Raw genomic sequence first — 56,866 nt, forward strand, 5'->3', positions numbered from 1 at the left:
AGCCCGTGTTGGCCGTGACCGTGCAGGTGGCATTGCCGCCATTGGGCACGGGGTTGGGCGTGCAGCTCACCGTGCCACCAGCGGCCGGGTTGGCTGTGGCGGTGATGGCGTGGGTCGTGGCCTTGGCGATGAATTTGGCCGTCACGCTCTTGGCGCTGGTCACGTTCGTCAGCGTGCAGGTCGTCCCCGTGCAATCGCCGCTGAAGCTGGTGAAGGTGTAGCCCGTGTTGGCCGTGACCGTGCAGGTGGCATTGCCGCCATTGGGCACGGGGTTGGGCGCGCAGCTCACCGTGCCACCAGCGGCCGGATTGGCCGTGGCGGTGATGGCGTGGGTGCTGGGCGTGGCGATGAATTTGGCCGTCACGCTCTTGGCGCTGGTCACGTTCGTCAGCGTGCAGGTCGTCCCCGTGCAATCGCCGCTGAAGCTGGTGAAGGTGTAGCCCGTGTTGGCCGTGACCGTGCAGGTGGCATTGCCGCCATTGGGCACGGGGTTGGGCGCGCAGCTCACCGTGCCACCAGCGGCCGGATTGGCTGTGGCGGTGATGGCGTGGGTCGTGGCCTTGGCGGTGAATTTGGCCGTCACGTGCTGGGAGCTGGTCACGTTCGTCAGCGTGCAGGTCGTGCCGGTGCAATCGCCGCTGAAGCTGGTGAAGGTGTAGCCCGTGTTGGCCGTGACCGTGCAGGTGGCATTGCTGCCATTAGGCACGGGGTTGGGCGTGCAGCTCACCGTGCCACCAGCGGCCGGATTGGCTGTGGCGGTGATGGCGTGGGTCGTGGCCTTGGCGGTGAATTTGGCCGTCACGTGCTGGGCGCTGGTCACGTTCGTCAGCGCGCAGGTCGAGCTCGTGCCCGTGCAATCGCCGCTGAAGCTGTCAAACACAAAGCCCTTTTTGGCCGTGGCCTTGCAGATGGCGATGCCGCCGTTGGGCACGGGGTTGGGCGAGCAGCCCACCGTGCCGCTGCCTTTGGGGCTGATGGCGGTGGTGATGGCGTGGGTCGTGGTGAAGTTGGCCGTCACGCTCTTGGGGCTGGTCACGTTCGTCAGCGTGCAGGTCGTCCCCGTGCAGTCGCCGCTGAAGGCGCTGAAGGTGTAACCCGCGTTGGCCGTGGCTGTGCAGGTGACATTGCCGCCCTCGAACACCGGACTGGGCGAGCAGGTCACCGTGCCGCTGCCTGCGGGGCTGATGGCGGTGGTGATGGCGTGGGTAGCAGGCGGAATCAGCCGCACCACATCGGAGCGCATCACCGTGCCATCTCGCATGCTGAACCAACCGCCCACCAGCAGCTTGCCACTGTCTTGCAGCAAAAAGGAGGAGATGCCACGGCTATAGGTGATGACTCCGTCCACGGCGGGTGCGTTGAACTGGTTGTCCAGCGTGCCGTCGGCGTTCAGCAGGGCCAGGTGTTCGCGGGCCTGGCCGTGCACCTGGGTGAAGTTCCCCCCGATCAGGATTTGCCCGTTGGGCAGCTCTTGTACGGCCTGCACCTGTTCACTACCACCCTGGATGCGGGGGTTGGCAAAGCTGGTGTCCAGCGTGCCATCGGCATTCAGACGCAGCAGCTTTTCGTAGGGCTTGTGCTCTACGTAAGTGAAGCCGCCCCCCACCAGAATCTTGCCGCTGGCCAGGCGGTGCAGCATCGTCACACCTGACGCAACATAGGCCAGCCCATCGTTGGCCAGGCTGCCATCGGGGTTGAGCCGGTACAGCTGCCCGTTGTTCGCCCCCGCCAGAATTTGGCCGTTGGGCAAAAGCAGCAGGCCCCCCGCCAAAAAGTGGTCGGGCAGGGTGTTTTGAAAGCTGGCATCGCGACTGCCGTCAGCGTTCAGTCGGGCCAGGCCGTGCGCGGGCGCCCCGTCCACCTGGCCGAAATTGCCAGCGATCAGAATTTTTCCATCGGCCTGCACGGCCAGATGCTTCACCAGTCGGTTATGCGGCAGCAGTGCGCTGATGGTCGGGGAGGTGAAGCTGGTGTCGCGCGTGCCATCCGGGTTCAGGCGCACGACCCGCGATGCGGGCTCGCCAACGGGAAATTCGGTGAATCCGCCGGCCGCCAGCAGCTTGCCATCGGCCTGCAAGGCCAGGGCGAAAACCGGGCCGCCCTTGCCATCTAGCCGCTGTTCATCGGTGCCGCTGTTCACATTCAGGCGGACGAGCTCGGTGAGGAAGGTCGCCCACAGCTTGCCGTCGTGCTGCACCATGGCATGGGTGGAGCCTTGATCGGCCTTGAACGAAGCATCCAACTTCCAGTGCTGGGCCTGGGCGGTGGCGGCTGCGCCCAAGGCCAGCGCGGCGCCGGCGGCCCAGCGGGCCAAGCGCTTCAGGCGCTCAAACTTTCGGGGGGGAGGGGGGAAAAGCTGCGGCAAGGGCCGCGCCGCCTGGCTGGGGTGCATGTGCAAAACCTCCTATGAAAAAAATGACCGGCGGGAAAAAACCTGCCCAAGAGACAGGTTTTTGCAAATCATGTAACGAGCTGAACCCATTGTAGGGCGCAGCCATGCGCTTGCCAACGGCTAACGTTGCTGGCGTTGCTGGCGTTGCTGGGCCGGTAGCCGGCGTTGCGCCTTTGCCCAGCCGCAGGCTGGGCTGCCCTGCAAGGGGCTGCAATACGGCTTTGGTGGCAAGCCTTGGGCAGGGGGGCGCGATGGCTTGGTTTTCAGCGCCGCGCCTTTGCTGCACGGCATGCCGCATGCCTACTGGCGCCCGTGCACGGGGGGCGCAAAGTGCATAGCACGCTTTAGGGGCTGTTCAAGCGCTTGACGCGATTGGGCAGCAGCGGCTTGGAATGGAACGGAGCAGGATGGGATGCAAGGCCGCAGACGGCCCAACCGCCCCAATCCGCCTGAGCGCCCGCCGCGCAGGCCAGGGGTTTTGAGCCGCGCCCTCAGGCCTTGCCGGTATCGCTGCCGCAGCTGCCGGGGGCCTTGCCGCAATGGCAGGTGTGATCCAGCCCCACGCTGTTGGCCAGGCCGCCGCAGGAGCCGGCAATGGGCTTGCGCCCGGCCATGACGCCAATGGCCATGCCGGCCACAACCAGCAGCATGAGGATGAGGGTGACGAGCCAGATCATGGTTGTGCTCCAGAAACGGATGAAGGGAAAGCGACATCAAAGGCCGCCGTGCTGCGGGTGGCGAAGCCGCCATTTTCGCTTTCGTTTTTGCTTTCGCCCGTGCGGGTGATGAACAAGGCGGCCAGGCCGTGTGCGCTGGCGTAGTCGTAGCCCGCTTCTGGCCCCAACGCCATCAGCAGGGTGGACAGGCCATCGGCCTGCAAAGCCGAGGCATGGGCCACGGTGACGGAGGCCAGCGCGTGGCGCACGGGGCGCAGGCTGCGCGCATCCAGCGTGTGCGAATAGCGCTGCCCGCCCGCCTCGCGCCAGTTGCGATAGTCGCCCGAGGTGGACAAGGTCATGTCTTGCAGCGCGAGGATTTTCTGCGCCTGGCGCGCGTTTTCCAGCGGCGCTTCGATGGCGATGCGCCAGGGTGCGCCGCCGGGCTTGCTGCCTGCGGCGCGCATCTCGCCGGTAATCTCCACCAAATAATTGCGCACGCCTTGACCCTCCAACCACTGCGCCACGCGGTCCACGGCATAGCCAGCGGCGGTGCTGTTGAACTCAAGCCGGATGGGCGCGCTCTTGCACAGCCGCGCGCCCTCGACGCGCAGGTGCTGCATACCCACGCGCTGGCGCAGGGCTTGCAGTTCGGCCTCGGTAGGTGCTGTGGGAGATGTGGCTGCGGCGGCTACGCCGGCCGAGATGTTGGTCGTCACCGGGGCGCTGGGCCGGTGGCGAAAGCCCCAGGCTTCCAGCGCGGGCAGCAGGCTCACGTCAAACGCGCCGCCGCTGGCCGCGTGCAGGGCCTGGGCGTGCTCGGCCAGGGCGATGGCGGCGGCGGGCATGTCCATGCAGCTGCCTGCGGGCGCGGCGTTGAAGCGGGCCAGGGCCGAGTCAGCGCGGTAGGTGGAGACGGCGGCATCGATCTCGCCCAGGATGGCCTGCACCCCCGCCTGCGCCGCCGCCAAGCCGGGCGCGCCGGATTCAGCTACGTAGCTGATCTGGTAGCTGCTGCCCATGGTGGGGCCGGTGAATTTCACGACTTGCTGAGCCTGCCCGGCGGGCTGGCAGGCCGCCAGCGCCCCAGCGGCCAGCAAGCAAGCCAGCAGTGGGCACCCCGAAGGGCGCGGGCGATGACGGTGGTGATGCTGCAATCCGCGCTGTGCGGTTCTGGCCGCTGCGGCAGCCACCCGCTCAGCCACCAAAATCATCCAAAAAGATGCTGTCGCGCTCCACGCCCAGGTCCAGCAGCATTTGGATGACGGCGGCGTTCATCATTGGAGGGCCGCACATGTAGAACTCGCAGTCCTCGGGGGCGGGGTGGTCCTTGAGGTAGTTCTCGTACAGCACGTTGTGGATGAAGCCGGTGTAGCCCGTCCAGTTGTCTTCGGGCAGCGGGTCGGAGAGGGCCAGGTGCCAGGTGAAGTTGGGGTTTTCGGCGGCGAGCTGGTCGTATTCCTCGGTGTAGAAGGCTTCGCGCAGCGAGCGCGCGCCGTACCAGAAGCTGATCTTGCGCTTGCTGTTCAGGCGCTTGAGCTGGTCGAAGATGTGCGAGCGCATGGGCGCCATGCCTGCGCCGCCGCCGATGAAGACCATTTCGGCGTCGGTGTCCTTGGCGAAGAATTCGCCAAACGGGCCGTACACGGTGACCTTGTCGCCGGGCTTGAGGTTGAACACCCAGGAGGACATTTGCCCCGGCGGCACGTCGTCGCGCCCTGGCGGCGGGGTGGCCACGCGGATGTTGAACTTGACGATGCCTTTTTCCTCGGGGTAGTTGGCCATGGAGTAGGCGCGGATGACCGGCGCATCGACCTTGGAGACGTAGCGCCAGAGGTTGAACTTGTCCCAGTCGGCGCGGTATTCCTCGGCGATGTCGAAATCCTTGTAGGCCACGGTGTGCGGCGGGCATTCGAGCTGCACGTAGCCGCCAGCGCGGAAGTCCACGTTCTCGCCCTCGGGCAGGCGCAGGGTCAGCTCCTTGATGAAGGTGGCGACGTTGGGGTTGCTCTCCACCGTGCATTCCCACTTCTTCACGCCGAAGACTTCCTCGGGCACTTCGATCTTCATGTCCTGCTTGACCGGGGTCTGGCAGGACAGGCGCCAGCCTTCGCGCGCCTGGCGGCGGGTGAAGTGCGATTCCTCGGTGGGCAGCATTTCGCCGCCGCCCGATTCGACGATGCACTTGCACTGCGCGCAGGTGCCGCCGCCGCCGCAGGCCGAGGAGAGGAAGATGTTTTGCGATGCCAGGGTTTGCAGCAGCTTGCCGCCGGCGGGCACGGTGATGCTGCGCTCGCCGTTGATTTCAATGGTCACGTCGCCGCTGGCGACCAGTTTGGAGCGGGCGAACAGGATGATGAGCACCAGCGCCAGCACGATGGCGGTGAACATGCCCACGCCCAGCAGGATTTCCGTGCTCATAGCTGCACCCCCGAGAACGACATGAAGCCCAGGGCCATCAGCCCGATGGTGATGAAGGTGATGCCCAGCCCTTGCAGGCCGGCGGGCACGTCGCTGTACTTGAGCTTTTCGCGGATGCCCGCCAGCGCGGCAATGGCCAGCGCCCACGACAGGCCCGAGCCCACGCCATACACCGCGCTTTCGGCCAGGTTGTAGTCGCGCTCGACCATGAACAAGGTGCCGCCCATGATGGCGCAGTTCACCGTGATGAGCGGCAGGAACACGCCCAGCGCGTTGTAGAGGCTGGGCACGTATTTATCCAGCAGCATTTCCAGAATCTGCACCAGCGCGGCAATCACGCCGATGTAGGACAGCAGGCCCAGAAAGCTCAAATCCACCTCGGGCAGGCCGGCCCAGGCCAGCGCGCCGTCTTTGAGCAAGTAGGTGTAAATCAGGTTATTGGCCGGCACGGTGATGGCCTGCACCACCACCACGGCAATCCCTAAGCCAATGGCCGTTTCCACCTTCTTGGAGATGGCGATGAAGGTGCACATGCCCAAGAAGAAGGCCAGCGCCATGTTCTCGACGAACACGGAGCGGAAAAACAGGCTGAGGTAGTGTTCCATCTCAGATGCCCTCCTTGCCGCTCACGTGCGGCGCCATGCGGAAGGCGGGCGCCTCGTTCTGCTCGGTCTTCCAGCTGCGCAGCGCCCAGATGATGAGGCCGATGAGGAAGAAGGCCGAAGGCGGCAGCAGCAGCAGGCCGTTGGGCACGTACCAGCCGCCGTCATTCACCGTGGGCAGCACGGCGATGCCAAACAGCTTGCCCGCGCCAAACAGCTCGCGGATGAAGCCCAGCGCCAGCAGCATGGCGCTGTAGCCCAAGCCGTTGCCGATGCCGTCAAAGAACGAGAGCATGGGCGGGTTTTGCATGGCAAAAGCCTCGGCGCGGCCCATGACGATGCAGTTGGTGATGATCAGGCCGACGAACACCGATAGCTGCTTGGACAGCGAATAGGCAAAGGCCTTGAGCGCCTGGTCCACCACGATCACCAGCGAGGCGATGATGACCATTTGCACAATCATGCGGATGGAGCCCGGAATCTGCGCCCGGATGCTGGAGATGAACAGATTGGAAAAGCCGGTCACCAGCGTCAGCGCCACCGACATGACCAGCGCCGTCTTCAGGTTGGAGGTAACGGCCAGCGCTGAGCAAATGCCCAGAATTTGCAAGCCGATGGGGTTGTTTTTGAAGACCGGATCGAACAGGACTTGCTTGATCGTGGGTTGTGCCATCTCAGTTGCCTCCTGCGCGCAGGTGTGCCAGGAAAGGCCCAAAGCCCTGCGGGCCGAGCCAGAAGTTCAGCAGGTGATCGACGCCGTTGCTCGTCAGCGTGGCGCCGGCCAGGCCATCGACCTGGTGCACGGCGCGCGGGCTGGCCGGATCGACGCCGCCCTTGACGATGGCGATGGCCGGCTGGCCGCTGGCGTCAAACACCTGCTTGCCCGGCCATAGCGCCTTCCAGCGCGGGTTGTCCACCTCGCCGCCCAGGCCGGGCGTTTCGGCGTGCTGGTAAAAGCCGAAACCGGCCACGGTGTTGTAGTCGTCCTTGAGCGCCAGAAAGCCGTGCAGCGTGGACCACAGGCCGTAGCCGCGCACGGGCAGCACCAAGGTTTCGGTCTTGCCTTGGGCATCTTCGACCAGATAGACCACCGTGAAGCGCTCGCGGCGGCGGATGGAGGCCGCGTCCTGCTCGGGGCGCAGGGCGTCGGAGAGGGCCGGATCCTTGGCGGCCTTGAGCGGATCGAAGCTGGCAGCCTCGTGCGCGTCGCTGAAGCGGCCGGTTTGCAGATCGACCAGGCGCGGCTGGATGCGCTCCTTGAACAGGCGCTGCACCTCGGCGGCGGGCGCATCGGCCGGGGCCAGCCCGGCAATGGCCAGAATGTTGCGCTGCTTGTCCAGCTGCTTGTTGACCTGCTGCGTGGGCTTGAGGCTGACGGCCGCGCCAGCCACGAAGACCGAGCACACCAGGCAGACCAGCAGCGCCACCAGCAGCGTGCGTCCAATGGTTTCTTTTTGATCAGACACGGCGTGCGGCCCTCCGCTTGATGTTGGCCCGGATGACGAAGTGGTCGATCAGCGGGGCGAACAGGTTGCCGAACAAAATGGCCAGCATCATCCCTTCGGGGAAGGCGGGGTTGATGACGCGGATCATCACCACCATCACCCCGATCAGCGCGCCGAAGATCCATTTGCCGGTGTTGGTCATGGAGGCCGACACCGGGTCGGTGGCCATGAACATCATGCCGAAGGCGTAGCCGCCCAGCACCAGATGCCAGTACCAGGGCAGGGCGAACATGGGGTTGCTCTCCGAGCCGATGAGGTTGAGCAGCAGGCTGAAGCCCACCATGCCGATCATCACCCCGGCCACGATGCGCCAGGCGGCAATGCGCATCAGCATCAGCGCGCCGCCGCCAATCAGAATGGCCAGCGTGCTGGTCTCGCCCACCGAGCCGGGCATGAAGCCCAGGAAGGCGTCCCACCAGCTCAGGCCGCCCTGCGCCAGCGCCGCCACGCCGCCGCTGGCGGCCTGGCTGAGCGCCGTGGCGCCTGCGTAGCCATCCACCACGTTCCACACCGCATCGCCCGAGAGCGCGGCGGGGTAGGCGAAGAACAGGAAGGCGCGGCCGGCCAGCGCCGGGTTGATGAAGTTCTTGCCGGTGCCGCCAAACACCTCCTTGCCCAGCACCACGCCAAAGCTGATGCCCAGCGCCACCTGCCACAGCGGGATGGTGGGCGGCAGCGTCAGCGCAAACAGCACCGAGGTGACGAAAAAGCCCTCGTTGACCTCATGGCGGCGGATGGAGGCAAACAGCACCTCCCAAAAGCCCCCCACGGCAAAGGTGACGGCGTAGATGGGCAGAAAGTGCAGCGCGCCCAGCAGCATGTTGTCCCACGCGCTGGCGGGGTTGAAGCCGCCGAGCATGCGCATCAGCGCAAAGCGCCAGCCATCCTGCGCGGCCAGCAGCTCGGGCTGGGCGGCAAACACGGTGTTGGCCTGCCAGCCCACGTTCCACATGCCGAAGAACATGGCCGGGAAGGTGCACAGCCAGACCATGATCATCATGCGCTTGAGGTCAATGCTGTCGCGCACGTGCGCGGTGGAGCGCGTCACGCTGGCCGGGCGGTAGAGGAAGGTGTCCACCGCCTCGTACAAGGCGTACCACTTCTCGTACTTGCCGCCTTGGTGAAAGTGCGGCTCGATACGGTCAAAAAAAGATCGCAGGCCCATGGTGTTCAGCCCTCCTTCTCGATGCGGGTGAGGTTGTCCCGCAAGATCGGGCCATATTCGTACTTGCCCGCGCACACGTAGGTGCACAGCGCCAAATCTTCTTCATCCAATTCCAGGCAGCCGAGCTTTTGCGCCATCTCCGTGTCGCCCACGATCAGCGCGCGCAGCAGCTGCGTGGGCAGGATGTCCAGCGGCATCACCGCCTCGTAATTGCCAATGGGCACCATGGCGCGCGGGCTGCCGTTGGTGGTGGTGCTCATGGGCAGCAGGCGGCGGCCCAGCAGGCTGGAGAGAAAGGCCCCGGTCACCGAATGCTTGCGTGCGCCCGGGCGCAGGTAATGCAGCATCTCGCGCTCCGTGCCTTCGTGCAGGCAGCTCACCTGAACGTGGTAGCGGCCCAGAAAGGCATACGGCCCGCTGGCCGTGCGCCCGCCCAGCACCGAGCCGGATATCACGCGGTTGTCCGCGCCTTCCAGCTCGCCGGCGGTCAGCTCCTCCAGGCTCGCGCCCAGGCGCGTGCGCAGCAGGCGCGGGTTTTTCACCACCGGCCCGCCCAGCGCCACGATGCGCTCGGTCCACAACTGGCCCGTGGTGAACAGCTTGCCGATGGCGATCACGTCCTGATAGCCGATGTGCCACACCGTGCGCGCCGCATCCACAGGCAGCACGAAGTGGATGTGCGTGCCCGGCAGCCCAGCCGGGTGCGGGCCGTCGAACTGCTCCACCTTTACGCCCGGCACGTCCTCGCCCGGCAGCGAGGCATTGGATGATGTATGGGGCGCCTTGCACAGCACCAGCGGCGCCAGGCGCGCCAGCGCGCGCAGGCCGTGGCGGAAGTCGCCAGCGTGCGCATTGATGATGGGGGCCGGGTCGGCCGCCAGCGGGTGCGTGTCCATGGCCGTGACGAAAATCGCCGCGGGCGTGGCGTCAGCCGCCGGAATCTTGCTGAACGGCCGCGTGCGCAGCGCCGCCCACAGGCCGCTGTGCTGCAGGTTCTCGCGCACCTGCGCGTCGCTCAGCGCGTCGAGCTGGGCCTCTTCATAACGGGCGAAGGCCAGCGCCTCTTCCTGGCCCGGCGCGCCCTCAATGTCGATCACCACCGATTGCAGCACCCGCTGCTGCCCGCGGTGAATGGCGCTGACCACGCCCGCCGCCGGCGCGGTGATGTGCACGCCCGGCTGGTTCTTGTCGGAAAACAACGGCTGGCCCGTTTTCACCCGGTCGCCCACCTGCACCGCCATCGTCGGCTTCAGGCCGTGGTAATCGGCCCCGATGACGGCCACGCGGCGCACGGCCGCAGCGTCGCCTATCTGCATCGCAGGCGCGCCAGCAAGGGGCAAGTTCAGGCCTCGCTTGATTTTGTGCATCGACTGGCCTTGTCTCTCTCGTGGAAAAAAGGGCCGATTTTACGTTTGACTGACCCTCTCTCCAGAGATACCTGCGATAAAAGCAGCGATTAGCAGCAATTTCTGGCATCCCGCAACTTTCCCCATCACGTCTTGCATGAATACGCGCTCTCAACAGCGTGCATTACATTTGCCCCTTACCCCCCGATACACGAGTTTGCGACATGACCACCCAGCCCGCCAGCGTGCAATGCGCCTGCTGCAAACGCCCTTTGCCCGCCCCGCAGGCCATTTGCCCGCATTGCGATGCCCAACTCAGCGGTGCGCATACTTTCATGGATGGGCATTACCGTCCCGGCGAAAGCGGCGGCGCTTACCTTTGCCCCTGGTGCGATCAACACTTCGCCACCCCGCTGTACGAGCTGCCACCGCCAGGCGCGCACTGGTGGCAGCCCACAGGGCTATGCCCCCAGTGCCCGCATTGCCACGGTTTTCTGCGCGACACCTGCCCTCGCGTGCGGCTGCGCCCTTCGCGCGTGCTCGCCGCCTGCCTGGCTGTCGCCTGCGCCCATCTGGCAGGCGGGCTGACCGCTTGGTTGACCGTGCCGGTGCTGCTGTTGACACTTGCGGCTTTTCACTGGCCTTGGCAGCGCCAATCCATGCAGCACGAAGCCCAGCACCGCCAGCACCCCCGGCGCTTTGAGCGCCTGCCGCACACCAGCCAAAACAATTCCAAAACATAGAAAAACAATCTTCTTACCCATCAAGCCAAAATAGCAATATTATTTTGCTTAATGAACTGTAAAAAATTCGATTTTGCGAGCCAAGGCCTATTTCTCGCACATTTTTTCTCACCGCACCAAAAATGCCGCTACAATCTCGCCTTTCGCTGCAACGCGAACCGATTGATTCGGGTGGTTAGCTCAGTGGTAGAGCACTGCCTTCACACGGCAGGGGTCACAGGTTCGAACCCTGTATCACCCACCATATCCAAAGCCCTTGGCATAGCGCCAAGGGCTTTTTTTTGCCCCCTCCCCTCATATGTGCCTTGGCCGCTGGGGAGCTCAAGGCTTGTTCTTTGATTGGCGCACGCGCATGCACGGTGCATCCCCAGCCCTTCTCGTATGATCGCGCGCTTGTTGAATTGCCAGCCCCTGCCCTGCTTCATGCCAACCGCTCCCCAGTCCTTGCCTGCCCGCCACGCTTTGGTGCGCGATCTGGCGCTGGCGGGCCTGTCTTTCGCGCTGGATGTGCTGCTGTTTGCGCTGGTGCATCACGTCACGGGGCGGGTGTTTTTCTCCGTCGTCCTCGCGCGGGTGCTTTCGGCGCTGTTCAACTTCGCTGGCAACCGGCTGTTTGTGTTCAAAGGGCGGCAAGCGCAAACCTTGCTGTCGCAACTGCTGGGCTATGCGGCACTGGCGGTAGCCATCATGCTGTGCTCGGCCACGCTGGTGCAGTGGCTGGTGGCGCACTGGCAGCTACCGGCCGTGCCTGCGAAGGTGGCGGTGGATGTGCTGCTGTATCTGGTTTCGTTTTACATCCGGCGCACCTGGCTGTTTCGGCTGCATTGACCGGCAGGGCCGGGGGCGCTGCACTTTTCTTTTTTCACTGTGGCACGCGAGAAATCCCATTACGTTTGCTCGGCTTGCGGGGCGACTTCGCCGCGCTGGCTCGGGCGCTGCCCTGGTTGCGAGGCCTGGAACAGCCTGGTCGAGACGGCCAGCGCGCCGCCTGCGCGCGAGAGCAAAAACCGCCTCTCCCAAAGCAGCGCCAGCCATTACGCGGGCGCGCAAAGCCAGCCCATCACGCCGTTGGCGCAGATTGAGGCCAACGAAATCGCGCGTACCCCCAGCGGCATTGCCGAGCTGGATCGGGTGCTGGGCGGCGGCGTGGTGGAAGGCTCGGTGGTGTTGATGGGCGGCGATCCCGGCATTGGCAAATCCACCCTGCTGCTGCAAGCGCTCGATCGCCTGCAACGCCAGGGCCTGCCCACGCTGTACGTCAGCGGCGAGGAAAGCGGCGCGCAAATCGCGCTGCGCGCGCGGCGGCTGGATTTGCCCGACAGCCAGGTGCCCATCCTGACCGAAATCCAGCTTGAAAAAATCCTCGCCGCCACCGATGCGCACCAACCTGCGGTGGTGGTGATCGATTCGATCCAGACGCTGTACTCCGACCAGCTCAGCTCTGCGCCCGGCTCGGTAGCGCAGGTGCGCGAGTGCGCCGCCCACCTCACGCGTCAGGCCAAAAGCACCGGCATTGCGATGGTGCTGGTAGGCCACGTCACCAAGGAAGGCACCATCGCTGGCCCCCGTGTGCTGGAGCATATGGTCGATACCGTGCTGTATTTCGAGGGCGACACGCACAGCAGCTTCCGGCTGGTGCGCGCCATCAAGAACCGCTTTGGCGCGGTCAACGAGATCGGCGTGTTTGCGATGACCGAAAGCGGCCTCAAGGGCGTCTCCAACCCCAGCGCGATTTTCTTGAGCCAACACAGCGAGGCGGTGGCGGGCAGTTGCGTGCTGGTCACGCTCGAAGGCAGCCGCCCTCTGCTGGTGGAAATCCAGGCTCTGGTGGACACCGGCGGCCCCAGCCCGCGGCGGCTTTCCGTCGGGCTGGAGCGCGACCGCCTGGCCATGCTGCTGGCCGTGCTGCACCGCCACGCGGGGGTGGGCACTTACGACCAGGACGTGTTCATCAACGCCGTAGGCGGCGTGCGCATCAACGAGCCAGCGGCCGATTTGGCGATCTTGCTGGCCATCCAGTCCTCGCTGCGCAACCAGCCCTTGCCCAAGGGTTTTATCGCCTTTGGCGAAGTGGGCCTGGCGGGCGAAGTGCGCCCGGCCACGCGCGGCCAGGAGCGGCTGCGCGAGGCGGCCAAGCTGGGCTTTAGCGTCGCCATCGTGCCCAAGGCCAATGCCCCGAAAAAGCCCATTGCCGGCATCCAGGTCCACGCCGTGGAGCGCATTGAGCAAGCCCTGGAGTGCGTGCGGGCGCTGTAGCCCCACCCACTTCAATTGCAAATCAATGTAAAAAAGAAACTATACCCAAATTGCCGAAACAAGGTAATTTTATTTCTTATTGATCTATAATAGAGCACCGAACAAGCCCCCTCTCACTGCTTGGGCAAACGCCACACCAGCCCCCAGGCCACCAGCGCCGTGAGAACGCCCCAGAACCAGATGCCATGCGTCATGGGCCAGGCGCTGCCCTCCAGCCACACGCCCAGCCACTGCCCCATGCAAAAGGCGCACAGCATCATCAGGCAACCGCTGAGCGCCGAGGCCGCCCCGGCCGCATCGGGAAACGGCCCCACCGCCCCGGCCTGTCCGCACGGCAAATTGATGCCGTGGCCAATCATGTAGAGATAGAAAGGCGGCAGCACCGTCCAGACGCTGCTCACGCCACCCAAGTTGAGCAGCCCCACCAGCGAGCTGCCCGTCAACGCAAACGCGCCGCCAATCAACACCGTCTTTTGCAAATGCAAGCGCACCAGCAGCGCCCTGCAAACATAGGTGCCTAGCAAGTAAGAAAAGGCCATCGAAAACATCAACAGCCCGTAATGCAGGCGCGAAACGCCCAGCAACCCGATGAAAACGAAAGACGAGGCCGCCAAAAACGTGAACAGCCCGCCATAGCTGCCCATGGCCAGCAAGGCATAAGCCCAAAAGCGCCGGTTACTCAACACCCGCCGCCAGGTTGCCAGCAATCGCACGGGCTGCAAGGCTTGCGCATCGGGTTGCGGCAAAGTTTCCCGAAAACCCCACACGATCACCCCCAGCACCACAGCCCCGAACAAGGCCATGCCCAGTAGCGTGGCCCGCCAGCCCAGAAAATGCGCCAACACGCCGCCCAGCGGCAAGCTCAGAGAAGCCAGCATCCCCAAACCCGAGAGACCTCGCGCCAACACCCGCGCGCCAATTTCAGGCGCATACAGATCGCGCACCAGTGCGCGTGCGCACACCACCACCGCCCCCAGTGCAGCGCCTTGCACCATGCGCAAAACCAGCAACACCTCCATCGAAGCCGCCAACGTGCAACCCAACGCCACCGCGACGTACAAGGTCAGGCCGGCCAGCAGCACGGGCTTGCGTCCCCATCGATCGGAAAGGGGGCCAAAAAACAGTTGCGCCAGCCCGAAGGCCAGCAGCAGGCCAGAGAGCGTGAGCTGGGCCTGCTGCACGGAACCGGCTAGCGCCTCAGTCAGCGCGGGCAAGGCCGGCAGATACAAATCGGTGGTAACGGGCTGCAAGCCCAGCAGCAGCGCTAGCACCCATACCACGCGCAGCAGTGGCATGGCTTCAGCGGTCGAGGAGGGTGTAGCGCTCATGGACAACAGCCAGGGCGGAGGTTCAGGGGTCAAGCGGATCAAGCGGCCGCATCGGGCTGCTGCTCAGGCGCAGCGCGGCGGAAGGCCTCCAACTGCTCACAGTGTGCGGCGATGCGCTGCACGGTGGGCATGGCATCCAGGCTGCACCCGAAGCGGCGGGCGTTAAAAACCTGCGGCACCAGGCAGCAATCGGCCAGCGTGGGCTGGTCACCGTGGCAAAACGCCCCAGTGCGCGGGTCGTCGGCCAGCATGCGCTCCATCGCCCCCAGGCCCAATTGCACCCAGTGGTGGTACCACGCGGTGCGCTGGGCCTCATCAACGCCCAAGCTCTGACCCAAATACTGCAAGACGCGCAGATTGTTCAAAGGGTGCGTGTCACAAGCAATGGCTTGCGCCAGCGCCCGCACCCGCGCCCGCCCCAAGGCATCGGCAGGCAACAGCGCCGGGCCGCCTTGGGTTTCCTCCAGATACTCGATGATCGCCAGCGACTGCGTCAGTGCCTGACCATCCACCTCCAGCGTCGGCACCAAACCGGCGGGGTTGAGCTTGCAGTAGTCGCTTTGGCGCTGCTCGCCGCGCACCAAATGCACCGGCACGGCCTCATAAGACAGGCCCTTGAGGTTGAGCGCAATGCGCACGCGGTAAGCCGCCGAACTGCGGAAATAGGTATAGAGCTTCATGGCCTTATCCCCCCAACAAGTGCACCAACCCCAGCGACAGCGTGGGGAACAAAGCCAGCAAGGCAATGCGCAGCAGATCCGAAGCCAGGAAAGGCAGCACGCCGCGGAAAGTGTCTTTCATCGGCACATCCCTGGCCAGGCTGTTGATGACAAAGACGTTCATCCCCACCGGCGGGGTAATCAGGCCGATTTCCACCACCATCAGCGCCAGAATGCCGAACCAAATAGCCTTGTCGGTGGGATTCAGGCCCCAAAAATCCAGCCCCATCACAATGGGCAGAAAGATGGGAATGGTGAGCAAAATCATCGACAGGCTGTCCATGATGCAGCCCAGCACCAAGTACGTCACCAAGATGCCAATGAGCACCAAGGCTGGCGACAAGCCGCTGCCCAGCACCCACTGCGCCAGCGTTTGCGGCATTTGCGAGAGCGCCAAGAAGGCATTGAGGACATCGGCGCCCAGCAAGATCAAAAAGATCATGGCACTGGCTTCGGCCGCGCCAAAGACCGCCGCCATAAACCCCTTCACATCCAGCTCGCGCGACAAAATCGCCAAAACGGTGGTGGCAATAGTGCCCACAGCCGCGGCCTCCGTCGGCGTGAAAATGCCCCCGTAAATACCGCCGATGACCACCACGAACACCGCCACAGTCGGCCAAACCCTGGCCAGGGCTGCCAACCGCTGCCGCCAGGGCATGCGCTCAGACGCAGGCCCCGAGCCTGGCACGATGCGCACAAAAATGGCCACCACCAGCATGTACCCCAGCATGGCAATCAAACCAGGCACCAAAGCCGCCATGAACATGGCCGCCACGTTTTGCTCGGCCAAGATGGCGTAAATCACCAGCACCACCGAGGGCGGAATCAAAATGCCCAGCGTGCCGCCCGCAGCCAGCGCGCCCGTGGCCAACGAGGGGGCGTATTGGTTGCGCCGCAGCTCCGGCAATACCACACGCCCCATCGTGGCCGCCGTTGCCAGGGACGAGCCGCAAATGGCCCCGAACCCCGCGCAAGCGCCAATGGCGCTCATCGCCACACCGCCACGGTAATGCCCCATGAAGGCATTGGTGGCTTCAAACAGCCGCCGCGACAGACCGCCATACGAGGCGATATTGCCCATCAGCAAAAACAGCGGCACCACCGAAAGGTCGTAAATCGAAAAACGACCATAGGCCAGGTGCTTGAAATAGCTCATCAGCGGATCCCAGCCGGAAACGGCAATGTAGCCCACCGAACCGCCCACCAGCATGGCCATGCCGATATGGATGCGCAGCGCCAGCAGCAACAGCGTGAAGCCACCGACCAGAAAACCAATTGTCACGCTGCTCATGCGCGCTCTCCTTCATCGCGGCCGATGCGCCAATAGGTGTAGAGCGCCGTAAGCGACAGCAGCAAAAAGCCCGGCCCAAGCGTCACATACGACCACCAAAGGGGCCAGCCCAAAATCATGGCGCTCTCGCCACTGCGCGCTGCCTCCCAGGCCCCCACGAAGCTGCGCCAGGCGATCACCGCCGAGGCCACTGCCAGCACCAACGCCGCCACCCGATCCAAAACGCGACGCACCCGAGCAGGCGCCGAGTGGGTGAAAAAATCCACAATGACATGCGCATTTTTCATCTGCGCATAAGGCAGGCATGCGGCAATGGCCAAGGCGCAAGCCATTTGCACCATTTCCACATCGCCCAGCACCGGGGCATCAAACAACCAGCGCCCCAGCACGCTATAGACCGACACACAGCACGCGCCAAACAGCAAAACCGCGCCGCCCAGCGCCGAAGCCTGTGACCAGCGCAACAAAAAACGCCCCACAGCATCCCGGGGGACGGGGTCGTTGGGGGCATCCAATTGAGGAATCACCTCTGCCATCACCGTTTCTCCCAAACAGAAAGAAAAAGGCCGAGCCCGAGCGCATGGCGCTCCCAGCAAGCCCGGCCCCCATACTGAGGTTTAGCGGCTGTGCTTCTCGATCAAGCTACGCGCGGCATCGAGCATTTCCTGCCCTGGGTAGCCCTTGCCGGTCACATCCTTGACCCATTCGGTCGCAATGCGATCGCCCACCTTGACCCACTGCGCTGCTTCGCTGGCAGGGACGGTGTAGAACTTGTTGCCACGATCCACCGCTTGTTTGCGTGCAGCAGGCGCGGACTCATCCCAGGCGCGGCCAATGGAGGCGGAAAAATCCACACCCGAGTTGGCATCAATCACCTTTTTCAAATCATCGGGCAGGCTCTCGTAGCGCGCCTTGTTCATCGCGATGGTGAACACCGCCGTGTACAGCGCGGGCTGCGAGGCATCCATCTCCGTGTGGTACTTGGTCATCTCGTGCAGCTTCATGGTCGGCACCACCTCCCAGGGCAGCACGTAGCCATCGACCACGCCTTTGGAGACGGCCTCGGGGGTCTGCGGCATCGGCATCGCCACAGGCGTGGCGCCCAAGTGGGCGATCATCCGATTGGTCAGGCGGGTGGGGGCACGCATTTTCAGACCACGAAAGTCGGCGAGCTTCTTGATCTCGCGCTTGTTGTTGTGGATATGACCTGCATCGTGCACGTGAAAGGCCAGCGGCTTGACCGCCTCGAAGTCCTTTTTGCCGTACTTTTCGTAATACTCCCAGGCGGCGCGGCTGGCGCCTTCTGCGTTACGCGTCAAAAAGGGCAGCTCGAACACTTCCACGGAAGGGAAGCGCCCGGCCGTGTAACCGGGCAAGGTCCACACAATATCGGCCACGCCGTCGGCAGCCTGCTGGATCAACTGCCCGGGCGTGCCGCCCAATTGCATGGCCGGGTAGATTTGGCACTTCATGCGCTGATTCGATTCCGCCTCGATCTTGGCGCACCAAGGCTCCAGCACCTGTTTTTGGCTCAGTGCCGAAGACGGCCAGAAATGCGCCACTTTGAGCACGATTTCTTCCGCCGCCACAGGCGCCGAAAACAGCACTGTCACCGCAGCGGCCACAGTGCCTGCAAGTTGCTTACGGATCTTTTTCATAGGTCTCCTATCGGTCGTGTTGATTTGGTTTGCTTATGGGAGTGGCCCGCTGCGCAGCAATCCTTGACGATCGCCTCGCAGCCAGCCGGTTGGGCGCGTCTGCCCGAAACATGTCCGGCGCCAGACGCGATAGAGCAATCAGCCCGCGATGGCCGTCACTCTGTTTTCAATCGTGCCGAAGATGCTGCGCCCCTGCTCGTCGAACATCTCCACGCGCACCACATCGCCGTCACGCATGAAAGGCGTGGCAGGCTTGCCCTGCTCGATCGTCTCGTAGGTGCGCACTTCGGCCAGGCAGCAATAGCCCACGCCCCCGTGTGCAATGGACGAACCCCACAAATCGCCTTGCTTGTTGGATACCGTGCCAGAGCCGATGATGGAGCCAGCCTCCAGCTCACGGGTCTTGGCCACGTGCGCCACCAGACGGCCGAAGTCGAACGTCATGTCCACCCCGGCATTGGGCTTGCCGAACAGCTCGCCATTGAGATGCACCATCAGCGGCAAGTGCACCTTGGCATCGCGCCAGGCATCGCCCAGCTCATCGGGCGTGACCGCCACGGGGCTGAAGGCAGATGCGGGCTTGCTCTGGAAAAAGCCAAAACCCTTGGCCAGCTCGTTGGGGATCAGGTTGCGCAGGCTCACATCGTTGACCAGCATCACCAGCCGGATGGCCTTGGCCGCCTCAGCAGGCGTGGCCCCCAGCGGAACATCGCCGGTGACCACCGTCACCTCCGCCTCGAAGTCGATGCCCCAGGCTTCAGCGGCCACCACGGCATCGCGCGGGCCGATAAAGCTGTCCGAACCGCCTTGGTACATCAGCGGGTCTTCGTAAAACGAAGGCGGCATTTCGGCATTGCGCGCCTTACGCACCAGCTCCACGTGGTTGATGTAGGCCGAGCCATCGGCCCATTGATAGGCGCGCGGCAGCGGCGAGGCGCAAGCAGCCTCGTCAAACGGCTGGGCATCCAGCGCGCCGCTGTTGAGCGCTTCATACACCTGGCGCAACTGCGGCTCGCAGGCCTCCCAATCGTCCAGCGCAGCTTGCAAAGTGCGGGCAATGGCTGGCACCGGGCGGCAGCGTTGCAAATCACGGCTGACGACCACCAGCGTGCCGTCGCGCCCGCCTTGTTTCAAAGAAGCCAGTTTCATTGGAACATCTCCTTGTAGCTGCCATCGTGCATCCAGGCAGCATGTTTGGGGGCGCGCTTGGTTTGCGCCCACTCTTCCAGCATTTCCCACTTCACCTTGTCCAGCGCCTCCAGCATGCCCTTGGGTGCGGTGTTGGCCGCCAGCTCCAGGCGGTGGCCGTTGGGGTCGAAAAAGTAAATGGATTGGAACAGGGCGTGGTCGGTCGGCCCGATTACCTCGATGCCTTCGGCTTGCAGGCGCTCCTTGGTGGCCAGCAGAGCCTCCATCGACTCCACCTCCAGCGCCAAGTGCTGCGTCCACAACGGGGTGTTTTCATCGCGCCCCATCGGCTTGCGCGTAGGCAGCTCGAAAAACGCCAGCACATTGCCCATGCCCGCGTCCAGAAAGATGTGCATATAGGGGTCGGCCTCGCCTGTGGAGGGCACGGCATCCTCGGCAATCGAGAGCACCAGCTTCATGCCCAGGTGCTTTTCGTACCAGCGCGCCGTCTCCAGCGCGTCCTTGCAGCGATAGGCCACGTGATGGACCTTTTTCACCAGCGTTTCTTGCATGACAGTCTCCTTACATTTATGCGTTGCAAATCGAAGGCGGCTCTTGGTTGCGCAGCGCCTCGGGCTGATTCGGCGGCGATTACAAAATAAAACCCTTTATCATTCAAACAGATTTTTTCAATTCATCTATCAGTATTTCCGATGAATATCACATTGCGGCAGCTGCGCGCTTTTATTGCTGTGACTCAAACCGGCAGCTTCACCCAGGCCGCCCAAAAGCTTTTTGTGACCCAATCGGCCTTAAGCGGCCTGATCAAGGAATTGGAGCTGGCGCTGGGCGTGCGGTTGTTCGATCGCAGCACGCGCCAAATCCAGCTCTCGGAGGTTGGGCGGGGCATTTACCCCATGATCGAGCAGATGCTGCACGATCTCGACGGCGTGCTCAACGAAGTCAGCAACCTCAAGGCCTTGAAAAAAGGCCTGGTGCGCATCGCCGCGCCGCAATTGATGTCCTGCACCCTGCTGCCCGATTTGATTGCCAGCTTTCGCGCCCAGCACCCGGATGTGGAAATCCGCCTGTTCGATTGCGCGGTGGAAAGCGTCACCGCCCGGGTGCTGGCCGGCGAGGTTGACCTGGGCCTGGGGCCTGAGCGCGAACCCCATGCCGATCTGGACGCCACACCGCTGTTTGAGCTGCCCTTTCACGCCGTGCTGCCCGCCGGGCACCCGCTGGCGCAGCGCCCAGTGCTGCGCTGGGACGATTTGAGCGAGCAACCGGTCATCACCTTGCAAGGCCAGTTCACCGAGCGGCTCTCCATCGACTTGCACGCCGCCATCCGCCGCCAGGACATTCATCCCGCCATGACGGTGACCTTCATGTCCACCGCCCTCAGCCTGGTCGCTTGCGGCCTGGGCATCACCTTGTGCATGCCTTATGCGGCCTCGCTGGTCAAGCTCTACAACGCCGAGATGCGGCTGTTGCAAGAGCCGCAAGTGCTGCGGCGCTTTCACGTCTTCAGCCGCGCCGGGCGCTCACTCTCGCCCGCTGCCGAGCAGTTTCGCAGCCATCTGCTGGCCGCCATTGCATTGCGCTACCCACCCCAACCATCCGCCAACGAGGACGGCGCAAACCAACAAGGCGGCTGAGGACGCAAGGCCCAGCAGCCGCCCATCAATTTCAATCAAAAGTAAAAATTACTTTATATCCAACATGCCGAAATAGGCATGATTTTTTTACTATTGATTTGCAAAAACCGCCTCCAACGCCTATTCATGCGCCGGAGGCAGGTCACGCCTTTACTCCACCCCTTCGCGCGCGATACGCATGGCTTCGCGCAGCACGGCGATGTCGCCGATGTGGTTGGCCAGCAGCAAGATCAGCCGGGCGTTGACTTGTTCGCTTTGCTCGTCGCTGAGGTCGCGGTGCATGTCGATCAGCAGCTCGTAAAAATCATCGCCGGGGCTGAAAGCGCGGAAATAGGGTTTGCCCGCTTCGGAAAAGTTCGATTGGGTAATCAAGCTCATATCAACCTCTGCTTTCAAAACTGTCCCAACGCACGCGCCAGGGCGGCGCGCACGCGCTGTGCATCCAGCGTGCGCCAGCGCGCGGCCACGTGCTGATCGGGGCGCAACAAATAGCAACTGCCGCTTTGCAGGTCGTAGCGCTCGCGGATGCGGCCTTTGGCATCGACGAGCGTGCGCAGGCCCGCCAGCGCGGCGCTATTCGCCACGGATGGCTCCACGCCCTGCCCTGTGATGACGATAGGCTCGATCGCCACCGTACCTTCGCGCGGCTCGCCCAAGGCGCGCAAGGCGCCAAGCTGCTGCTGCGTCATATCGGCCACATCGTCCACGTAATACAGCAGGTGAAAGCCTTGCTGCAACGCGCGCAGCAGCCAGCTTGGGCCCGCGCTGGTTTGCACGGGGGCGTCGTCGGCGGGCGCGCCGGGCACCATGACGCCGGCGAAGGCGTCTTCATCGGGCGTGTTCAGGCGCGATTCGGTCAAATAACTGGGCACCGAGAGGCGCCCGGAGTTGACCAGCGCCCGCGCAAAGGGGTAGTGCTGCGCCAGGCCCAGCACGGCGTTGCGCAAGTGGCGGCTGGCGCGGCTTTTGGGGGTGATGAAGTCGGTGGAGCGGGTGGAGTTCATGATGTTCTCGTCCGCTGCAAAGCCGCGCTCCTCGGTGTAGGTATCCAGCAAGGTGGCGGGGGCGTGGCCGTCGATGACCAGCTTGAGCTTCCAGGCCAGGTTGTCCGTATCCTGAATGCCGGAGTTGGCCCCACGCGCGCCAAAGGGCGAGACCTGGTGCGCGGCATCGCCCACAAATAGCACGCGGCCGTGGCGCAAGTCGTTCATGCGGCGGCATTGGAAGGTGTAAACGCTGACCCACTCCAGCTCGAATTCACGCCCTTCGCCCAGCATGGCGCGGATGCGGGGGATGACGTTTTCGGGCTTTTTCTCCTCGACCGGATCGGCATCCCAGCCGAGCTGGAAGTCGATGCGCCAGACGTTGTCGGCCTGGCGGTGCAGCAGCACGGACTGGTTGGGGTGAAACGGCGGATCGAACCAGAACCAGCGCTCGGCGGGGTAGTCGGCCTTCATCACCACATCGGCAATCAGGAAGCGGTCCATGAAGATGCGCCCTTCGATATCCAGCCCGAGCATGGTGCGCACGGGGCTGCGCGCGCCATCGGCCACCACCAGCCAGTCGGTGCTGAGGGTGTAGGCGCCATCGGGCGTTTCCACCCGCAGCGCCACTTGCTGCTCGCCCGGCGTGACGGCGATGACGTTGTTCTTGAAGCGCAGCTCCAGATTGGGCAGTTGGCGCGCGCGGCGCACCAGGTAGTCCTCCAGGTAGTACTGCTGAAGGTTGATCATGCCCGGGCGCTGGTGGTCCGGCTCGGGGCTGAGGTGGAAGTTGAACACTTCTTCCTCGCGGAAAAACGTGCGCCCGACGTTCCACGACACACCTTTGGCGACCATTTCATCGCCGCAGCCCAGGCGATCGAGCACCTCCAGCGTGCGCTTGGCGTAGCACACGCCGCGCGAGCCGATGGAGACGGTGTCGTCGTTGTCGATCAGCAGCACGCGCTGGCCTTGCTGGGCCAAGTCAATGGCCATGCACAAGCCCACCGGGCCTGCGCCCACCACCACCACGGGGTAATGGCCATCGCGCCCCTGCTCCAGCTCGGGCGGGCGCACGTACTCGAATTGGGGGTATTCAAAGGTGCTCAACATGATGCAGCTCCTGTTGTTTATCCCGCACTCAGGCTTGCAGCGCGTGCCACATCTCTTGATCGCGCTCGGCCGTCCAGATGCGCGGATCGCGGATGCCGCTGGCTTCGTCAAAAGCGCGCGTCACATCAAAGGGCAGGCAGTGCTCGTAGATGAAGACGTGGCCGAACTTGGGATCCATGTTCTGGCGCGTATGCGCCATGGCGGCTTTCAAGTCCATGCCTTGCGCCACGGCTTCCTGGGCGCTGCGGTAGAGGGTGGAGACGAAATCGCGCGTGTAGTCGATGCCCGCTTGCACGCGCTCGGGCGTCATCAGCGCCGGGCCGCGACCGGGGATGAGCTTGTCAAAGCGCATGGCCTCCAGGTTGTCCAGCGTTTGCGGCCAGTCGGCCAGATAGGCATCGCCCGTGTAGCAAGCGGCCTCGGCCTCCACCAAATCGCCCGAGAAGCAGATGTTTTGCGACGGCAGGTACACAATAGCATCGCCTTTGGTGTGGCCGCGCCCGATTTGCTTGATCTTGACTTCTAGCTTGCCCAGCCACAACGTCATCTCGCCCTGGAAGGTCATGGTCGGCCAGGTCAGGCCGGGCACGCTTTCGACGGCCTGAAACAGGCGCGGGAAACGGCCAATCTCCGAATCCATGTCCTGCTGGCCGCGCTCGACGATCAAGTCGTAAGTGTCGTGGCTGGCAATGATTTGCTCCAGCCCCTCGCTGCGGTAGCCCGATGCGCCCAGCACGCGCACGGCGTGGTAGTGGGTCAGCACCACGTATTTGATGGGCAAGTCGGTGATCTCGCGCACCTTGGCAATCACCCCTTGCGCAGCCACTGGCGTGGCCGTGGCATCCACAATCATCACGCCATCATCGCCAATGATGACGCCGGTGTTGGGGTCGCCCTCGGCGGTGTAGGCATAGGCGTTGTCCGAGAGTTTTTCCCAGCTAATCTGTTTTTCTTCCAGGTCGGCCTGGGAGGCAAATTTCTTGTCGCTCATCGTTTGGGTCTCCAGTGAGATAAATGGAACATATTGACCGCGGCATTCTAGGTTTCGATTAATCTATCGTCAATCGATTTGTTTATAACGAATTTCCATCGTCCTTTCCACCATGCCCAACAGCCCCTCCCCGCGCGCCAGCGAGCAGCGCGGCATCCAGTCGATTGAAGTGGGCGGCGCTTTGCTGCAAGCGCTGGCCGATCATGGCAGCCCGATGATGCTCAAAGACCTGGCCGCCGCCGCCAACATGCCTGCGGCCAAGGCGCATCCGTATCTGGTGAGCTTCGTCAAACTGGGCCTGGCCGAGCAAGACGCCCGCACCGGCCGCTATCGGCTCGGCCCCTTTGCCCTGCAACTGGGCTTGAGCGCGCTGCGCGGCCTCGATCCCGTGCGCATCGCCACGCATCAGGCCGCCTTGCTGGCCGATGAAAGCCAGCTCAGCATCGCCGTGGCGGTGTGGGGCAACTTCGGGCCGACGGTGATCCACATCGAAGAGGGCCAGCGCCCCATCCACGTCAACATGCGCCCGGGCACGGTGCTGATGCCGCTGCTGCTCTCGGCCACGGGGCGGGTGTTTGCCGCCTTCATGCCCGGCCGCACCATTGAGCCGCTGCTGCGGCGCGAGACGCAACCCGCGCACGGCGATGGCGATGCTTCAGCGCACACCACCGCCAGCGCCCGGCCCACGCTGGCGGCCTTTGCCTACGCCGCTGCTGCGGGGCATACGCCAGACCCTGCTCGCGGCATGCGCACCTGGGCACAGGCGCAGGCTTTGCTGGAGGAGATTCGCACCCAACGGCTGGCGCGCGCGATGGGCAGCCCGATCCCCGGCGTCAATGCCTTCTCCGCCCCGGTGCACGATGCCAGCGGCCAACTGGCCCTGACCATTACCGCCATGGGCGCGGCGGACGATTTCGATGCCGCCTGGGACAGCCCCATCGCCCAGCGCTTGCGCGCCTGCGCCCGCGAGATCGAGTACCGCCTGGGCGCGCCCGATCCAGCGGGGGGCGCTGGGCCAAGCGCCTAGCACGACCCCTTTTGGCATTCGCTCAATTTACAAATCAATGTGAATTGAAAACAAATACCACCATGCCGAAACAGGGTGATTTCATTTCCTTTTGATCGATAAAAAATCAGCCCACCCACATTCATGCAGGCAGGCAGGCCGGTGGCTTGATGAAGAAGGGCTTGGGGACGGGCTTGCCGTCGCTCGCCTGTGGCCCGGCAGCGGCGGCTCAAGCCCCGTGCGTCTCGCCCCTCAACATCACACGTCGATATTGGCCGCGCGCAGGGCGTTGGCTTCGATGAAGTCGCGGCGCGGCTCCACCTCGTCGCCCATGAGCATGGTGAAGATGCGGTCGGCCTCGATGGCGTCCTGGATTTGCACGCGCAGCAGGCGGCGCACGCTGGGGTCCATGGTGGTTTCCCAGAGCTGTTCGGCGTTCATTTCGCCCAGGCCCTTGTAGCGCTGGCGGCTGGTGGTGCGCTCGGCCTCGGCCAGCAGCCATTGCATGGCCTGGTGGAAGCTGGCCACCTCCTGCTCTTTCATGCGCTCGCCCTCGCCGCGCTGCACTTTGGCGCCTTCGCCCAGCATGCCGCTGAGGGCCTGGGCGGCCTGGGCCAGGGTGTGGTAGTCGGCGCTTTTGGCGAAGTCCTGCGGGATGAGGCTGCTTTTGATGTTGCCGTGGTGGCGGCGGCTGATGCGCAGCACGGGTTTTTCGGTGCGCGGGTCGATCAGGGCCTCGACTTGCGCTTGCTCGGTGACGCGGGTGCGGTCGCTCAAATGCTGTTGCAGCGCGGCGGCGGTGTGCTGCATGTCCTCCAGGGTGTCGGCGCGCAGCGGCACGCCGTCGGCCAAGGCCTGCAAGGCCTGGCCGTCCATGTAGGTGGACAGGCGCAGGATGGCGCCCTGGGCCTTCTGGTAGATGGCGGCCAGCTTCTCCAGCGCCTCGCCCTCAATGGGCTGGGCGCCTTCGCGCGGCAGGATGCGCGCGTCGCGCAGCGCGATGCGGGTGAGGAACTGGTCCAGCGCCTGGGCGTCCTTGAGGTACAGCTCCTCCTTGCCGGCCTTGACTTTGTACAGAGGCGGTTGGGCGATGTAGATGTGGCCGCGCTCGACCAGCTCGGGCATCTGGCGGTAGAAGAAGGTCAGCAGCAGGGTGCGGATGTGGGCGCCGTCCACATCGGCATCGGTCATGATGATGATGCGGTGGTAGCGCAGTTTGGCCGCGTCGAAGTCGTCTGCGCCGCCCTTGCCGTCCTCGCCCACGGTGCGGCCAATGCCGGTGCCCAGGGCGGTGATGAGGGTGAGGATTTCGTTGCTGGAGAGCAGCTTTTCGTAGCGCGCTTTCTCGACGTTGAGGATCTTGCCGCGCAGCGGCAGGATGGCCTGGAACTTGCGGTCGCGCCCTTGCTTGGCGCTGCCGCCGGCGCTGTCGCCCTCGACGATGTAGATCTCGCACAGGGCGGGGTCTTTCTCCTGGCAGTCGGCCAGCTTGCCCGGCAGGCCCATGCCGTCGAGCACGCCCTTGCGGCGCGTCATCTCGCGGGCCTTGCGCGCGGCTTCGCGGGCCTTGGCGGCCTCGACGATCTTGCCGCAGATGAGCTTGGCGTCGTTGGGCTTTTCCAGCAGGAAGTCGGTCAGCGCGCGGGCCACGATGTCTTCCACCGGGGCGCGCACTTCGCTGGAGACGAGCTTGTCCTTGGTCTGGCTGCTGAACTTGGGCTCGGGCACCTTGACCGAGAGCACGCAGCACAGGCCTTCGCGCATGTCCTCGCCGCTGACTTCAACCTTGTCCTTCTTGGCCAGGCCGTTTTCCTCGATGTATTTGTTGATGACGCGGGTCATGGCCGCGCGCAGGCCCGTCAGGTGCGTGCCGCCGTCGCGCTGCGGGATGTTGTTGGTGAAGCACAGCACGGTTTCGTTGTAGCTGCTGTTCCACTGCATGGCCACTTCCACGCCGATTTCCGTGCCGGGGATGCCGCCGTAGCTGTCGGCCGGGCGGCTGCCGCTGGCATAGAAAGTGGTGGGGTGCAGCACCTGCTTGCCTTTGCTGATGAACTCCACAAAGCCCTGCACGCCGCCGCTGCCGGCGAAGTCGTCCTCCTGGCCGGTGCGCTCGTCCAGCAGGCGGATGCGCACGCCGTTGTTCAGAAAGCTCAGCTCGCGCAGGCGCTTGGCCAGCACCTCGTACTGGAATTCGTTGTTCTGCTGAAAGATGTCGGTGTCGGGCAGGAAATGCACGCGCGTGCCGCGCTGCTCGGCCGGGCCGATGATGCGCATGGGCGAGACCTGCACGCCATCGACGACTTCGATCTGCCGATCGAGCAGCTTGCCGCGCGAGAAGCTCAGCTCGTGCTGCACGCCCTCGCGCGAGACGGTGACGGTCAGCGAGGAGGAGAGCGCGTTCACGCAGCTCACACCCACGCCGTGCAGGCCGCCGGAGACTTTGTAGCTGTTCTGGTTGAACTTGCCGCCGGCGTGCAGCTCGGTCAGCGCGATCTCGGTGGCAGAGCGCTTGGGCTCGTGCTTGTCGTCCATCTTGATGGCCGTGGGGATGCCGCGGCCGTTGTCCTGCACGCTCAGCGAGCCATCGCCGTGGATGGTGATGAGGATGTCGTCGCAGTGGCCCGCCAGGGCCTCGTCGATGGAGTTGTCCACCACCTCGAACACCAGGTGGTGCAGGCCCGTGCCATCGGAGGTGTCGCCGATGTACATGCCCGGGCGCTTGCGCACGGCCTCCAGCCCTTCGAGGATCTGGATCGCGCCGGCGTCGTAATCGCTGCCGGCCGGCTCGCCCTGGGTGGGCGCGGGGCGCTCCTCGGGCAAGTCAGAAGGTGGTGCATCGGAGCGGTTGGAATCTGTCATGTCGGCTTTCTTTCGTTTTCGGGTGGCGCTGGGCAGTTCAGGCACCACCAAAACGCGGTTTGCAAAACGCGGCTTGCAAAACGCGGGCTGCTCCCGCCAGGGCGCAGCCTTGCTTGTCAACGCCTCAGCCCCCAAAACCCTCCAAGCGCAGGGCGCCTTTTGAGGGTTTTGGGGGCTGAGAGCCTGGGCAAAATCTCTGCAAGGCCATCACGGCTTATTAGAGCCTGTTTAGCGCCTGTCAGCGATAGAGGGCCTACTCAGGCCCCTCAAATCCGCATCGGCATCACCACGTATTTGAAGTTGGCATCGTCGGGCGTGCTCAGCAGCGCCGAACTGCTGCCATCTTCAAAGGTGATGGTGACCATGTCCTGCTGCATGTTGGAGAGCACATCCAGCAGATAGCTGACGTTAAAGCCGGATTCGACCTTCTCGCCGCCGTAATCGATTTCCAGCTCGTCCTGCGCCTCCTCCTGCTCGGCGTTGGCCGAGCTGATGCGCAGCAGGCCCGGCTCGAAATGCAGGCGAACGCCCTTGAATTTGTCGCTGGTCATGATGGTCATGCGCTGCAAGCTCGCTTGCAGGGCCTGGCGGCCCAGCGTCACGCTGTGGCGGTAGCCCACGGGGATGACGCGGTTGTAATCGGGGAACTTGCCCTCCACCAGCTTGGTGACGAACTCCAGCCCGTTGAAACTGAGCTTGGCCTGGTTGTTGGCAAATTGGAATTGGATCATCGCCACGTCATCGCCGCGGTCGTTGCGCGCGTCGCGCAACAGGCGTTGCAGCTCCAGCACCGTCTTGCGCGGCAGGATGACTTCCTGCTTGGGCACATCGGCGTCCAGCGTGGCGCTGGCAAAAGCCAGGCGGTGGCCGTCGGTGGCCACCAGGCTGAGCGTGCGGCCTTCGGCCACGAACAAGATGCCGTTGAGGTAATAGCGGATGTCCTGCACCGCCATGGCGAAAGACACCTGGCCCAGCAAATGCTTGAGCACGGCTTGCGGGATGGAAAACGCCGGGCCGAAGTTGGGCGACTCCTGCACCAGCGGGAAATCGCTGGCGGGCAGCGATTGCAGAGTGAAGCGGCTTTTGCCGCCTTTGAGGATGAAGCGCTCCTGTGCGGCCTCCAGCGTCACGACCTGATCGGGCTGGAAGGTTCGCAAAATCTCGATCAGCTTGCGCGCGCCGATGGTGGTGGCAAAGTCTTCGGCAGCATCCCCGCCCAGATCGGCGGTAGTGCGGATTTGCACCTCCAGATCGCTGGTGGTCAATTGCAAGATGTTGCCCGTCTTGCGCAGCAGCACGTTGGCCAGAATGGGCAGGGTGTGCCGACGCTCCACAATGCCCGCAATGGATTGCAGAACCGAAAGGACTTTGTCCTGGGGAGCTTTGAAGACAATCAACGCTTTTCTCCGTGGATGAGGTGTTGCAGCGCCCGCGCGGTCTTGCCGTCTTTGAGCCAACCGCTGCTCAAGAGTGCGCGCAAAGACGCAAATGCGGGCCAATGCGCTATTTTCTACGAAAAAACAGGTGCTTTCCGCCTATACCATAGGGCGTTTTGAGTCTCCTCACCTTCCTTCCCTCACCCTCTCAGGAGTGCCTATGCAAACCACCGATTTCGTTTCTACCCTTTTTGATGGTCAATCCAACCCCAACAAAGTCACGGTTGCCTTCACCATGGCGCTCAATGCCGTGCAGCAAGGCCACAGCGCCACGCTCATCCTCATGGTGGAGGCGGTCACGCTGGGCAAACCCGGCGCCACCCAGGGCATGGACATCGGCCAGCCCTTTGAGCCGGTGAGCGATTTGCTGGAGAAATTCCTCGCCGGCGGCGGGCGCGTGGTGATCTGCCGCTCCTGCATGGTGCACAACGGCCTGAGCGAAGCCGATATGGATCCGCGCTTTGGCTTCATCACCGCCCCCGAAGTGGTGCAATTGCTCATGGCCGCCAAAGGCACACTGCAAGTGGCCTGATCGCGCACAGCGCACAACACCCAGGCACACGCGCCGTGCCACAACGGCCTGACCGCCCGCGCGGCTTGCCTGGCACTTTCCCTGCCCCTGGCTGGCCTGAGCCTGGCCCAGCGGGCGCTAGCATCGGCAAGGCTGTGGCCTTGGGGCCTTACCCCTCCCCCTTCTCATAACACCTTCAAAGGAGATTTCACATGGCATACGAAACCATCGAAGTACGCACCGAAGCGGAAAAAGTCGGCATCATCACTCTCAACCGCCCCAAGGCCCTCAACGCCTTGAACGACCAGCTCATGACCGAGCTGGGCCAGGCCCTCAAGGCCTTTGACGCCGACGACAGCATTGGCTGCATCATCGTCACCGGCAGCGAAAAAGCCTTTGCCGCCGGCGCCGACATCACGGCCATGGCCAAGTACAACTTCATCGACGCCTACAAGGGCGACTTCATCACCCGCAACTGGGAAACCATCCGCAGCGTGCGCAAGCCCGTCATCGCCGCCGTCAGCGGCTACGCCCTGGGCGGCGGCTGCGAGCTGGCCATGATGTGCGACTTCATCATCGCCGCCGAAAACGCCAAGTTCGGCCAGCCCGAAATCAAGCTGGGCGTGATCGCCGGCGCAGGCGGCACGCAGCGCCTGCCGCGCGCCGTGGGCAAGGCCAAGGCCATGGACATGAACCTCACCGGCCGCATGATGGACGCGCAGGAAGCCGAGCGCTCCGGCTTGGTCAGCCGCGTGGTGCCCACCGACAAGCTGATGGAAGAAGCCCTGGGCGCGGCGCTGACCATTTCCAGCTACTCGCTCATCGCCGCCATCGCCGCCAAGGAAGCCGTCAACCGCGCCTTTGAAAGCGGCCTGTCCGACGGCGTGATGTTCGAGCGCCGCCTGTTCCACGCGCTGTTTGCCACGCAAGACCAGAAGGAAGGCATGGACGCCTTCGTCAACAAGCGCCCGGCGCAGTTCAAGAACCAGTAAACCCTACCAGACGGCCTTCCCAGGCCGTCTTTTTATAAATCAAAAATAAATAAAACAACCTCGTTTCGGCAATTCTGTCAATAAATGGAATTTACTTTGATCTAGAACAAAAGGAAATGCCATGGAACAAGCCCAGCCCTTCAACCTCTACCTAAAAGAAAACAGCCGCGCCACCCACGACAGCGTGGATGCGCTGGTCATGTCCGTCAAACCCTTTGAGAACAACGCCAACTACATCCGCTTTTTGCAGTTGCAGGCGGTGTTCCACAAAATCGTCGATCCGCTGTTTCAAGACCCGCAGCTCAACGCCCGCATGCCCGGCCTCGCCGAGCGCCGCCGCTACGACGACGTGCTGCTGGACTTGCAAGATTTGGGCGCAGCCGAAAAGCCCGTGCAACTACCCATCCCCCAGCCCCAGGGGGCCGAAGCCATCGGCTGGCTGTACTGCGCCGAAGGCTCCAACCTGGGCGCGGCGTTTTTGTTCAAGGACGCGCAAAAACACCTGGGCTTTGACGAAACTCGCGGCGCGCGCCACCTGCGCCCCCACGCCGATGGCCGGGCCAAGCACTGGCGCGAATTCACCGACCAGCTCAACCAACTGGACATGAGCAGCGGCCTCAACCGCGAAACCGCCCTCAAAGGCGCGCTGGAAGCCTTCAGCTTCTACAAAGCCTTGCTGCGCGAGATTTACGAGCTGGCTTGAGCCCACCGCCCCTGCCCACCTTCGACACCACCGGGCGGCCCGCGCATGCAGGGCCGCCTTTTATATTTCAAGGAAAAATAAACCCATACCCATCATGCCAAAACAAGGAAATTATTTTTCCCATTGATTTACAAAAATCCCCAATCAGCACATTCAGAGAGCTTTGACGCCGCCTCCCTCCCACCAAGCCAGCCACTGGCTGCCCGAAAGGCATACGCCGCAGGCCGTCCCCCCATCCGCTCTCTTGAGCGCCGTGTAGAGATTTTGGACAGGCTCTTAAAATGCGCGCTGGCCCGGCGCCCTCTTGTTTCACGCGGCTGCGCCCGCCCCTTTCGCCAGCCGCAAGCGCCCTGCCCACCGCCATCTTTTTCAGGATTTCCCCCGTGTCACTGTTCGTCACCCTGCTTGAGGGCGCACCCGCCCTTTCCGCCTTTCGCGCCCAAAAACTCCTGCCCCAACTGCAAGCCATCGCCCCCGGCATTGAGGCGCTGGATGCGCGCCACCTCTACCTGATCGCCAGCCAAACCCAGCCCGACGCCCAGACGCTGGCGCAGTGGGAGCGCCTGCTGGACGCCCAACAAGGCAGCGCCAGCAGCAACGCAGACAACACTGCCAGCGCCACCCGCGACGCCCACGCCCCGCTGTGGCTGGTCACGCCGCGCGTGGGCACGGTCAGCCCCTGGGCCTCCAAGGCGACGGACATCGCCCGCAACTGCGGCCTGGCGGCATCCTCGGGCCTGGTGCGCATCGAGCGCGCCACGGCCTACAACGTGCAGCCAGGCGGCCAGCCCTTGAGCCAAGCCCAGTGGCAAGCCATCGCCGCCCTGCTGCACGACCGCATGACCGAATCCGTGCTGACGCACCCCAGCCAGGCCCGACAACTGTTTGACAGCCTGCCCGCCGCGCCGCTGCAAACGGTGGACGTGCTCAGCGGCGGCCCCGAGCAAGGCAAGCAGGCGCTGGAGGCGGCCAACCGCGACTGGGGCCTGGCACTGGCCGAGGATGAGATCGACTACCTCGTAGCCGCCTTCACGCAACTGGGCCGCAACCCCACGGATGTGGAGCTGATGATGTTCGCCCAGGCCAACAGCGAGCACTGCCGCCACAAGATATTCAACGCGGACTTCACCATTGACGGCCAGCGCCAGGACAAAAGCCTGTTCGGCATGATCCGCCACACGCACCAGATGGCGCCGCAGCACACCGTCGTGGCCTATGCCGACAACGCCTCGGTGATGGAAGGCCATGCCATCGAGCGCTTCGTCGCCCGCGCCGGCGACGCCCAGGCCCCGCGCCAGTACGTGCGCGAGCCGGCCCGCCACGACGTGCTGATGAAGGTGGAGACGCACAACCACCCCACGGCCATCTCGCCCTTCCCCGGCGCGGCCACCGGCGCGGGCGGCGAAATCCGCGACGAAGGCGCCACCGGCCGTGGCGCGCGGCCCAAGGCGGGGCTGACAGGCTTTACCGTCTCCAAGCTCTGGGGCGGGCTGAGCGAGCAGCCCGGCGGCAAGCCCGCCCACATGGCCAGCCCGCTGGAGATCATGACCGAAGGCCCGCTGGGCGGCGCGGCCTTCAACAACGAGTTTGGCCGCCCCAACCTGGCCGGTTATTTCCGTGAATACGAGCAAGAAGTCGCGGGCGTGCAGCGCGGCTTTCACAAGCCCATCATGATCGCCGGCGGCCTGGGGCAGATCGATGCCACGCAGGTCAAGAAAGTGCAATTCCCCGCTGGCACGCTGCTGGTGCAACTGGGCGGTCCGGGCATGCGCATCGGCATGGGCGGCGGCGCGGCCAGCTCGCTGGCCAGCGGCGTGAACGCGGCCGATCTGGACTTTGACTCCGTGCAGCGCGGCAACCCCGAGATTGAGCGCCGCGCGCAGGAAGTCATCAACCAATGCTGGCAATTGGGCCAGGACAACCCCATCCTGGCCATCCACGACGTGGGCGCGGGCGGCTTGTCCAACGCCTTCCCCGAGCTGGTCAACGACGCCGGGCGGGGCGCGCGCTTTGATTTGCGCGCCGTGCCGCTGGAGGAAAGCGGCCTCTCGCCCAAGGAGATCTGGAGCAACGAAAGCCAGGAGCGCTACGTCATGGCCATCGCCCCCGAGGCGCTGGCGCGTTTTGAGGCGCTGTGCGCGCGCGAGCGCTGCCCATTTGCCGTGGTGGGCGTGACCACCGAAGCGCGCGAGCTGCGCGTGACCGAGGGCGACGACGCCACCGAAGCCACCACCGCCCCGCACCCCGTGGACATGCCCATGGACGTGCTGCTGGGCAAACCGCCCAAGATGCACCGCGACGTGCGCAGCGTGGCGCGCACGCCCCAGCCGCTGGATGTCACCGGCGTGGGTCTGCAAGAGGCCATCATCGGCGTGCTCAGCCACCCCACCGTGGCCAGCAAGCGCTTTCTCATCACCATTGGCGACCGCGCCGTGGGCGGCCTCACGCACCGCGACCAAATGGTCGGCCCCTGGCAAGTGCCGGTGGCCGATTGCGCCGTCACCCTGGCCGATTTCAAAGGGCTGGCGGGCGAAGCCATGAGCATGGGCGAGCGCAGCCCGGTAGCCGCCCTCAACGCCCCGGCCTCGGGCCGCCTGGCCATTGCCGAGGCCATCACCAACCTGCTGGCCGCGCCCATTGAGCTGGCGCGCGTCAAGCTCTCGGCCAACTGGATGGCCGCCTGCGGCGAGCCGGGCGAGGACGCCGACCTGTACGCCACCGTGCGCGCCGTCGGCCTGGAGCTGTGCCCGGCGCTGGGCATTTCCATCCCCGTGGGCAAGGACAGCCTGTCCATGCGCACCGTCTGGCAGCACGAAGGCCAGCCACGCAAGGTCACCTCGCCCGTGACGCTGATCGCCAGCGCCTTTTGCACCCTGCCCGACATCACCGACACGCTCACGCCGCAACTCAATCGCGACGAGGCCGACACCACCCTCATCCTCATCGACCTGGGCCGCGGCCAGATGCGCATGGGCGGCTCCATGCTGGCGCAGGTGCTGGGCCAGGAGGGCGGCGCCACCGCCGATCTGGACGACGCGCAAGACCTGGTGCGCCTGGTCGATGCCGTCAACCAACTGCGCCGCGAAGGCAAGCTGCTGGCCTACCACGACCGCAGCGACGGCGGCCTGTTGGCCACCGTGGCCGAAATGGCCTTTGCCGGGCGCGTGGGCGTGGCGCTGAATGTGGACTTGCTCGTCACCGAAGGCGACGGCATCAGCGACAGCCGCGCCGAATACGGCGACGCCAAGAACTGGGCGCAGCAAATCAGCGCACGCCGCGAAGAACTCACCCTCAAAGCCCTGTTCAACGAGGAGCCGGGCGTAGTGCTGCAAGTGCGCACCGCCGAGCGCGACGCCGTCATGCAAACGCTGCGCGCGCACGGCCTGTCCAAGCACAGCCACTACATCGGCAAAACCCGCCCCGCGCAGGCCCCGCTGGAAGATGGCAAAGGCCAGCTGCAAATCTGGCGCGACACGCAAAAAGTCTTTGCCGCCGACCTGTTCGACCTCTACCAGGTCTGGGACAGCGTGAGCTGGCAAATCGCCCGCGAGCGCGACAACCCCGCCTGCGCCGATGAAGAACACGCCAGCGCGGGCCAAATGGACGACCCCGGCCTGCATGTGCATCTGAGCTTCGATCCGGCCGAGGACGTGGCCGCCCCCTTCATCGGTCAGGCTCGCCCGCGCGTGGCCATCCTGCGCGAGCAGGGCGTCAACTCCCACGTCGAAATGGCCTACGCCTTCAGCGAAGCGGGCTTTGACGCCATCGACGTGCACATGAGCGACTTGCAGGCCGGGCGCGAAAACCTGGCGCAATTTCAGGGCTTGGTCGCCTGCGGCGGCTTCAGCTACGGCGACACCCTGGGCGCGGGCGTAGGCTGGGCGCGCTCCATCACCTTCAACCCCGCGCTGCTGGAGCAATTCCAGCAATTCTTCGCCCGTGGCGACAGCTTCGGCCTGGGCGTGTGCAACGGCTGCCAGATGTTCGCCGAGCTGGCGAGCATCATCCCCGGCGCAGGGGCCTGGCCGCGCTTTACCACCAACCGCAGCGAGCGCTTCGAGGCGCGCCTCTCGCAAGTCGAGGTGCTGGACAGCCCCAGCCTGTTCCTGCAAGGCATGGCTGGCAGCCGCCTGCCCGTCGTCGTCGCCCACGGCGAAGGCTTTGCCAACTTCAGCCGCCAGGGCGACGCCAGCGCTGCCATCGCCGCCATGCGCTACGTCGATCACCTGGGCCAGCCCACCGAGCGCTACCCCGCCAACCCCAACGGCAGCCCCGGCGGCCTGACCGCCGTCACCACCGCCGACGGGCGCTTCACGGCCATGATGCCCCACCCCGAGCGCGTCTTCCGCAACGCCCAGATGAGCTGGACGGATCTGGCCGCCACCGGCGGCCTGGGCGCCCACAGCCCCTGGGTCCGCCTGTGGCGCAACGCGCGCAAGTGGGTGGGTTAAACACCACCAAAATACAAATCAAAAGGAAATAAAATAACCCCTTATTGGCATGATGGGTCTATTGTTCCATTTACCTTGATTTGTATAGAACACCAATACAAACGGCCGCTTGATGCGGCCGTTTGCGTTGGTATTGGTATGGGTGGCGAAGGCGGATCAAGCGAGAGATTTGCCAACCGCCAAACAAGCGCATTGGCCCTCAGCCCTCAAAATGCTCAGGCTCCAACCATCACCCCTTCAACCCGCGCGCTTATTGAGCAGCGCCACCGCCACGCGGGATTGGTTTTTGCGGCCCAGATGCTCGCTGATGAATTGGCCTGCGTCCACGAGCTTGTCCAGATCGATGCCCGTTTCGATATCCATGCCGTGCAGCATATACACCACATCTTCCGTGGCAACGTTGCCCGTGGCGCCCTTGGCGTAAGGGCAACCGCCCAGGCCAGCGACGGAGGATTGGAAGTTGCTCACCCCCACCTCCATCGCCGCCAAGGTATTGGCCAGAGCCTGGCCGTAGGTGTCGTGGAAGTGGCCGCTGATGTGTGCAATGTCGTAATAGCCCAGCGTCGCCTCGATGGCGGCCTGCACCTTGCGCGGCGTGCCCACGCCGATGGTGTCGGCCACGTCCACGCGCTGCACGCCAATTTCTTTCATCAGGCTAGCCAGGTAGGCTACTTTTTCGGGGGCGATATCGCCTTCGTAGGGGCAACCGACGGTGCAGCTCATGGCGCCGCGCACGGCCATGCCTTGGGCCAGGGCGGCCTGAACCACCGGGGCGAAGCGCTCGATGCTCTCGGCAATGGAGCAGTTGATGTTCTTCTGGCTGAAAGCCTCGCTGGCCGAGCCAAAGACGACGATTTCGTCAGGCCGCGTGGGCAGCGCCGCTTCAAAACCTTTCATGTTGGGGGTGAGCACGCTGTAGCGCACGCCGGCCTTGCGGGCGATGCCGGCCATGACTTCGGCGTTGTCGCCCATTTGCGGCACCCATTTGGGGCTGACGAAGCTGGTGACTTCGATTTCCTGCAAGCCCGCCTCTTGCAGCTTGTGCACCAGCTCGATCTTGATGGCGGCGGGCACAGGTTGTTTTTCGTTTTGCAAACCATCGCGCGGGCCGACGTCGATGATCTGGACTTTGCTGGGCAATGTCATGGCGGGACTCTCCTGGTGAAAGCGCTGTGGGGAAGCGCAATTTTTATATTTCAAAAAGCAACAAAATCACCCTATTTCGGCAATTTTATAAACAATCGCCTTTTCTTATGATCTGCAATATAGCCATGAAATGGCTGTAGGCGATGTTTTCTGCGGGGAAGGCGGCCGTGGCAAAAACATCGGGCCTGTGAAAGGCCCGATGTTTTTGCTCCAGATGCCATCACACGGCGTCGCCGTTTTGCTCGCCGGTGCGGATGCGGATGACTTGCTCCAGCGGGGTGATGAAAATTTTGCCGTCGCCGATTTTGCCGGTGCGCGCGGCCTTGGTGATGGCCTCCACGCAGGTTTCCACGACTTCGCTTTTGACGGCGATTTCGATTTTGACTTTGGGCAAAAAGTCCACCACGTATTCGGCGCCACGGTACAGCTCGGTATGGCCTTTTTGGCGGCCAAAGCCTTTGACTTCAGAGACCGTCAGGCCCGTAATACCTGCTTCGGCCAGGGCTTCGCGCACCTCATCGAGTTTGAAGGGTTTGATGACGGCGGTAATCAGCTTCATGCTCATGGAAATTCCTGCTTCGATGGTTTTGCGAGTACGGGCCGCCAACGACGGCCCGCGCTCCTTGGAGTGAAAACATACGCCTCGCGCACCGGGCGCGCGACGGGCTCTGATGGTAACGCGATTAGGGTGCGCGGTGCCTGCCCATTCGCAGCATTGGTTACTGAAAAACCCGCTCGCGCAGCCATTTGGTGGCGACCCATTTTTCGCCGGATATGACGGGCGCGCCGCCATGCAGCGAGAGGGTGCTGGGGTGGGCACGGTCGTAGCTGAAAAAAACGGCCATGCCTTGCTGGGCGGTGATTTCCAGCCCGGCGTCGGGGAAGGTGGTGCCGCCGCCTTCGGGCGGGGTGTTGAGGTAGATCAGCAGGGTTCCCACGCGCTGGCCGCCGCGGCTGAGCAGCGCCTCGGTGCTGGGCTGGCCCAGCTCGAAGTAGTCGTAATGGGGGCGATATTCCGCACCCGGCCCGTAGCGCAGCACTTGCAGGCCCTCGCCGTTTTCCACCGGCCAATTGAGCAGGCGGCTGATACGCGCCTCCAGCGCGCTGATGACGGGGGCCTGGCCGCGATCGAAAAACATGCCGTCGCTGGTGCGGCTGGCGTTGAGGGAGTCGCCACCCTCCTCGCTTTGGTTATCCACGGTGAGGGAGCGGCGCATGTGCGGCTTGGCCAGCGTGATGATTTCATCGCACTCGGCGGGCGTGAGCAGGCCGTCGAGCACGACCACGCGCGGCAGGCGCAGGTGCATGAGCACGCGCACCTGGCGGTCGCCCACGTCGATCCAGGCGGGGTGGTTGTCCAGCGCAATCTCTGGCGTGGCGACGGCGCGCGGCAAGCGCTCAGCCGATCGGGCCGCCGCGCCTGCGGGGCCTAGCGCTTGCTCCAGCACGGCTTGCAGCGCGGCGAGATCGATGCCGAGCACGGTCTCCAGCGCGGCCAGCGCCACTTCTTCATGCCAGCCTGCATCCAGCATGGCTTGCAGCACCTTGGGCGCGGAAACGCCCGCCTTGGCCTGCGCGGCGATCCAGGTTTTCAGCTCAGGCGTGATGGAGGCCTGGTAGGGGTTGGCGGCTTGGGTCATAGCGGTGGTTTCCTACAAGGGCAGAAAGCGAGGCGCGGCGGCAGCATCACATGCGGCCAAAGGAGAAGGCCTCGCTCTGGGGTGTTTGCTCCACTTCGTCGATCAGGCGCAGCAGCGGGCGCAGCTCGCGGTAGCGGCTGGCGGTGCTGCGGATGTAGTGGATAAAGCGCGGCGCATCAGCCAAGTATTGGGGCTTGCCATCGCGCAGCGTCAGGCGCGCAAAAATGCCCGCCACTTTCAGATGGCGCTGCAGGCCCATCCATTCCACCGCGCGGTAGAACTCGCCGAAATCGCGCTCCAGTTCGGGGGCGTTGGCCAACAATCCGGCTTTGCGGGCGCGCTCCCAGTAACGCACGGCGATGTCGAGCACGAAGTCCTCCTCCCAACTGTGGAAGGCGTCGCGCAGCAAGCTGGCCAGGTCATAGGTGATGGGGCCATGCAGCGCGTCCTGGAAATCCAGCAGGCCGCTCAGGCGCGCGCCCTGCCCCGCCGTATCGGGCTGCACCATCAGGTTGCGTAGCATGTAATCGCGGTGGACGAAGACTTGCGGCACGGCCAAGCTGCGCGCCACGATGAGCTCAAAGCTCTGGTGCAGGCATTGGGTTTGGCTGGCGCTGAGTTCGGCCCGGCGGTGTTGGCCCAGGTACCACTGCTCGAAAAGCCTCAGCTCCTGGTGCAGCTTGTCGGCGTCGTAGGCGGGCACCGACTGTGCGGGAACGCGAGTTTGCATGGCGATGAGCCAATCCAGCGCCTGCACCATCAGCGGCTGGGCGCGCCGGGCGGTGTCTTCGCCGCCGTTGGGGGCGTCTTGCGCAGTGGCCAGCAGATATTGCAACGCGGTTTGACGGCCCAGGTCGTTCATGAGGAGGAAGCCGTTTGGCACGTCAGCGGCCAGGATGTCCGGCACGGGCAAGCCCGCTTGCTGCAAAAGCTGGTCGATGTGCAAAAAGGCCGCCAGCGGCTCTTTGTCCGGCGGGGCGTCCATGATGATGCGGCTTTGGCCCTGCCGGTCGTGCACGCGCAGGTAACGCCGAAAGCTGGCGTCGGCGCTGGCCAGCTTCAAGGTGCTGGCATCGAGGCCGTGGGCAGCCGCCTGGGCGGCGAACCAGGCGTCAAAACAGATGCGGCGTTCAGGGTCTTCCCACGGGATGCTGTTCATGGTTTTTTCTCAAACTGTGCTGCCCGCCATTGTATGAATAGGCTGCCTGGGATTTGGGCTGAAAGCGACACTTTGATGAAATAGCTGTTTTTAAATCAAAATAAAATTCAACCAAATACTATCATGCCAAAATAGCATTATTTTATTTCTTTTTGAATTGCAAATTCAAAGACCTGCATGCTGTTGCGCGTGCCGCTGTTGCTCTGCGCGGGCCATGGCGGCGATGAGTTCGCCCCAGGTTGCCATGCCCAGCGCCTGCGCCCTGGCCAGTGCGACCAATGCCAATTCGGCGGTGGCCATCGCATCGGCCACGGCATGGTGGCGCTCGCTATTGCCCAGGCGCAAGGCGCGCAGCCACGCATCCAGATCGGTGCCCAGCGCGGCATGCTCGGGGAACAACAGCGGCATGGCATGCGCCAGGTCGTACACCTTGGGCAAGCGCCCGCCCTGCGCCGTCAGCCCCAGCCACTGCTGCGCGGCGCGGTGCAGCATCGTTTCGTCAAACCAGGCGTGCCAAGCCAGCCAAACTGCATCTTGCCCCCAATCGAGCAATTCCAGCAACGCCTGGTGCGGGTCTTGCCCCTGGGCCAGATCGGCTTGCGTCATGCCGTGGAATAACTGGCTATCGGGCTTGAGCTGCACCTGCACTGCCAGCACGCGCTCCCACGTTTGTCCCAGCGCAATGCCCAAGCCCTGGCCGCCGGCATCTGGCTCCAGGCGCACGCCACCGATGGACAAGATGGTGTCGCGCTTGAGGTCCAGCCCCGTTGTCTCCAGGTCGAACACCACCACCGCCTGCTGCCGCAAGCCTTGCGCGCCCGCTTGCACCATGGCAGGCAACTGTGCCAGTTGTGCGGCCAATGCCTGCTGCTCGCTGCTTGACAGCGCCTGCTGCGCACGCGCGGCTGCTCCGCCTGCGCTTGCGCCGCCCAGCCACTGCCTGATCCGATCCCACATACTGCCCTGCCTTCCATGCAAGCCCCCATTACCGCACTGGCTGGCGGCGTTGCGTCAGCTCGTCGCCAGCCACACGCTCAACGCCATCCCAGCGCGCATAAAAAAAGGAACGCCACCTGTTGGGATGCGTTCCTTTTCATGGTCTCAGTGGGCTTCAAGCCATTGTTCACTGCTCGCCGCTGGCTTCCGCCTCACGACGCAAGATCGCGTACAACTCATCTTTGATGAGCAGTTTTTCTTTCTTCAGCGTTTCAATTTCGGTATGGATGCCGCCAGCATCCATATCTTCAAGCCTCTTGATCTGGTGATCCAGATCATTGTGCTTTTCAAACAAATTCAAAAAGCGGGCGTTGGTGCCTTCGGTTTTCAGGCGGGTAATCAGATCACGGTATTCAGGAAACATGCGCGTTTCACTCCTTTCTTGCCGCCGATGATAGCCCAGCGCACAGGCCATTGAACGCAAAAGCCCCCCGATTCCCACCGGCCTGCCGCAAATAGGTTTTGCTGCCGATGCAGCCGTCTCAATTGTTAAAAATGCGTGTAATATCAATTCATCCTGCGTCAAGTTGTGTCTGCACATGTACACACAAGTGCCGCAGGATTTGCCCATGCCTTCAAGCCGCCATGCTCCGTTTTGATCTTCCGCCCGTCTGGTCCCACGTCACGCGCTGGGAGTCTTTCATCAGCTTTCTCGTCAGCGCCGCCGCCTTGGTGTGGACGCCGTGGCTGCTGCTCATCCCCCTGGTGCAAGGCTTTGTGCGCGGCTTCTTTGGCCATTACAAATGCCCAAGCCATGTCGTCTGGGCCAAACTTTTCGAGGCGCGCGGCTGGGGCGGCAAAAAAGAAAATGCAGGCGCCAAGATGTTTGCCAACAAAATGCTGTTTCTGGCCAGCGCCGTGGCGCTGGTGCTGGCCTTCGCGGTCCAAAGCCCTTTGTGGCAAGTGCCCTGCATCGCCATTCTGGTCTTGACAGCACTGGATTGGAGTATGGGCTTTTGCGCTGCATGCTCCGTGTACGGGCTGTGGTATCGCCAATTCCCACCTAAAAACGGCTGACTGCCGCTAACGTTTTTCTTTCTCCCGGGCTTTTGCGTGCTTGCTGCGCAAAACTCCACTAGGGGCGCATTTCCATTCAGTAACACACCAACCAAGGAGACTTGATTCATGAGCATCAAAACCCCTCCCGCCCTCAGCCGCCGCGAGCTGCTGTCGCTTGGCGTGGCTGGCGCAGGTTTGGCTATGCTGCCAGCCAGCAATACCCAAGCCGCACCGGCCAAAATCAAGACCAGCGCTCGAATCGTCATTGCCGGCGCAGGCGCTGCCGGCTTGGCCAGCGCTTCGCGCCTGGCGGCCGCGCTCGATGGCGCCAAAATCACCATCATCGATCCGCGCAAGCAGCACCTGTACCAACCCGGCTATACGTTGGTGGCAGCAGGCATCAAGCCAGAGGACTACCCCATCTCCACCACCGCCGAGTACATCCCGCAAGGCGTAGAGTGGGTCCCCGAGCGCGTAAGTGAAATCGACCCTGAAGGCAAGCGCGTGGTGACCGATTCGGGCAAGAGCTTTGCTTATGACTTCCTGTTCGTTACCACTGGCCTGGTGCTGGACTACGCCGCCATCGAGGGCATGGACGAGAGCCTGATCGGCCGCGAAGGCATCGGCAGCATCTACCACAGCCCGCAAGGTGCATTTGCCACCTGGCGCGAGATGGACCGCTTCACGCAAAAAGGCGGCGTGGGCGTGTTCCTGCGCCCAGCCTCCGAAATGAAGTGCGCGGGCGCGCCGCTGAAATACACCTTCCTGGTGGAGGACTACCTCAGCCGCCGTGGCGTGCGCGGGCGCTCGCAACTGATTTACAACGCCCACAGCAAGGCCTTGTTCAGCGTGCCCGTGGTGGCTGAAAAAGTGCGCATGCTGTTCCAGGAGCGCGGCGTGCAGGTCAATTACGAGCGCTCGCTCAAATCCATCGACCCGGGCCGCCGCATCGCCACCTTCAACACCACCGAGGGCACGACCGAGCTGCAATACGACTTCATCAACGTCATCCCGCCGATGAAGGCGCCCGACGCCGTGCGCAACAGCCCCCTGCCCTGGCAGGAAGGCAAATGGGCCAAGGATGGCTGGATGGAAGTGGACAAGGGCACGCTGCGCCACGTGCGCTACCCCAACGTCTTCGGTGTGGGCGACATCGCCGGCGTGCCCAAGGGCAAGACGGCCGCCAGCGTCAAATGGCAAGTGCCCGTGGCAGTCGATCACGTGCTGGCAGAGATCGCTGGCAAAACCAGCAATGCCCTCTACACCGGCTACACCTCCTGCCCGCTGGTGACGCGCCTGGGCCGCGCCATGTTGGTGGAGTTCGACTACCAGAACAACCTGATGCCCTCCTTCCCTGGCGTCATCGCGCCGCTGGAGGAGCTTTGGGCCAGCTGGGTGCTCAAGACCACCGCCCTCAAACCCACCTACATCAGTATGCTGCGCGGCCACGTCTGAGCGCGCTCACACAAGGAGATGAACACATGAAAGAGCTGGACTTTTCCTCCCTGCTGGCCGTGCTGCAGGAAATGCTGGGCACGCCCTTGCTGATTGCCTTGCCTGTCATCAGCATTCTGGGCACCGTGGCCTTCTTGTGGCTGCTGCTGCGCGAAGGCCTGGCCCCCGCTCGCCTGGTGGTATGCCAATTTTTGGGCATCATCGGTGGCGCATTGGCTGTGGCCTTGATGTTCCAAGTGGCATCTTCGGGCAGCACCAACCCGGGCGGCGCCATCGACTGGCTGGTTATCGGGCTGGTGTACGTGCTGGGCTGGATCGGCACAACCATCGTGTGCTACAGCATCGCTGGCTGGGTTGGCGGCGCACGCAAACGGTAAATACATTCCAAATCAATAGAAAAACCCCATTATGACTCAGTTGCCATAATGGGGTTATTTTTTATCCTTTGATTTAAAAATCATCGGCGCACTATCACCAAGCCAGGCTTGCGGGAAATCCGATACACCGACGCAGGCGGGATATTGCGCCACGTCTTGCCTTTGAGTTCCGCACGTAAATGCAGCGCCTCCAACATGCCCGGGGGCACCGGGCAGCGCGATCCATAAGTGAAAAGAAAAAAACTGCCGCCATCGCCCAGGTGGTGAAACGCGCCTTGCAAAATGCGCCGCACCACATCCTCGGGCATATTGAGCAGCCCCAGGCCGCACACAACCGCCCCGGCGGGCCTGCCATCAAACAAGCGTTGATTCTCTAAAGTTGCCGCATCCACTTGCAATACGTGCAGGCCGGGATGGCGCATTTGGAGCAGTTTGGCAAACGTCGCATCCAGCTCCACCACCGTAATGGCCTGTTGCGGCACGCCGCGATTGAGCATTGCCCGCGTAAACACCCCCGTGCCTGGCCCCAGCTCCAGAATCGGGCCGCTCTCTGGGCCAATTTCACTGGTAATGAGTTCGGCCAGCGCTTTGCCCGAAGGCGCTACGGCTGCAATTTTGCGAGGCTGACGAAGCCATCTCTTGATGAAAAGCGCTGCATCCTGGGGCATGGTGATTGGTATGGGTTTAAAAGGCTTGGCCCCACTTCTGCACGTTATAGGCATGCAAAGCGCCAGCTCCACAGGGAGCCAACCAAGGCAAGCGCGCAATGCGGTGGGGCTTTTGTTGTGAAATGGGATGACGCGCCAGAGCCTAAGCGACACTTTATTGCAAAGGCTCCGTGATGGCGGGGGGCAAGGGTAACACTGGAATACCCTCTTGCAGCAACTCCAGCACTTCCTGCCCACTCGCTTTGCCGTGGATGAGGCGCTCGGGCGCATTTCCTTCATGGATACGCCGCGCTTCCTGAGCAAAACGCTCGCCGACGTTTTCACCCTCACGCACCATTTGCCGCATGTGCGCCAACCAGCGCGCCTGCCGCTCCTCATCGGCACCACTCGCATCCGCCTCCTTAGCCCCAGCGCTACGATTGCTTTTGGCCTTGACATGCGGCGCGCTCAGCGCCTTTTGCACTTGCGAGCTGCCACACATCGGGCATTGCAGCACACCACGCTGCGCCTGCCCCTGGTAATCCTCCATGGAGGCAAACCAACCTTCAAAGACATGGCCATTGTCACAATGCAAATCCAATACTTTCATCGTGCATCCGTGCGTCATTCAGAGAAACGTGGGGGCACAAAGCCACCAGCAAAGCGGGCATTGTCGCTATAGATAGAGCACAAGACGCAAAACGCAGCCAGCAACCCGCGCTATTGGCAAATTTTTCATCTTGCAGACCGCCCTGCCCCCGGGGATAAGCCCGGCGCGTGGATTTTGAGAGCAGGCGCTCAGGCTCAACGCCATGAAAAAGGCGGCCGCATGGGCCGCCTGCAACGATCAGCACAAGTAAATGCAATCTCAGGTACTCAGCGCATTGAGGATTGCTTCTGCGCACAAGGCCATGAGGCCACCTGGCAGCAAGCCCAAGACCAACAGCAAGGCGCTATTGAGGCCCAGCACTGCCTTCACATCCCAAGGGCCTTGCACCGGCTGCGCATCGGTTGGAGCCGCATCAAAATACATGACCTTCACAACGCGCAGGTAATAGAAAGCGCCGATCAGCGACATGATCACAGCGAACACGGCCAGCATGACGTGCAGATTGGAGCCGGAATCGAGCAACGCCTGCAACACGGCGAACTTGGCATAAAACCCCACAAGCGGAGGAATGCCAGCAAAAGAGAACATGCACATCGCCATGATCCCCGCATAAAGCGGACTGCGTTGATTCAACCCTGCCAAGTCACGGATTTCGTCCGACTCGAATCCTTCCCGCGCAAGCAACATAATCAGCCCAAAGGTCGCCAATGTCGTCAGCACATAAGTGATGACATAGAACATGGCCGAGCTGTAAGCCGCCTGACCACTCGCGGCGCTGAACTCCGAGCCGTGAACGCCCGCCATCAGTCCCAGCAAAATGAAGCCCACGTGAGAAATGGTTGAATACGCCAGCATGCGCTTCAAATTGGTTTGCGCAATCGCAACCACGTTGCCGATGAACAGCGAGCAGATAGCCAACACCCCGAGCATTTGCTGCCAGTCAGCAGCCAACGGCAGCAAGCCATCAACCAACATTCGCATGATGATGCCAAAAGCCGCCAATTTGGGCGCAGATGCAATCAACAGGGTCACAGATGTTGGCGCGCCGTGGTACACATCCGGAATCCACATGTGGAAAGGGACAGCTCCCAGCTTGAAGGCCAGTCCGGCGACAATAAAGACCAAGCCGAATACCAGCACGTGTTGGCTATCAAACAAGCCGCTGTCGATCACGCGGAAGATTTCTCCAATATCCAGCGATCCCGTTGCCCCATACAGCATAGACATGCCATAGAGCAAGAAACCGCTTGCCATCGCGCCCAGAACAAAATACTTCATTGCAGCTTCCGTCGCCGCCACATCGTCGCGACGCAAGGCCACCAAAGCGTAACTGGACAGGGTCAAAAGCTCCAGACCGAGATAGAGCAGCAGCAAATTGTTGCCAGAAATCATGAAATCGATCCCCAACAACGCCAGCAGGGCCAATACAAACAGTTCGCCGCCACGCAGCATGTCACGACTGGCCGCGTAGGAGCGGGAATACACCAGCGTCACCATCACGCTGACGGCAGCAAAACCCTTGAGCCAACTGGCCATCGAATCCACCACCATCATGTTGCCAAAACCATAGAAGGTATTGCCCTTCAGGGCGTAAGCAAAATGCATCCCCGCCACCACGGCCAAGGTCAACATGGTCATACCATGGGTCAGGGTGCGCAGGCGACTTTTATCCGTGAGGTCCAGCAGTGTGATGATGCTGGCCATGATGAGCAGCACCAACTCTGGATATACGGCTACCCAGCCATAACTATCAATCATCGTCGTCTCTCTTCGCGGGATGGTTTACTGTAGCTTCGCCTGCGCCACATGGGCCAGCAGGTGGGTGACGGAGACATCCATGATGTCGGTAAATGGTTTGGGATGGATACCCATATACAAGACGCACACAGCCAGCGTAACCATCACCAGCATTTCTCGTCCATTGATATCCTTCAAAGCCCGCACCTGCTCATTCTTCACATCGCCCAAATAAACCTTTTTGAACATCAACAGCGAATACGCGGCGCCCAAAATCAAAGCCGTAGCCGCCAGCAACCCAATCATGAAGTTGTATTGCACGCTACCCAAAATGACCATCCACTCGCCAATGAAACCGGCCGTTGCAGGCAAGCCCGAATTGGCCATCGCAAACAGCAAAGCAAACGCTGCGAACTTGGGCATGGTGTTTATCACACCACCATAAGCCGAAATTTCACGTGTGTGCATCCGATCGTAGAGAACCCCGATAGCCAGGAACATGGCCGCAGAAACAAAGCCGTGCGAAACCATCTGCACAATCGCCCCGGTCATGCCCAACTTGTTAAAGAGGAAAAAGCCCAAACTCACAAAACCCATGTGGGCCACGGATGAATAAGCCACCAGCTTTTTCATATCCTCCTGCACGATTGCAACCAATCCCACATAAATAACGGCAATCAGGGACAGGGTAATCATCAACCAAGCGTATTCCTGCGCCGCATCTGGCGCAATGGGAAGCGAAAAACGCAGAAAGCCATAAGCCCCCAGCTTCAGCATGATCGCAGCCAATACAGCCGAGCCTCCCGTAGGCGCTTCTACGTGCACATCAGGCAGCCAAGTGTGCACGGGCCACATGGGAATCTTCACCGCAAACGCGGCGAAGAAAGCAAAGAAAATCCACGTTTGCTCCAGCAGCGACAAGGGCTGTTTATGCCAAGCAAGAATACTGAAACTCCCCCCCGAAGTGTTGTAGAGGTAGATAACCGCCACCAGAGTCAGCAACGAGCCCAACAGGGTGTAGAGGAAAAACTTGAAGGCCGCATAAATCTTCCGAGGCCCTCCCCACACACCGATGATGAGATACATGGGAATCAGAGTAGCCTCGAAAAAAACATAAAACAGCATGCCGTCCAGGGCGCTAAATACCCCCACCATCAATCCTGAAAGGATGAGGAACGCTGCCATGTACTGATTCACACGGGTGGTAATGCTTTCCCATGAAGCAACCACCACAATCACCGTAATAAACGCTGTCAAAGGCACAAACCAAAAAGACAGCCCATCAATACCCAAGTGGTATTGAATATTGAACGCAGGAATCCAGCTTGCCTTTTCAACAAACTGCATTTGCGCTGTGCTGGTATCAAAGCCGGTGTAGAGCGGCAATGTCACCAACAGCCCCAATAAGGCGCCAACCAATGCCAACCAACGCACCAGCGGCGCCTGCGAGGGCTTATTCAGTGGTAGGAGCAAGATGCCCGCCACAATGGGCACCCAGATAGCGAGACTCAACCAAGCCATTTTTCCTGTTCTCCTAGTAGCTCCGCCACACGAAATACGACATGAGCGCGAACACACCCAGAATCATGACCAGCGCGTAGTAGTAGATATAACCCGACTGGAACCAACGCACGATGCCTGCAATCCAGCCAACCGTTTTCCAGGAGCCATTCACTACAGCCCCATCAATCAATGTTTGATCGCCAGCTTTCCAGAAGACACGGCCCAAACGCATGAAATTACCGCCGATGATGTCGATCCAGAGTTTATCCATGCCGTACTTGGCTTCAAAGATGCGGTAGAGGCAATTGAATTTTTCCTTGAAAAACGCTGGGACCCTAGGATTGACCATATAGCAGTACCACGCCGCCAACACTCCAGCCGCAGCCAAATACAACGGAGGAGTGACAAAAGCATGCAGAGCCATGCTGAAGGGACCGTGGATGACCTCACGCAACTTTTCCATCGCCGGATGAGCAGCAGTATCCACGGTAATAACCCCAGAGAAGAAGTCACCGAACAGGAAAGGCACAACCACCCATCCCGCAAAAATTGACGGAATAGCCAGCAACATTAATGGCACGGTAACGACCCAAGGCGATTCGTGTGGCTTATGGTCATGGCCATGACCGTGGTCATCGTGATGGTGCTCATGCGCATGAGGATCCTGGTCGTAACGCTCCTCGCCATGGAAAACCATAAAGTACATCCGGAACGAATAAAAGGCTGTGATGAATACACCCGAAAGCACAGCCCAATAGGCAATATCAGCCGCCCACAAATTACTAAAATGAGCCGCCTCGATAATGGCATCCTTAGAATAAAAGCCTGCAAACAATGGCGTGCCAATCAAAGCCAGCGACCCGAGCAATGAGGTAAACCACGTAATAGGCATGCGCTTCCACAGCCCGCCCATATAACGCATATCCTGGTTATGGTGGCAACCCATGATGACAGAGCCTGCTCCCAAAAACAGCAATGCCTTAAAGAAAGCATGCGTCATCAAGTGGAACACAGCAACATGGTATGCAGACGCACCTAGCGCCACAGTCATATAGCCCAGTTGGGACAGGGTAGAGTAAGCAACCACCCGCTTGATATCGTTTTGAATCAAGCCCAACAAACCCATGAAAAATGCGGTAATAGCGCCAATGATGAGAATAAAGCTTAACGCCGTATCCGACAGTTCATACAAGGGAGAAAAACGGGCCACCATGAAAATCCCAGCCGTCACCATTGTGGCCGCATGAATCAAGGCTGAAATAGGCGTCGGCCCCTCCATAGAGTCCGGCAGCCAGACATGCAGCGGGAATTGCGCCGATTTACCCATAGCCCCGATAAACAAACAAATCAAGGCCACAGTCAACAAGCTGTACTGGGTACCAGGCAAGCTCAGCGTCGCCAAATAATCCGAGCGCGCAAAAACCTCAACGTAATTAAAAGAGCCCACATTGGCAGCCAATAGACCAATACCAAGAATGAACCCAAAATCACCAACGCGGTTAATCAAAAAAGCTTTCAGGTTGGCAAACACCGCTGTTGATCGCGTGTACCAAAAGCCAATCAACAAATAAGACACCAAGCCTACTGCTTCCCATCCGAAAAACAGTTGCAGCATGTTGTTACTCATCACCAGCATCAGCATGGAAAAGGTAAACAGCGAGATATAGGAGAAAAATCGGTTATATCCCGGATCCTCATGCATATAGCCAATGGTGTAGAGATGCACCATGAGGGAAACAAAAGTCACTACCACCATCATCATGGCGGTCAGACTGTCGACCTGGAACCCCACTTCCATCACCAAATTACCAAGCACAGCCCATTGGTAAAGTGTCTGATTAAAAACTGGCGCACCATCCGTGACGCGCCAAAGAGTCATTGCCGACAACAGAAACGCAATAGCCACGCCAGCAATAGTGATGGAATGACCGGCTTTGCGCCCCAGTAGATTCCCCCCCATGGCGGTACCAAAAATACCGACGATAAGTGCCCCCATCAAGGGGGCCATAGGCACCCAAATCAAGGTTGACGCAGTGAGTGTTGATGTCATGTGATTCAGCCCCCTGCTTAACCCTTGAGTGTGGACAACTCATCGGCATTGATGCTGGTACGCGTACGAAATAACTGCACCAAAATCGCCAAACCAATAGCCGCCTCAGCTGCCGCAACAGTCATGATGAAAAACACAAATACCTGCCCATGCAAATCGCCTAAAAAATAAGAAAAAGCGACAAAGTTCATATTGACAGCCAGCAACATCAACTCAATAGCCATGAGCAGCACAATGAGATTTTTTCGATTGAGAAATATCCCTACCACCGAAAGTGCAAACAGAATCGCACCCAAAGTCAAAAAATGTGGCAACCCTAACGTTAATGCCCTATCGGCACCAACTCCCAAGTAGTGACCAAGCTGGCTCCAATCCATCCCTGTGTGCTGTGCACTCATGATTTATCCCCTTTGGCTTGCGCAGCATTGTTTTCTGCCGCGGCAGTTGGCTCATCGTGCACTTTACGTACAGCGGGCATCTGGACGACTCGCATACGATCAGCCGCCTTCACATGCACTTGCCTGGATGCATCTAACGCCTTGGTATCACGACGCTTCTCCCGCAGTGTCAGAGCAATTGCAGCAATCATGCCCACCAGCAAAATGACACCGGCAACCTGTACAGGCAAGATGTATTCGCTGTACATGAGCTTGCCCAGTTCACGCGTATTGTTGTAATCCGGATGCGCGGCGATGACCTCCCCTGCCGAATCAGTCACGGGGAAGCCCAACCACAATGCCACTACCATTTGCCCCACGACCACAACAAAAATCGTCAAGGCCAATGGCAGCGTTTGCAGCAAAGTCCTCATCAACGAGCGAGACAGACGCTCAATGCGAATATCCAGCATCATCACAACAAAAAGGAACAGCACCATCACTGCCCCCAAATAAACCATCACCAACAAAATGGCGAGGAATTCCGCTCGAATCAGCAACCACAAGCCCGCAGCTTGCGAGAATGCGAGTATCAAATACAGCACGGCGTGCACGGGATTACGCGCCGTAATCACGCGTACTGCTGCAAACAGCAGCACGGCAGAAAAAAGGTAGAAAAACGCAATTCGGACGTCCATGACGGTCTTCTTATCAGCCTGGCAAATGCATTAGCAGGGTTTAACGATAAGGCGCATCGGCCGTTTTGGCCTCTGCGATTTCCTTCTCGTAACGATCCCCAACCGCCAATAGCATTTCTTTAGTGAAATATAGGTCGCCACGCTTTTCACCGTGGTACTCGAATATCGATGTTTCCACAATGGAGTCAACTGGGCAGCTTTCTTCACAAAAGCCGCAGAAGATGCATTTGGTCAAATCGATGTCATAACGCGTCGTGCGACGCGAACCGTCATCCCGCTCTGCCGATTCAATCGTGATCGCCATAGCAGGGCAAACAGCTTCACACAATTTGCAAGCAATGCAACGCTCCTCGCCGTTTTCATAACGGCGCAAAGCATGTAACCCCCGAAAACGCGGAGACAACGGCGTTTTTTCCTCTGGGTATTGCAATGTCACATGCGGACTCAGAGCGTAACGGCCTGTTAGCGCCATCCCCTTGAGCAGCTCCCAAAGAGTGAAGCTTTTAATAAAGTCCTTGAGCGAAAAAACACTTTCCGAAACAGGAGAAGGTTTGCTCTTTTCCATCGTGGCTTGTGTCATGGGCGCGAGCCTCCTTTATCCCCAAATATTCAGTGGCGAGAACAGCCAAAGCCCGACCACTACCACCCAAATCAGAGTGACAGGAATGAAAATCTTCCAACCCAAGCGCATCACCTGGTCATAACGGAAGCGTGGGAACGTAGCGCGAATCCAGATAAACCATGTGATCACGGCCGAAGCCTTGAGGCCTAGCCAAATCCAACCTGGAATGAAGTCCAAAAAGGCCAATGGCGCATCCCATCCACCCATGAACAAAATAGCCGCCAGGAAAGAAACCAGCCACATGCTGGCGTACTCACCCAGGAAGAATATGGCAAACCCCATGCCGGAGTACTCCACCATATGTCCGGCAACGATCTCGGCTTCACTTTCCACCATGTCAAAGGGATGGCGATTGGTCTCCGCAACGATGGAAATCATGTAGACCACAAACAAAGGCAGCAGAGGCACCCAGTTCCAAGCTAGGAAATTCAGCCCCAAGTCTGGAATACCCCATGCACCCCAATTCCAGTTCTGTTGTAAAGCCACGATGTCACTGAAGTTCATACTGCCAGTGATCATCACGACGCCCAAGAAGCAAAAACCCAAGGCGATTTCATAGCTGATCATTTGCGCTGAGGCACGGATAGCACCCAAAAACGGATACTTGGAGTTAGAGGCCCATCCAGCGATGATCACACCATAGACCTCAATGGACGTAATAGCCATGACCAGCAACACGCCTGCATGCACATTGGCAAGCGCCACATCGGGTCCAAATGGAATCACCACCCAAGCCGCCAATGCCGGCATGATGGCCATCACAGGACCTAAGTAATACAGCACTGGGCTGGCAGCAGTGGGGAGAATCAACTCCTTGGTCAACAACTTAAGACCATCGGCCATGGGCTGCAAAAGGCCCCAAGGGCCTGTGCGGTTTGGCCCATAACGCACCTGCATCCACCCCAGTAGCTTACGCTCCCACAGCGTGGTGTAAGCCACAGCAATCATCAACGGCGCAATGATGGCAATGATCTTGATCAGGCTCCAAATAACCGGCCAAACCAGCCCGCTCCACCAGGACGCATCAATCAAATGGTCAAACCAGTTGTAAATCGCATCAATCATGCACTCACCTCTGGCATCATGGTTTTCATAGTGAGTTCTGAGGAGGCAACGTCCTCCAAAGCCCAACCGGCTCGCTCTCCCAAACGGGCATCTCGCGTCGCTTGCAGGGCGGGAGCACGGCGCACAATGCCATCTAATTGGTACATCGCAGCAACTGTTGGTGAAGCACTGGCTGCGCACACTTGGACTTCCTGCCGCGCAGCCGTGTTATTCAACAATTCCAACGGAACAAACTCAGGCCGCTGACCACCCCAGAAACGCGCAAGAATCTGCGGCGTTTCGTCGTAATCAAAGTCTGGGAGCCCCATCAAGTTCCCCAACACACGCAGCACTTTCCAAGCGGGACGTGTTTCATCCAAAGGCTTGACAACCGCATGGAAGCTTTGCACACGCCCTTCGGCATTCACAAACGTTCCCGAAGTCTCTGTAAACGGAGAAACAGGCAACAAAACGTCGGAACACTCCAAATTCGTCTTAAACGGACTCAGGGTGACGACCATATCCGATCGTTTTAGACTTTCTACAGCATTAGCACCAGCGGCGCTATCCCACTGAGGCTCGACATTCAACAAAAATGCCGCTTTGAGTCCGCCGGCAAGCATTTGTGCAGCATTTAAACCGTTAGCTTGGGGCTGCACGCCCACCCATTGAGCCCCCACAGTATTTGCTGCTTCTGTGAGATAGCCAACGCTGGCACCGATTTGCGCGCCCAGCCATTGCGCCACAGCCAACAAAGCCTCAGCCTGCTCATGATGCGCTACGGCATTGCCCAACAAAATCGTTTTGACTCCCGAGCCTGCAAGCCACTGTTGCGCTGCAGCGCGATCCGCATCGCTTACCGGCATCCCTGTGCCAAAGGGACTAGAAATGCCTTTTTCAGCCGCCACTGCCGCTGCTAATCCAGCCAGCGCAGGCAACCATTGAGCCGCAGGCACTTTCCAAGCATAAGCCACAGGCATAGCCCAGTCATAAGCGTGCTCAGCGAAGGCGTATACCTGTGCGCCCGCTCGTGTCGCGTGACGCACTCTGGCCGCGAACAGTGGATGCTCTTTGCGTAAATTCGAGCCGATCACCACTGCTTGCTCCAAGGTAGAAAGCGATGCAATGGAGGTACCCAGCCAACGCACTCCGGGAGCTTTGGAAAACTCTGCGTGACGCAAACGATGATCGATGTTGTCGCTACCCAACCCGTTCATCAACTGCTTGATAAGCAGCATTTCTTCCAAGGTGCTATGCGGACTGACCAAGGCGCCAATGCTTTGTGCACCATGCTGGTCCCGAATACAGCCTAAGCCTTGCGCTATGTATTCCAGTGCCTGCTGCCAGCCGACTTCCAGCCATTGCCCACCCTGCTTAATCATCGGAGCGCTCAAACGCTCGCTACCATTGAGCGCCTCGTAAGAAAAACGATCACGGTCAGCAATCCAGCATTCATTCACCGCCTCGTTTTCCAGAGGCAATACACGCATGACACGGTGATTTTTCACCTGCACAACCAAATTGGCACCTGAAGAATCGTGAGGTGCCACAGACTTACGACGCGACAACTCCCAAGTGCGAGCGTTGTAACGGAAAGGCTTGCTAGTGAGCGCGCCAACCGGGCAAATATCAATCATGTTGCCCGACAACTCCGAATCCACAGTGTTGCCCTTGACGGTCGTGATCTCCGAGAACTCACCACGATTGATCATCCCCAGCTCCATCACCCCGGCAACCTCCTGGCCAAAGCGCACACAGCGGGTGCAGTGGATGCAGCGCGACATTTCCTCCATAGAGATCAAAGGCCCCACATCTTTATGGCGAACAGCACGCTTTTCTTCTTGATAACGGGACGCGCCAGCGCCATAGCCAACAGCCAAATCTTGCAGTTGACATTCACCACCCTGATCGCAAATAGGGCAATCCAGCGGATGGTTAATCAACAAAAACTCCATCACCGATTGCTGTGCTTGCACGGCTTTAGCGCTGTGGGTGTGCACCACCATACCCTGCGTCACTGGAGTTGCACACGCCGGCAGCGGCTTAGGCGCTTTTTCCACTTCCACCAGGCACATGCGGCAACTGGCAGCGATAGAAAGTTTTTTGTGATAGCAGAAGTGCGGGATGTAAGTGCCGGATTTCTCGGCTGCATGCATAACCATGCTGCCTTCCTGCACCTCCACCTTCTTGCCATCGAGTTCGATTTCAATCATAGGGCGCTCACTTCATCACTTCAGGCCGCACGGCGCTGTACTGCATTGGCGGCAGCGGCTGCCATGATGGAACCGGCCATGCCGGGAATTAGCGGCTCTGGCGGTTGCATCTGGGGTTGAGCCGTCTGGATCTTGGCCTCGAATTCCTGTCGAAAGTGCTTGAGCATGGCCCGCACAGGCATAGCCGCAGCATCACCCAACGCACAAATGGTGCGCCCCATGATGTTGCCGGCCACGTTATCAAGTAATTCCAGATCGCCCGGGCGACCATGACCAGCCAAAATTCGATCCACCACTCTTGAGAGCCAACCTGTGCCCTCTCGACAAGGCGTGCATTGGCCACAAGACTCGTGCATATAAAAATAAGACAGACGAGCCAGTGACTCGACCATGCAACGTGTGTCATCCATCACAATGACAGCCCCCGAGCCCAGCATAGAGCCAGCCTTGGCAATGCTGTCGTAGTCCATCGTGCACTCCATCATCATGTCAGCGGGAATGACAGGAGAGGAGGAGCCGCCAGGAATAACCGCCTTCAACTTGCGCCCCGGACGCATACCACCAGCAAGCTCAAGCAGCTTCGAAAAAGGCGTGCCAAGCGGAATTTCATAATTGCCAGGCAATTGCACATCGCCGCTGACAGAGAAAATCTTGGTGCCGCCATTGTTCGGCTTACCGCAAGCCAAGTAGGCCGCACCGCCATTGCGCACAATCCAGGGAACTGCTGCAAAAGTCTCAGTATTGTTGATCGTAGTGGGCTTGCCAAATAAACCAAAGCTAGCTGGGAAAGGAGGCTTAAAGCGCGGCTGCCCTTTTTTGCCTTCGATAGATTCAAGCAACGCTGTCTCTTCACCGCAGATGTAGGCGCCAAAGCCATGATGGGCGTACAGCTCAAAGCTGAATCCGCTGCCCAAAATGTCCCTGCCCAAGAAGCCCGCCTCACGCGCTTCTTGCAAGGCAGCCTCAAAGCGCTCATAGGCCTCGAAAATCTCCCCGTGGATATAGTTGTAACCCACGCTGGCTCCCATGGTATAGCCGCCCAATATCATGCCTTCGATCACGATATGGGGGTTGTGCATGAGGATTTCCCGATCCTTGCATGTACCCGGCTCCCCTTCATCGGAATTACACACCACATATTTCTGACCAGGAAAGTTGCGCGGCATGAAGCTCCATTTCAGACCCGTAGGAAAGCCCGCACCTCCGCGACCGCGCAAGCCAGACTCCTTCAGGGTTGCGATCATGTCGTCTTGCGACATACCCGCTCCGCCGTCTTTGCCAAGGACCTTCTTCAGAGCCTCATAGCCGCCACGGCTGATGTAATCCTTGATAGACCAGTTGCGACCATTGAGCCCTGCATAAATTTGAGGATTGATATGCCGACCGTGGAAGCAGGTTTGCTCACCCGAAGCTTTGAAGGGCAGCAAAACATCTTTCATTCGTTGATTCATTTACTGGCCTCCGCACTTAATGCATCAACCAATTGATCCAGCCGCTGCTTGTCCATGAAGCTGCACATGTCACGATCATTCACAAGCATGACAGGCGCATCGGCACAAGCCCCCAGGCACTCGCACTGCTGCAAAGTGAACATGCCATCCACGGTGGTATCACCCATATGCACTTTCAGGCGCTGCTCCAAATATTCCAGCGCCTCGCGCCCGCCCCGCAACTGACAAG

General features: G+C 61.3%; 50 protein-coding genes, 1 tRNA gene and 1 pseudogene (1 of these 52 cut by a window edge). 13 read left to right on the forward strand and 39 right to left on the reverse strand.

Translation table 11 applies throughout. The annotated features are described in order from the left end of the window. From EBQ26_RS03730 to EBQ26_RS03770, 9 genes are all read right to left on the reverse strand, one after another. Positions 1 to 2,392: InlB B-repeat-containing protein (locus tag EBQ26_RS03730; RefSeq protein ID WP_452038976.1), on the reverse strand; the 2,392-nt coding region annotated here is incomplete at its 3' end. Between the two features lie 491 nt (positions 2,393 to 2,883). Further along, the gene (nqrM, locus tag EBQ26_RS03735; RefSeq protein ID WP_095540818.1) at positions 2,884 to 3,069 is read right to left on the reverse strand and encodes a (Na+)-NQR maturation NqrM; all 186 of its coding nucleotides are present in this window, start codon (positions 3,067 to 3,069) and stop codon (positions 2,884 to 2,886) included. Continuing rightward, positions 3,066 to 4,148: an FAD:protein FMN transferase gene (locus tag EBQ26_RS03740; protein ID WP_238944124.1), complete on the reverse strand. Its 1,083-nt coding sequence runs from the start codon at positions 4,146 to 4,148 to the stop codon at positions 3,066 to 3,068. The genes nqrM and EBQ26_RS03740 overlap by 4 nt, the downstream gene beginning before the upstream one ends. A 97-nt stretch (positions 4,149 to 4,245) precedes the next feature. Further along, positions 4,246 to 5,469, reverse strand: coding sequence for an NADH:ubiquinone reductase (Na(+)-transporting) subunit F (nqrF, locus tag EBQ26_RS03745; RefSeq protein ID WP_122237703.1), 1,224 nt, complete (start codon positions 5,467 to 5,469; stop codon positions 4,246 to 4,248). Then, entirely contained in the window at positions 5,466 to 6,074 is a 609-nt protein-coding gene (gene nqrE / locus EBQ26_RS03750) for an NADH:ubiquinone reductase (Na(+)-transporting) subunit E (RefSeq protein ID WP_095541765.1), read from the reverse strand. Before nqrE ends, nqrF begins: the two co-directional genes overlap by 4 nt. Position 6,075: 1 nt before the next feature. Next, a complete protein-coding gene (locus EBQ26_RS03755) occupies positions 6,076 to 6,744 on the reverse strand; it encodes an NADH:ubiquinone reductase (Na(+)-transporting) subunit D (protein ID WP_122237704.1) in 669 nt (222 codons plus the stop codon). 1 nt (position 6,745) lies between these two features. Then, positions 6,746 to 7,537, reverse strand: a complete 792-nt coding sequence (locus tag EBQ26_RS03760) for a Na(+)-translocating NADH-quinone reductase subunit C (RefSeq protein WP_095552784.1) — start codon at positions 7,535 to 7,537, stop codon at positions 6,746 to 6,748. After that, entirely contained in the window at positions 7,530 to 8,741 is a 1,212-nt protein-coding gene (locus EBQ26_RS03765; protein WP_122237705.1) for an NADH:ubiquinone reductase (Na(+)-transporting) subunit B, read from the reverse strand. Before EBQ26_RS03765 ends, EBQ26_RS03760 begins: the two co-directional genes overlap by 8 nt. Before the next feature lie 5 nt (positions 8,742 to 8,746). Further along, the gene (locus EBQ26_RS03770) at positions 8,747 to 10,108 is read right to left on the reverse strand and encodes a Na(+)-translocating NADH-quinone reductase subunit A (protein ID WP_122237706.1); all 1,362 of its coding nucleotides are present in this window, start codon (positions 10,106 to 10,108) and stop codon (positions 8,747 to 8,749) included. A 203-nt stretch (positions 10,109 to 10,311) separates the two neighbouring features. Here EBQ26_RS03770 and EBQ26_RS03775 point away from each other — a divergent pair, with 203 nt between their 5' ends. The 4 genes from EBQ26_RS03775 to radA all read left to right on the forward strand — a co-directional run bounded on the left by EBQ26_RS03775 (position 10,312) and on the right by radA (position 13,086). Beyond that, positions 10,312 to 10,830: a hypothetical protein gene (locus tag EBQ26_RS03775; RefSeq protein ID WP_122237707.1), complete on the forward strand. Its 519-nt coding sequence runs from the start codon at positions 10,312 to 10,314 to the stop codon at positions 10,828 to 10,830. 169 nt (positions 10,831 to 10,999) lie between these two features. Next, positions 11,000 to 11,074: transfer RNA gene (locus EBQ26_RS03780), tRNA-Val, on the forward strand. Between the two features lie 179 nt (positions 11,075 to 11,253). Further along, positions 11,254 to 11,658 (forward strand): GtrA family protein, encoded by a 405-nt coding sequence (locus tag EBQ26_RS03785; RefSeq protein ID WP_238944125.1) that lies wholly within the window; start codon positions 11,254 to 11,256, stop codon positions 11,656 to 11,658. Between the two features lie 39 nt (positions 11,659 to 11,697). Beyond that, on the forward strand, positions 11,698 to 13,086 hold the full coding sequence (gene radA / locus EBQ26_RS03790) for a DNA repair protein RadA (protein ID WP_122237709.1): 1,389 nt from the start codon (positions 11,698 to 11,700) through the stop codon (positions 13,084 to 13,086). Positions 13,087 to 13,199: 113 nt separating this feature from the next. On the opposite strand, the gene EBQ26_RS03795 is transcribed toward radA, so the two are convergent. From EBQ26_RS03795 to EBQ26_RS03825, 7 genes are all read right to left on the reverse strand, one after another. Next, complete coding sequence (locus tag EBQ26_RS03795) at positions 13,200 to 14,414, reverse strand: multidrug effflux MFS transporter (protein WP_122237710.1); 1,215 nt, start codon at positions 14,412 to 14,414, stop codon at positions 13,200 to 13,202. 38 nt (positions 14,415 to 14,452) lie between these two features. Then, on the reverse strand, positions 14,453 to 15,094 hold the full coding sequence (gene maiA / locus EBQ26_RS03800) for a maleylacetoacetate isomerase (RefSeq protein WP_122237711.1): 642 nt from the start codon (positions 15,092 to 15,094) through the stop codon (positions 14,453 to 14,455). Between the two features lie 4 nt (positions 15,095 to 15,098). Next, a complete protein-coding gene (locus EBQ26_RS03805; RefSeq protein ID WP_122237712.1) occupies positions 15,099 to 16,424 on the reverse strand; it encodes a TRAP transporter large permease in 1,326 nt (441 codons plus the stop codon). After that, entirely contained in the window at positions 16,421 to 16,960 is a 540-nt protein-coding gene (locus EBQ26_RS03810; protein ID WP_122237713.1) for a TRAP transporter small permease, read from the reverse strand. The genes EBQ26_RS03805 and EBQ26_RS03810 overlap by 4 nt, the downstream gene beginning before the upstream one ends. A gap of 81 nt (positions 16,961 to 17,041) precedes the next feature. After that, the gene (locus tag EBQ26_RS03815) at positions 17,042 to 18,082 is read right to left on the reverse strand and encodes a TRAP transporter substrate-binding protein (protein WP_122237714.1); all 1,041 of its coding nucleotides are present in this window, start codon (positions 18,080 to 18,082) and stop codon (positions 17,042 to 17,044) included. Positions 18,083 to 18,220: 138 nt separating this feature from the next. Continuing rightward, on the reverse strand, positions 18,221 to 19,231 hold the full coding sequence (locus EBQ26_RS03820) for a fumarylacetoacetate hydrolase family protein (protein ID WP_122237715.1): 1,011 nt from the start codon (positions 19,229 to 19,231) through the stop codon (positions 18,221 to 18,223). Further along, positions 19,228 to 19,782, reverse strand: a complete 555-nt coding sequence (locus tag EBQ26_RS03825) for a VOC family protein (RefSeq protein ID WP_122237716.1) — start codon at positions 19,780 to 19,782, stop codon at positions 19,228 to 19,230. Before EBQ26_RS03825 ends, EBQ26_RS03820 begins: the two co-directional genes overlap by 4 nt. Before the next feature lie 141 nt (positions 19,783 to 19,923). Between EBQ26_RS03825 and EBQ26_RS03830 the strand changes: the two genes are divergently transcribed. Continuing rightward, positions 19,924 to 20,868 (forward strand): LysR family transcriptional regulator, encoded by a 945-nt coding sequence (locus tag EBQ26_RS03830; RefSeq protein WP_122237717.1) that lies wholly within the window; start codon positions 19,924 to 19,926, stop codon positions 20,866 to 20,868. A gap of 150 nt (positions 20,869 to 21,018) precedes the next feature. Here the strand turns inward: EBQ26_RS03830 and EBQ26_RS03835 are convergent, their stop codons facing one another. Genes EBQ26_RS03835 through EBQ26_RS03845 form a run of 3 tightly spaced genes read right to left on the reverse strand, consistent with a single transcriptional unit; the run spans position 21,019 to position 23,952 of the window. After that, entirely contained in the window at positions 21,019 to 21,246 is a 228-nt protein-coding gene (locus EBQ26_RS03835) for a DUF2783 domain-containing protein (RefSeq protein WP_122237718.1), read from the reverse strand. A gap of 14 nt (positions 21,247 to 21,260) precedes the next feature. Next, positions 21,261 to 22,961, reverse strand: coding sequence for an FAD-dependent oxidoreductase (locus tag EBQ26_RS03840; RefSeq protein WP_122237719.1), 1,701 nt, complete (start codon positions 22,959 to 22,961; stop codon positions 21,261 to 21,263). 28 nt (positions 22,962 to 22,989) lie between these two features. After that, on the reverse strand, positions 22,990 to 23,952 hold the full coding sequence (locus EBQ26_RS03845) for an MBL fold metallo-hydrolase (protein ID WP_122237720.1): 963 nt from the start codon (positions 23,950 to 23,952) through the stop codon (positions 22,990 to 22,992). A 112-nt stretch (positions 23,953 to 24,064) separates the two neighbouring features. Here EBQ26_RS03845 and EBQ26_RS03850 point away from each other — a divergent pair, with 112 nt between their 5' ends. After that, positions 24,065 to 24,979 (forward strand): IclR family transcriptional regulator, encoded by a 915-nt coding sequence (locus EBQ26_RS03850; protein WP_122237721.1) that lies wholly within the window; start codon positions 24,065 to 24,067, stop codon positions 24,977 to 24,979. A gap of 237 nt (positions 24,980 to 25,216) precedes the next feature. On the opposite strand, the gene gyrB is transcribed toward EBQ26_RS03850, so the two are convergent. Both gyrB and dnaN read right to left on the reverse strand, forming a co-directional pair. Continuing rightward, positions 25,217 to 27,820 carry a DNA topoisomerase (ATP-hydrolyzing) subunit B gene (gyrB, locus tag EBQ26_RS03855; RefSeq protein ID WP_122237858.1) on the reverse strand — a complete coding sequence of 868 codons (2,604 nt, stop codon included), beginning with the start codon at positions 27,818 to 27,820 and terminating at the stop codon, positions 25,217 to 25,219. A gap of 266 nt (positions 27,821 to 28,086) precedes the next feature. Then, positions 28,087 to 29,217, reverse strand: coding sequence for a DNA polymerase III subunit beta (dnaN, locus tag EBQ26_RS03860; RefSeq protein WP_122237722.1), 1,131 nt, complete (start codon positions 29,215 to 29,217; stop codon positions 28,087 to 28,089). 199 nt (positions 29,218 to 29,416) lie between these two features. On the opposite strand from dnaN, the gene EBQ26_RS03865 reads away from it, so the two are divergent. From EBQ26_RS03865 to purL, 4 genes are all read left to right on the forward strand, one after another. Beyond that, positions 29,417 to 29,788 carry a DsrE family protein gene (locus EBQ26_RS03865; protein WP_122237723.1) on the forward strand — a complete coding sequence of 124 codons (372 nt, stop codon included), beginning with the start codon at positions 29,417 to 29,419 and terminating at the stop codon, positions 29,786 to 29,788. Positions 29,789 to 29,979: 191 nt separating this feature from the next. Then, the gene (locus EBQ26_RS03870) at positions 29,980 to 30,759 is read left to right on the forward strand and encodes an enoyl-CoA hydratase (RefSeq protein ID WP_122237724.1); all 780 of its coding nucleotides are present in this window, start codon (positions 29,980 to 29,982) and stop codon (positions 30,757 to 30,759) included. Positions 30,760 to 30,880: 121 nt separating this feature from the next. After that, complete coding sequence (locus EBQ26_RS03875) at positions 30,881 to 31,462, forward strand: biliverdin-producing heme oxygenase (protein ID WP_122237725.1); 582 nt, start codon at positions 30,881 to 30,883, stop codon at positions 31,460 to 31,462. Positions 31,463 to 31,845: 383 nt separating this feature from the next. Then, on the forward strand, positions 31,846 to 35,913 hold the full coding sequence (gene purL, locus EBQ26_RS03880; protein WP_122237859.1) for a phosphoribosylformylglycinamidine synthase: 4,068 nt from the start codon (positions 31,846 to 31,848) through the stop codon (positions 35,911 to 35,913). Positions 35,914 to 36,150: 237 nt separating this feature from the next. On the opposite strand, the gene EBQ26_RS03885 is transcribed toward purL, so the two are convergent. From EBQ26_RS03885 to EBQ26_RS03910, 6 genes are all read right to left on the reverse strand, one after another. Further along, entirely contained in the window at positions 36,151 to 37,059 is a 909-nt protein-coding gene (locus tag EBQ26_RS03885) for a hydroxymethylglutaryl-CoA lyase (RefSeq protein WP_122237726.1), read from the reverse strand. Positions 37,060 to 37,279: 220 nt separating this feature from the next. After that, entirely contained in the window at positions 37,280 to 37,618 is a 339-nt protein-coding gene (locus EBQ26_RS03890) for a P-II family nitrogen regulator (protein ID WP_122237860.1), read from the reverse strand. A gap of 160 nt (positions 37,619 to 37,778) precedes the next feature. Continuing rightward, a complete protein-coding gene (locus EBQ26_RS03895; protein WP_122237727.1) occupies positions 37,779 to 38,699 on the reverse strand; it encodes a 2OG-Fe(II) oxygenase in 921 nt (306 codons plus the stop codon). Positions 38,700 to 38,745: 46 nt separating this feature from the next. Beyond that, positions 38,746 to 39,858: an aminoglycoside phosphotransferase family protein gene (locus tag EBQ26_RS03900; protein ID WP_122237728.1), complete on the reverse strand. Its 1,113-nt coding sequence runs from the start codon at positions 39,856 to 39,858 to the stop codon at positions 38,746 to 38,748. Positions 39,859 to 40,023: 165 nt separating this feature from the next. After that, positions 40,024 to 40,815, reverse strand: a complete 792-nt coding sequence (locus EBQ26_RS03905) for a 3'-5' exonuclease (RefSeq protein ID WP_122237729.1) — start codon at positions 40,813 to 40,815, stop codon at positions 40,024 to 40,026. A gap of 166 nt (positions 40,816 to 40,981) precedes the next feature. Continuing rightward, positions 40,982 to 41,218 (reverse strand): DUF465 domain-containing protein, encoded by a 237-nt coding sequence (locus EBQ26_RS03910; protein ID WP_122237861.1) that lies wholly within the window; start codon positions 41,216 to 41,218, stop codon positions 40,982 to 40,984. Between the two features lie 221 nt (positions 41,219 to 41,439). Between EBQ26_RS03910 and EBQ26_RS03915 the strand changes: the two genes are divergently transcribed. The 3 genes from EBQ26_RS03915 (at position 41,440) to EBQ26_RS03925 (ending at position 43,685) form a co-directional block, all read left to right on the forward strand. Continuing rightward, positions 41,440 to 41,871, forward strand: coding sequence for a DUF4395 family protein (locus tag EBQ26_RS03915; protein WP_122248069.1), 432 nt, complete (start codon positions 41,440 to 41,442; stop codon positions 41,869 to 41,871). Between the two features lie 108 nt (positions 41,872 to 41,979). Beyond that, positions 41,980 to 43,308: an NAD(P)/FAD-dependent oxidoreductase gene (locus EBQ26_RS03920; RefSeq protein WP_122237731.1), complete on the forward strand. Its 1,329-nt coding sequence runs from the start codon at positions 41,980 to 41,982 to the stop codon at positions 43,306 to 43,308. A gap of 26 nt (positions 43,309 to 43,334) precedes the next feature. Then, positions 43,335 to 43,685: a DUF5368 family protein gene (locus tag EBQ26_RS03925; protein WP_122237732.1), complete on the forward strand. Its 351-nt coding sequence runs from the start codon at positions 43,335 to 43,337 to the stop codon at positions 43,683 to 43,685. Between the two features lie 80 nt (positions 43,686 to 43,765). Here the strand turns inward: EBQ26_RS03925 and EBQ26_RS03930 are convergent, their stop codons facing one another. The 12 genes and pseudogenes from EBQ26_RS03930 to nuoE all read right to left on the reverse strand — a co-directional run. Beyond that, positions 43,766 to 44,353 (reverse strand): class I SAM-dependent methyltransferase, encoded by a 588-nt coding sequence (locus EBQ26_RS03930; protein WP_122237733.1) that lies wholly within the window; start codon positions 44,351 to 44,353, stop codon positions 43,766 to 43,768. A 154-nt stretch (positions 44,354 to 44,507) separates the two neighbouring features. Next, positions 44,508 to 44,942: a DUF1178 family protein gene (locus tag EBQ26_RS03935; RefSeq protein ID WP_122237734.1), complete on the reverse strand. Its 435-nt coding sequence runs from the start codon at positions 44,940 to 44,942 to the stop codon at positions 44,508 to 44,510. A gap of 258 nt (positions 44,943 to 45,200) precedes the next feature. Continuing rightward, complete coding sequence (gene nuoN / locus EBQ26_RS03940; protein WP_122237735.1) at positions 45,201 to 46,700, reverse strand: NADH-quinone oxidoreductase subunit NuoN; 1,500 nt, start codon at positions 46,698 to 46,700, stop codon at positions 45,201 to 45,203. A 24-nt stretch (positions 46,701 to 46,724) separates the two neighbouring features. Further along, on the reverse strand, positions 46,725 to 48,200 hold the full coding sequence (locus EBQ26_RS03945) for an NADH-quinone oxidoreductase subunit M (protein ID WP_122237736.1): 1,476 nt from the start codon (positions 48,198 to 48,200) through the stop codon (positions 46,725 to 46,727). A gap of 13 nt (positions 48,201 to 48,213) precedes the next feature. Beyond that, complete coding sequence (gene nuoL / locus EBQ26_RS03950) at positions 48,214 to 50,232, reverse strand: NADH-quinone oxidoreductase subunit L (protein WP_122237737.1); 2,019 nt, start codon at positions 50,230 to 50,232, stop codon at positions 48,214 to 48,216. 17 nt (positions 50,233 to 50,249) lie between these two features. Continuing rightward, positions 50,250 to 50,609: an NADH-quinone oxidoreductase subunit NuoK gene (nuoK, locus tag EBQ26_RS03955; protein ID WP_122237862.1), complete on the reverse strand. Its 360-nt coding sequence runs from the start codon at positions 50,607 to 50,609 to the stop codon at positions 50,250 to 50,252. Between the two features lie 17 nt (positions 50,610 to 50,626). After that, complete coding sequence (locus EBQ26_RS03960; protein ID WP_122237738.1) at positions 50,627 to 51,307, reverse strand: NADH-quinone oxidoreductase subunit J; 681 nt, start codon at positions 51,305 to 51,307, stop codon at positions 50,627 to 50,629. Positions 51,308 to 51,347: 40 nt separating this feature from the next. Beyond that, on the reverse strand, positions 51,348 to 51,887 hold the full coding sequence (nuoI, locus tag EBQ26_RS03965) for an NADH-quinone oxidoreductase subunit NuoI (RefSeq protein WP_238944126.1): 540 nt from the start codon (positions 51,885 to 51,887) through the stop codon (positions 51,348 to 51,350). Positions 51,888 to 51,902: 15 nt separating this feature from the next. Next, a complete protein-coding gene (nuoH, locus tag EBQ26_RS03970; protein ID WP_122237739.1) occupies positions 51,903 to 52,994 on the reverse strand; it encodes an NADH-quinone oxidoreductase subunit NuoH in 1,092 nt (363 codons plus the stop codon). Beyond that, positions 52,991 to 55,186, reverse strand: a complete 2,196-nt coding sequence (gene nuoG / locus EBQ26_RS03975; RefSeq protein ID WP_122237740.1) for an NADH-quinone oxidoreductase subunit NuoG — start codon at positions 55,184 to 55,186, stop codon at positions 52,991 to 52,993. Before nuoG ends, nuoH begins: the two co-directional genes overlap by 4 nt. 110 nt (positions 55,187 to 55,296) lie before the next feature. Beyond that, a pseudogene (gene nuoF / locus EBQ26_RS03980) lies at positions 55,297 to 56,625 on the reverse strand (NADH-quinone oxidoreductase subunit NuoF); the annotation flags it as partial. A gap of 8 nt (positions 56,626 to 56,633) precedes the next feature. Next, on the reverse strand, positions 56,634 to 56,866 hold the 3' end of the coding sequence (nuoE, locus tag EBQ26_RS03985; protein WP_122237741.1) for an NADH-quinone oxidoreductase subunit NuoE. The gene runs 256 nt beyond the window's last position; only the last 233 of its 489 coding nucleotides appear in the window; its start codon lies beyond the right edge, outside the window — the gene reads right to left on this strand; it ends in the stop codon at positions 56,634 to 56,636.

Origin of the sequence: Allofranklinella schreckenbergeri, from assembly GCF_003703475.1 — a bacterium.
In the GTDB taxonomy this organism is placed as follows: domain Bacteria; phylum Pseudomonadota; class Gammaproteobacteria; order Burkholderiales; family Burkholderiaceae_C; genus Lampropedia; species Lampropedia schreckenbergeri.

Excerpts from the sequence above, each read along its gene's own strand:
- nqrM (WP_095540818.1), bottom strand. The coding sequence starts at position 3,069 with ATGATCTGGCTCGTCACCCTCATCCTCATGCTGCTGGTTGTGGCCGGC.
- nqrF (WP_122237703.1), bottom strand. The coding sequence starts at position 5,469 with ATGAGCACGGAAATCCTGCTGGGCGTGGGCATGTTCACCGCCATCGTG.
- nqrE (WP_095541765.1), bottom strand. The coding sequence starts at position 6,074 with ATGGAACACTACCTCAGCCTGTTTTTCCGCTCCGTGTTCGTCGAGAAC.
- EBQ26_RS03755 (WP_122237704.1), bottom strand. The coding sequence starts at position 6,744 with ATGGCACAACCCACGATCAAGCAAGTCCTGTTCGATCCGGTCTTCAAA.
- EBQ26_RS03765 (WP_122237705.1), bottom strand. The coding sequence starts at position 8,741 with ATGGGCCTGCGATCTTTTTTTGACCGTATCGAGCCGCACTTTCACCAA.
- EBQ26_RS03770 (WP_122237706.1), bottom strand. The coding sequence starts at position 10,108 with ATGCACAAAATCAAGCGAGGCCTGAACTTGCCCCTTGCTGGCGCGCCT.
- EBQ26_RS03775 (WP_122237707.1), top strand. The coding sequence starts at position 10,312 with ATGACCACCCAGCCCGCCAGCGTGCAATGCGCCTGCTGCAAACGCCCT.
- EBQ26_RS03785 (WP_238944125.1), top strand. The coding sequence starts at position 11,254 with ATGCCAACCGCTCCCCAGTCCTTGCCTGCCCGCCACGCTTTGGTGCGC.
- EBQ26_RS03795 (WP_122237710.1), bottom strand. The coding sequence starts at position 14,414 with ATGAGCGCTACACCCTCCTCGACCGCTGAAGCCATGCCACTGCTGCGC.
- maiA (WP_122237711.1), bottom strand. The coding sequence starts at position 15,094 with ATGAAGCTCTATACCTATTTCCGCAGTTCGGCGGCTTACCGCGTGCGC.
- EBQ26_RS03805 (WP_122237712.1), bottom strand. The coding sequence starts at position 16,424 with ATGAGCAGCGTGACAATTGGTTTTCTGGTCGGTGGCTTCACGCTGTTG.
- EBQ26_RS03810 (WP_122237713.1), bottom strand. The coding sequence starts at position 16,960 with ATGGCAGAGGTGATTCCTCAATTGGATGCCCCCAACGACCCCGTCCCC.
- EBQ26_RS03815 (WP_122237714.1), bottom strand. The coding sequence starts at position 18,082 with ATGAAAAAGATCCGTAAGCAACTTGCAGGCACTGTGGCCGCTGCGGTG.
- EBQ26_RS03820 (WP_122237715.1), bottom strand. The coding sequence starts at position 19,231 with ATGAAACTGGCTTCTTTGAAACAAGGCGGGCGCGACGGCACGCTGGTG.
- EBQ26_RS03825 (WP_122237716.1), bottom strand. The coding sequence starts at position 19,782 with ATGCAAGAAACGCTGGTGAAAAAGGTCCATCACGTGGCCTATCGCTGC.
- EBQ26_RS03830 (WP_122237717.1), top strand. The coding sequence starts at position 19,924 with ATGAATATCACATTGCGGCAGCTGCGCGCTTTTATTGCTGTGACTCAA.
- EBQ26_RS03835 (WP_122237718.1), bottom strand. The coding sequence starts at position 21,246 with ATGAGCTTGATTACCCAATCGAACTTTTCCGAAGCGGGCAAACCCTAT.
- EBQ26_RS03840 (WP_122237719.1), bottom strand. The coding sequence starts at position 22,961 with ATGTTGAGCACCTTTGAATACCCCCAATTCGAGTACGTGCGCCCGCCC.
- EBQ26_RS03845 (WP_122237720.1), bottom strand. The coding sequence starts at position 23,952 with ATGAGCGACAAGAAATTTGCCTCCCAGGCCGACCTGGAAGAAAAACAG.
- EBQ26_RS03850 (WP_122237721.1), top strand. The coding sequence starts at position 24,065 with ATGCCCAACAGCCCCTCCCCGCGCGCCAGCGAGCAGCGCGGCATCCAG.
- gyrB (WP_122237858.1), bottom strand. The coding sequence starts at position 27,820 with ATGACAGATTCCAACCGCTCCGATGCACCACCTTCTGACTTGCCCGAG.
- EBQ26_RS03865 (WP_122237723.1), top strand. The coding sequence starts at position 29,417 with ATGCAAACCACCGATTTCGTTTCTACCCTTTTTGATGGTCAATCCAAC.
- EBQ26_RS03870 (WP_122237724.1), top strand. The coding sequence starts at position 29,980 with ATGGCATACGAAACCATCGAAGTACGCACCGAAGCGGAAAAAGTCGGC.
- EBQ26_RS03875 (WP_122237725.1), top strand. The coding sequence starts at position 30,881 with ATGGAACAAGCCCAGCCCTTCAACCTCTACCTAAAAGAAAACAGCCGC.
- EBQ26_RS03885 (WP_122237726.1), bottom strand. The coding sequence starts at position 37,059 with ATGACATTGCCCAGCAAAGTCCAGATCATCGACGTCGGCCCGCGCGAT.
- EBQ26_RS03890 (WP_122237860.1), bottom strand. The coding sequence starts at position 37,618 with ATGAAGCTGATTACCGCCGTCATCAAACCCTTCAAACTCGATGAGGTG.
- EBQ26_RS03895 (WP_122237727.1), bottom strand. The coding sequence starts at position 38,699 with ATGACCCAAGCCGCCAACCCCTACCAGGCCTCCATCACGCCTGAGCTG.
- EBQ26_RS03900 (WP_122237728.1), bottom strand. The coding sequence starts at position 39,858 with ATGAACAGCATCCCGTGGGAAGACCCTGAACGCCGCATCTGTTTTGAC.
- EBQ26_RS03905 (WP_122237729.1), bottom strand. The coding sequence starts at position 40,815 with ATGTGGGATCGGATCAGGCAGTGGCTGGGCGGCGCAAGCGCAGGCGGA.
- EBQ26_RS03910 (WP_122237861.1), bottom strand. The coding sequence starts at position 41,218 with ATGTTTCCTGAATACCGTGATCTGATTACCCGCCTGAAAACCGAAGGC.
- EBQ26_RS03915 (WP_122248069.1), top strand. The coding sequence starts at position 41,440 with ATGCTCCGTTTTGATCTTCCGCCCGTCTGGTCCCACGTCACGCGCTGG.
- EBQ26_RS03920 (WP_122237731.1), top strand. The coding sequence starts at position 41,980 with ATGAGCATCAAAACCCCTCCCGCCCTCAGCCGCCGCGAGCTGCTGTCG.
- EBQ26_RS03925 (WP_122237732.1), top strand. The coding sequence starts at position 43,335 with ATGAAAGAGCTGGACTTTTCCTCCCTGCTGGCCGTGCTGCAGGAAATG.
- EBQ26_RS03930 (WP_122237733.1), bottom strand. The coding sequence starts at position 44,353 with ATGCCCCAGGATGCAGCGCTTTTCATCAAGAGATGGCTTCGTCAGCCT.
- EBQ26_RS03935 (WP_122237734.1), bottom strand. The coding sequence starts at position 44,942 with ATGAAAGTATTGGATTTGCATTGTGACAATGGCCATGTCTTTGAAGGT.
- nuoN (WP_122237735.1), bottom strand. The coding sequence starts at position 46,700 with ATGATTGATAGTTATGGCTGGGTAGCCGTATATCCAGAGTTGGTGCTG.
- EBQ26_RS03945 (WP_122237736.1), bottom strand. The coding sequence starts at position 48,200 with ATGGCTTGGTTGAGTCTCGCTATCTGGGTGCCCATTGTGGCGGGCATC.
- nuoL (WP_122237737.1), bottom strand. The coding sequence starts at position 50,232 with ATGACATCAACACTCACTGCGTCAACCTTGATTTGGGTGCCTATGGCC.
- nuoK (WP_122237862.1), bottom strand. The coding sequence starts at position 50,609 with ATGGATTGGAGCCAGCTTGGTCACTACTTGGGAGTTGGTGCCGATAGG.
- EBQ26_RS03960 (WP_122237738.1), bottom strand. The coding sequence starts at position 51,307 with ATGGACGTCCGAATTGCGTTTTTCTACCTTTTTTCTGCCGTGCTGCTG.
- nuoI (WP_238944126.1), bottom strand. The coding sequence starts at position 51,887 with ATGACACAAGCCACGATGGAAAAGAGCAAACCTTCTCCTGTTTCGGAA.
- nuoH (WP_122237739.1), bottom strand. The coding sequence starts at position 52,994 with ATGATTGATGCGATTTACAACTGGTTTGACCATTTGATTGATGCGTCC.
- nuoG (WP_122237740.1), bottom strand. The coding sequence starts at position 55,186 with ATGATTGAAATCGAACTCGATGGCAAGAAGGTGGAGGTGCAGGAAGGC.